We start from the raw sequence: 57671 nt of genomic DNA on the forward strand, positions 1-57671 counted from the left end.
GGATTGCCATCAAGCCCTTGAAGATCAACCACGCGAACATCATTGTCGTCGACAAACGCGTTGTATACCGTTGAAGTGTCGGTTGATGGCAGTACATCCACTTCAGCTACCAACTCTTGCTTAAGCGCATTGATAAGCGAAGATTTACCAGAACTGGTTTGCCCCACCAGCACGATTCGCACGGGTTCTAACTCTGGAGCAAAGCGTTGTTCGTCGAGTTCAGAAACATCAGACGCTTTCAGTGCTTCATCTTCAATGCTGAAACGTCCGCTATAGAGATCAATCGCCACCGCCGCAACTTCATCTAATAAGGCTTGCTTGGCGGCGTATTGCATGTCATCAACCACACCTCTTGTCATTGAAGATGTCGCTTGCTCTCTCCCTAAATCAGAAACAACTTTTAACGGGTTCAAATAGAGGTTTTTGAGGTGATTCCCCCAAATAGCGGCCTTAACGATCTTCTGCCCTAGCTCGCCATATTTATCATAGGCTTCGTAGCCCGCCTTAATGTAAGAAACCTTGAGATACTCAATGCCCGGTATATGCTCTCGCACTACCAGTTTGTAGCGTCGGCTTACCTCTTCGAACAGCTTTAGCCCTTCAGGAATCGAGAAATCGAGCGATTTCTTATCAAACTTTTTCGCCACAAACTCAAGTACTTCTAAACCGGTTTGGTCTAGGTTGCCCCACTCTATGTCGACCATTAATTGTTGGCGTACATGGTGTTTTGAATCATTCCAGATCGACAGTTCTTTTTGAGACCAATCAGTCGAAGCCTTAACCAATGCATCGTTGATATCAGCTTTGTTATGTTGTGATTCAGATTCAGAAGCATCTTCGCCAAGGCCGTCGCTCTCTTTATTTGAGAAGGGCTCCGTACTTGAAGATCGGCGTGAAGAGCGGCTTGAAGAATCGCGAGAAGAACGGCTAGAAATAAACAAAGGAATGGTGAATACCAAGGTACTCACGGCAATGGCAATCGACATTTCGAGTAGGTAACCGTATTTGATCGCCAAGAAGACACCAAAACCCATCATGATAATGCTAGGGAAGATGGCAGAAATCAGGGCAATACCCCAGCGGCCGCTCGATAGCACTGCCAGTAATCGAAATAGGTTTCTAATTTTCTTCATAGCCCGACGCCGCCTTTCCTTTTTTCAGGGATTCTTTGTAGATCTTCTGCATCTCTTGTTCAGACACTTCTTCGCCTTTGTTCTTATGATAGAAGTAAAAACAAGCCGCGCGACCTAAACCATAAGAGGTGCCGAAACTCATTGCCGCTGCAGCCACTGCCCCTACCGTTTGACCATAAACTGGAATCAGCTTTATCAACTGTCGAGTGCCCAGCTTCATTCCGTATTGCAAAGCAAAGCTGCTTCCCAGAGTGCCTATCAGCTCACTGAAGACTCTCTTGTTCCACTCGACCCCATATTGATTCGCTAAACTATGTAGCATTTTCGCTTGAATCGCAGGCACCGACACCAAACCAACACCCGGAATCAGGTCGCTCGCTGCCGTGCTTCCTGCGTACCAAAGCACTTCATTTTCTACTTGATCAAAGTTGGCTTCTTCTTGCGTGGAATGCTCTTTGTCTTGCACCATCATTCCAATAACAGGAAGAATACTGGTCAGCTTTTCTAACAAGATGTCATAGTTGTAAATTGAACCACTGTTATTGCTCGAGTCATCCGTTTCGAAATCGACTGCTACCGATTCAAACTCTTTACCCCAAGCCTTCTCGACTTGGTTGGTGTTGAACTGAACCTGCCTTGCTCGATCTGGTTCACTGGAAGACAACACTGCAGTATGAACAAGCAACAAGTGTTTAATTTTCTTCTGTTTCTTAATCTGCTTTAGAGCCGCAAGCACTGAGGATTGTTCAGGTTCGTCGGCTTTCATTACAACGACTAACGCATTACCTGCCTGGCCAATCTCTTCCAGATCCTCTTTCGCATCATAATTCGCTTCGCTTAATCCTCTGGTATCGAGAAAGCGCATCACGGGTTTGTCTTGTGGAAATTCGTAAGACATCGCCGTCATGGTACAAGGCGCAAAACCATTGCCCACTTCTACAGACGAGTCACCAGTCACCGCCTGAATAAACGATGACTTGCCCGCCCCCGTTTTTCCCAAGAGCCACAATGTCGGCAGATGCTGACGCTGGTATTCATGAGCCTGAGTAAGATCTGGGTTCTTGCTCGGATTAATGAAGTCTTTTATTTGATCAAACATGTTTAGAGTAACGCTCACTTGATGTTGAGATTCGAGTTGATGACAAAGCAATACTGATTTATATAATCACAAATCATATTAAACTTATGTTTGTTCAGTCGCACAGGTTTACAATACCTAAACGCTTGTTTTTATTTGCGCGCTCATTTTTTATAGGCGCTTTTTTATACGTGCGGGTATCATCGTATTGATTCACGCATCGAACAAACATCAACAAACACAGAGAAGTAAAAGGTAAGTATGGAACAAATTTATTTAGCTGGCGGTTGCTTATGGGGCGTACAGGAATTTATTAAGTACGTTCCTGGTGTTATCAGCACAGAAGCAGGCCGTGCCAATGGAAGCGCCCAGCTAACAGAAAACGGGTCGACGCAAGGCGATTACGATGGCTATGCAGAGTGCGTACAAATTGAATTTGATCCAAGCGTCACGTCTGTAATGATTTTGATGAAACACTTGTTTGAGATTATCAACCCTTACAGCGTCAATAAACAAGGTGTCGATGTCGGAGAGAAGTACCGCACAGGCGTATACAGCACCAACGCAGCACACTTAACAGAAGCTAAGCACTATGTTGCCTCTCGTGACGACGCCGACCGTATCGCACTCGAGATATTGCCATTGACCAATTATGTTGCCAGCGACGACATCCACCAGCATCATTTGAGCCTATTTCCTGAAGATCATCACTTATGCCATATCCCTTGGGATCTGCTGCATAAGTATAAATCACAGTAGTCACGACGTAAGATCGAGATAGTCACAACCTAAGATCGATAAAGCCTCAACAGACATTATCTGTTGAGGCTTTTTAAGTGTTAATGGTCAAGACAGCTATCGTGAATTGATTTGATAGCTCAAACCATTAAGCATTAGCCATTAAGTAATGACCCATAGCCAATAACTTACTTAGTCGTATTCTCAAGCACGTAGTCCGGACCCGCTGTTTCAGCCGTCACGACCGCAAGTTTAGACACGTCTGCACCTTCGCCTTGATAAGCGTTGATACCGTTCTCAACCGTCATTTTTGGCAGTTCAACCGAATAGCTTTCAATCAGCTCAGAATCCGTCACTTGACCCACGTAAGTTTCGTCTGTGTAGGTTGCGCCGACTAATGGGAAATCTTGCGTTGCACGCACACTGACAAACTCAGGTGATTGCGAGTTATCAACCACGTTGTGTTTGAACGCTACATCAACACCTGCATAAATCTTTTCAACTTCCGTATTATTGAACAGGCTAACACGGTGAGTTTGGTTGCCATAGATAATGCCCCACTCAGTGTCGACTAGAGAGTTATTTTCGATGGTGATGTTTTTCGGCGTCCATTGCTTGTTCAGCTCTTTGCCCTTCACTGATTGATCTAGCTGTTCACCATTCGCTACGTCGATGATACCTGTGTTAATAACAATGCCGCCACGTAGGTCGGCATTGCCTTCAATCACACCGTCACGTCCACGAGTATTCGCAATGTAGTTATTACGGATCACATGGTCTTCGTCGTAGATTCGAATACCACCCGTTAAGTTCTTTTTATTACCTAGAATAATGTTATTTTCAACACTACTTCCTTTACCATGACGCAAAGAAATCAAAGCTGAACTTTCAAAAATCGTATTACCAGAAATTGTGTTGCCACCCGACTTAACTGAGACAAGCTCGCGCTCGCCATCCATGTCGATCATCAAGTTATTAACGAATTTTGAATTAGAATCCCACTGAGAAGATTTTGAATCACCAATACGAAGTGCTTCCCAGCTGTTGCCGTTGTAACGAATCGCCTCTTTGATATCGAATTCGTTAAACTGGTTCGGCTTTTGATCCATGAAGATATTATTTGCGATCAGATGGTTGTCTGGCGTGTCATCTTTTTGCACACCAATCAACGTGCCGCGTTTTTGCTTACCTTCGAAACGGTTGTTGATGACTTTGCCGTCTTTACCCCATAGAGAAACCCATAGGTATCTTGGGTATTCAGAACGACGCTCATCAGGTTGATATTCATAAGCGTGGTTGAAATAGTAAAATGTTGAATTCTTTAAAGTGTTGTTGTCGCCCATCATTCGTACGCCGCCAAACCTTTCGTTAGGACCGCCCTCAGTAAATACCAAGCCATCAAGCGTGATGTCATCGCCTTTCAGTTCAAACTGAATCAAACCAGTGATCCACGCAGAACCTGCTTGCTCAGCCTTGATAGTGATGTCATTCGCCGTAATAGTCACTTGACCTAAGTTCGCGTATTTACCAGCAGGGATCACCACTTCGTCGCCATCTTTTAGGTTTTCAAATTGTGCTTTAAGTGCAGCAACTTGTTCTTCTGAAGCAACGGCTAAAGTGTCGCCATCGACCTCAGTTAAGCGGTCACTGCTCAACAGGTAACTACGGTCGATTTCGCTAATAGCTGGCGCAGCTTGTTCAGCGACACTGACTGCGGGTGCTGTTTTTTCTTGTGTTGTACAGCCAGTTGCAAAAGCGAGCGTGAACGCGCTAATAATGCTTACCGATAATAGTTTTTTGTTCATCGTACATCTCACGTTAAAGTTTGGATTATAAAAAATGACGGCCACCCATTTAGGTGGCCGTGATGTTATTTAGGATGCGTATTAAATTAGCCTTCGGCTGGAGTTACTTCGTCTTGTTGCTCGACTTTGTCATCGACCGCTTTAACAAGTAACAGGCCGACAGAGAACACAATCAAACCACACAGAACGAATACCATGCGTCCCCACATTGGGTTTGGCAGTACGAACATAGTCATTACGCCCACACCCGCTACCGCGATAAGTGAACCCAACATACGACGTTGCTTGTTATCCAGTTTCTTCTGTTCATTACTCTCAGCAACTAATGGTGTCGCTAGGTTGTTGAAGAACTTGTCGACATCTTTCTCACGGTGTTCCGGTAATGGCTTGTAGAACAATGTTGAAAGAACGAAGAAGCCAGCAGTAAATACGATGTGACCGATAAGGCCGATAGCCACTTTCAGATCAGCCCACTCACGGCCAGTTAGTTCGTTTAGACCGAACCAGTTTTGAATCATGTCCGCTGTGATAACGAAACCAACGAAGTAAGAAACCACACCACCTACAACTAGCGTGCCCCAACCTGCCCAATCCGGTGTTTTACGGATGAAGAAGCCACAGAATGCTGGAATCGTCATAGGGAAGCCGATCAATGCGCCCACGTACATCATGGTGTCGAAAAGGCTCAGACCTTTAAGAGAATTGATGAACAGAGCAACCAAGATGATTGCGATACCGAAGAAAGTAGACGTTAGCTTAGAAACAACCATTAGCTCTTTCTCTGTCGCTTTAGGGCGAAGAATCGGCTCGTAGAAGTTCTTAACAAAAATACCTGAGTTACGGTTTAGACCAGAGTCCATTGAAGACATTGTTGCTGCAAACATCGCGGCAATCAGAAGGCCAACCATACCAACCGGCATGTACTCTTGAACAAAGTAAAGGTAAGCGAAGTCAGCGGCTTTGCTGCCAGCTTCTGGGTAAGCAGCGGCTAAATCAACACCTTGACCTGCCATGAACCATGAAGGCATGAACCAAATGATTGGACCCAGTGTCATTAGTACACAAGCAAGCAGTGCTGCTTTACGTGCGTTGTTTGAGTCTTTCGCTGCAAGGTAACGGTAAGAGTTCAGCATGTTATTGGTGATACTGAACTGCTTCAAGAAGATGAACACTGCCCAGATGCTGAAAATGCTTAGGTAGTTAAGGTTATCACCCGTAATAAATGAATCGGTTGGGAAATCATTGATGATTTGCGTAACACCGCCACCGTGGTAGACCGCTACTACAGCACACGTTACGGTCACTGCCATAATGATAACCATCTGCATAAAGTCAGATGCGATTACCGCCCAAGAGCCGCCCGTTACTGACATCACCAGTACAACCAGACCCGTTAGGACAATCGTCGTTGTCATATCAAAGCCGAAGATACCCGATGCGATGATCGCAAGGCCATTCAACCAGATACCTGCGGAGATAACGCTGTTTGGCATGCCAGACCAAGTAAACACTTGCTCATTCACCTTACCAAAACGCATACGAATCGCTTCAATAACCGTCACAACGCGCAGTTGGCGGAACTTCGGAGCGAAGTAAAGGTAGTTCATTAGGTAACCGAATGCGTTCGCGATAAAGATAATCGCTACGGCAAAACCATCGGTAAAGGCTTTACCTGCTGCACCAGTAAATGTCCACGCACTGAACTGGGTCATAAATGCGGTTGCACCTACCATCCACCACAGCATATTACCTCCCCCACGGAAGTAATCACTCGTCGTACTTGTAAACGTTCGGAACATCCACCCTATTGCAATTAAGAATAGGAAGTAGATGCCAACTATCAGGGTATTGAGTTCCATCTTGAGACCTTTATTTATGTTTTTTGTTGAGGTCACTATAGATAGATGGCAAGCATATTTGTACTACAATAGTCTAAATACGTGACAGTGATCTTACAGTCTGACACTCAATTAATCATACAAGTGATCGAGTTCAAAGTTGCACCACCTACGAGCATAATTCCTCAAGTGAGTGCAGCCATCCGTACTAGATTTCGACAAAAACCCCGAAAAACATGAACTAACCCTCTAAAAACGAATGATTATCGACAAAAACTATTATTTGTCACGATCAAAGCTCAAAGAAGAACAGCAAAAATATCGTTAGATATAATTTATAAAAATGAATCAAACCAACACACTTGTAGTACAAATAGAATTGGGAATTCGCTTTTAAAAGTTCCCTATATTAGGTAGCCAATAATGAAAACTTGAAAACCACTATTAGATACTGACAGTGGTTCTCGGAAGTGAAATGCTTTTAACACACCCGTTACACTTTCCCCTCGTCCATTAAAAAGGTGTCATTATGAAGAAATACGTTCCAATCTTAATTGCTCTTAGTACGGTATCTTCTATGAGCTATGCAGCCACCAGCGATGATGCTGTTGACTACTTACAAATGCGCAAAGGTGTGGCTTATCAAGTAAACCACTCAAAACCCTTTACTGGTCAATTTGAAGAGAAGTTCGATAACGGCCAAGTCGCGACCCAAGCTCAATTTGCCGATGGCCTAGAACTTGGGTTAGAAACCAACTGGTATCCGAATGGCCAAGTCGCTTCTAAAGTGAATTACGTTAAAGGTGAGCTGCAAGGTAAGGCCGAGACCTGGTATCCAAACGGACAGAAAAAAGCGGAGCTCAACTATAAAGACAATGAGCTGTCGGGTGTTGCCTCTCGCTGGTATCCGAATGGCGAACAAAGCCTAACAGCCGAATTCAGTGACGGGCAAAAAGATGGATTGGTAACGGACTACTACCCTAATGGCAATAAGGCCAGCCAAGCGAAATTTGATGAAGGCGAAGTAGCAAACGGGAAACTCACTCGCTGGAATGCTAACGGAGACAAGGTTGAAGAACTGACCTTTAAAGACCACAAAGTCACGTCTAAACAGGTTTGGATGCCGACGGAAAGCTAATACTAAAAAACGGCTCTCACAGGGTTAGTCTCATACATATAAACGACTGCTGCGAATCCGCCTGCAGCTAACCGTCTGCTGCTAACCCGTCTGCAATTAAGCGACAAGAGCAAGAGACACAACAAGAGAAGACAAGAGAAGACAAGAGAAACGAGCATTCATGTGACTAAGCGTGAATGTTCGTGGCTTTTTCACTTGCTCTTTTCTCTACCACTTCCCCTCATCACTTTGGTCCGACTATACCTCAATCTCTCGTTATTATTTACAGCACTCCATCTAGTGATAAAACAATCACCAATAGTCATTGAAAATAATAAATATTTAACTTGCGCATAACCTTTCCATAAAATACTGTAAGCAAACGTTTCCGTTGCGAGTCAGATCCCAGTTATCCGCTTGTAAGCTACTGATCACGCAAATAAGAGAAACGAGATTCCCAAATACGTTGTTGAGTCATATTGTTTTGCTTTGGTGCCTGCCTATGAAAATTAAAACCTCCCTTTTTAGCCTTGCTTGTTTATCCATTATTTCGTTATTGGTTGTCGTCTCATTCACTGAAATGGCAAACCTAAAGCTGATCAAACTTGAGAAAACCCTGATCAAGGTGAAGTCGCTTGAAGTTTCGATGCTTCAACTAAATCGAACGGAACTAGAGTTTCTGATCAGTCACGACAAAGCCCTCAAGCCTGAATTCGCCAAAGAGTATTCACACTTCCAACAGTTGATGAATAGCTTCTCTGTTTTACTTGAAGAGTCAGATATAGCGGTGCCTGAGTTAGACAAGCTGACACGAGAAGTAAAACAATACGACAAAGATTTTTCCTTGATGGTAGACGCGATAGAACGCAACCCTGCAAAGGTCAGTGAGCTGAAATCAGAAATGAAAATGCTGTTTGAAGATATCATCTCGATATTTACCGGCGTTGAAGGTCGTTTAGAACAACAGGTCGAATCGATTCAACAAACCATCACTACGTTTATTGTGAGTTCCGTAATCGCCGTCACTGGATTACTGATCGCACTGTCCTTTGGGATCTCATCGCGTGTCGCTAAGAAGATAGCCTCGTTAAACGCAACCATGTTGCACGTATCCCAACAACGTGACTTTACCGTTAAAGCGGAAGACAGCGGTTCAGATGAAATTGCGGATATTGCCAAGTCATTTAACACCGTCTTAGAAGATATTCGTCAACTTGTTGGTCAAGTACAAGGGTCGATCCAAGAGCTCGGCAACATTTCGAACCAGTTGCAACACGACGGTATAGAAGTGGAAAGCGCTTTAAACAAGCAGCAACGACAAACAGAAAATATTGCGACCGCGATAAATCAAATGGGCAGCAATATCCAAAGTGTTGCGACCAATAGTGAAAATGCATCATCAAATGCTCAGACCAGCTTCTCCACGGCAAATGATGGCCTGAACGATGTGGCCTTCACCAGAGACACAATCAATACGCTTTCAACTGACTTAGTGAGTGCGAGTGAAGAAGTGAATCGCCTTTCTGTGCACTCAGAAAAGATCAATACCGTACTAGAAGTGATTAAAGACATTGCTGAACAAACCAACCTACTCGCTTTGAACGCCGCTATTGAAGCAGCGCGCGCTGGAGAGCAAGGTCGTGGTTTTGCGGTCGTCGCCGATGAAGTGAGAACCTTGGCTGGCAGAACACAGCTTTCAACCGAAGAGATCTCAACCATTATTCAAGGGGTTCAAGATCAAACCCAAATGGTGGTTAACACGATTCAAAATTGTTGTGAAAAAGGTAACAGCAGTGTCGACTCTTGTGAGAAGGCACATTCAAGAATCACATCGGTTATCGCAGACATGGAAACCATTCTAAATAACAGTTTAGAAGTCTCCAATGCAATGAAGGAGCAAAGTGAAGTGACGTCAGAGATCATCGAAAACGTAGATGCCATTAAACAACTGACACTGACGAATGTAACGAGCGCTTCAAAAAACGCCGCTTCTGCAACTTCAGTGGTAGAACAGACAAACTCACTTGAACGCGCTGTCATCAACCTAAAAGCTTAGCTCTTAAGGCGCGGCTTACACGTTTTTGCTTATCAAACTATTCTCTACTCAAATTTCAGATAAAAAAACGCTCATGTTGCCTGTATCAACATGAGCGCAAGGGTAGATCTTCGACTACCGTCTCCTACCTTTCTAAACGAAAGCAGAAGTTATAATTAGAATAGTTGGGAGCAATAATCAAAATGCTTTCGCAAGCACTTCAACGATTTCTTCTTTGTCGCTAATAAGAACAACGGGAAACCATTCGAACCCTGTTCATTCCTATCAAGTTCATATCTATATAGCAGGCTATGTCACTGCCTTGCCTACTACATTTCAAACCATCTCTGGTCGAGCTCTATAACACCTAAAACAAATGCTAGCGGTCTAAAGCATTTTGGCTTTCAGCCATTTTTCCTTTCTAACCATTTAGCCTTTAAATCGTTCTTACTTATCCGCTTCGCAGCGTCAGTTCATGCAATCAACACAGCAAAGTTATGTGTTGCTACAGAAAGCTAGTAAATAATAATGTATTACAAATGAAAATAGCATCTAAAGATTCAATTTTTTGCTGTAGCGCACATTTATTGATGAACAAAACCCTTAAAAATCATGACCAACATACAAATAAAACACTAAAAATCATAAACTTACCATCGCAAACTGACTTTGTAACCCTTTGTAAATAGTGGTTTTGTCCCCACAACACGATCCAATTCACAGATCATGCGCCTTCAAATCGTTAGCATATTTGTATTATTTAAATGCAAAACAAATTTGAAATAGCCAAGAAAATGGCCAAGAAATCGTTTCAACAAAAAATTGCATTGAAGACAAGAACTACTCTATTTGGCTTGTAATTATGGCCAATACTCAACCTATAAATATGGAATTAATACCATGAATAAAACTAAAATCGTGATTGCTGTGGCATCTGTACTCGCTGCTGGCTCTGTATCTGCTGCGTCTTTCGATATGAGACACGAATACAAGAGTCATACAGATCAACACGCTACTCGTGTAAAACTGGGCGATAGCGTTGGCAACTTCCTTGTAGATATCGAAGCGAAATTCAAGGGAGAAGACGGTAAATTCATGGAAGATTTGAAGAACAACGGTTGGGAGCTTGGTCTAAATTACCGTCATGTACTAAACGATAACTGGACAATGACTTACGGTATGCCAATTGAAGGTCGTGAATCTGGCATTACGTACAAACCTCAAGTTCGTGCGACATACAGCGTTGATAGCATTGATGGCTTAAGCCTAAGTGCTCGTTACCGTTACGATATGAGACAAAATACTAGCACGACTGAGTACGAGCTCGACGGTAATGGTGACATTGTCGGTGTTGAGAAAAACATTGAAAACCAACGCCGCCACCGTCTAACGGCAAACGTTAACTACTCAATGGAAAACTGGCGCTTTGGTTTAGAGGGTAACTACTACAAAGCGGATGGATATGACATCTACGACAACGACGATACCAACTACGAGTTGAACGCAAGTATTCGCCACATGATGGGTCAATGGGCACCATATGTAGAGTTTGGTGATGTGAGTACTTCATCGACTAAAGCGACTCGTGAGCTACGTAGCCGTGTTGGTCTAACTTACAGCTTCTAATCGATAGCTATATAAATAATCTAAGATAATTACTGTCCTAATTTTCTAAGACCTAAACAAAAGCCAGCTTAATCGCTGGCTTTTCTTCTTTCCAATCAATTCATTTAAATAAGAGACGAGTACTTAACGCTCCTCACCCTAGTGACTGATCCGATAGAGAAATGCAACGGTCACTTCATCGTTAGGCACAACTCGCTTCTGCTGAGCTAAAAACAATTCCGCAGTTGATACTGCATCAGCAAGCGCATTATGATTGTTGTATTCAGGAAGCCCGTATCTTTCACGAGTGCCTGCTAGAGTCAAATCCACCTCTTCATGATTGCTGATCGCTTTCTCCATACTCTTTTCGATACACAATGTGTCTAGCCAAAGCAGAGGAATCGCTCGTAAACCATAACAACGAAGAAGATATTGGCTAATGAACCTCTCTTCTACCATGCAAGCGTGCGCGACAATAATCTTGCCTTTCGCAGCTTCGAAGAACGTCAGCATCGCATCATGAATAGAAGCGCCCTCTTCTAACATTTGCGGTGTAATATGGTTGATCACGGCGGTTTCGGCGTTGATCTGCGAATCGTTATCCAGGTAAATATGCTTGGCGGACGCTAAGTCTATTCGCCCCTTGACCACATCGACCCAACCCATGGACAAAATCAGATCTTGTTCGCTGTCTAGACCCGTGGTCTCAAGATCCAACACGATATAGTCACTGTCTTTGGCCAAGTCCGTCATTTCAGGGCAAGGCTGATCTACGAGATCATGTAACGCTTCTGGCAACTTAACCGTTTCCAGATATTGCTTACGTTTACGTTTAATTCGCTCAAGCGGATGAAAGTAATTTAAAAACGATTTCATTAGCGCGCTCCGAAACGAATTTTCGCCGCTTCTTGAAGGTCAGCAATGATCCTAAAGGCATCTTTCAAGTGTTTACGCTCAAAGCTACCAAAGCTATCTGGATTGATATTGTTGTCGGGCACATCTCCGTTCTTCAACGCTTCAAGTTGATGACCGAATCGGAAAGAGAGAATGAACTGGTAAGCACCTAGAATGTTTTTGAATGCGTCGTCGCTCAGCATGCCTTTTTCATTGGCTGCCGCAAAGCGTTCATCAGTGGCCGACAAGTCACACTCCACTGCGAGACCATAAATACGCGCTAAATCAATAATCAAGTTGATGGCGTATTTCTTCACGTTCAAGGTTTTCTTGTTCTCACCCGATTTTTCTAACACCAAGCTGTTGAAGATACCCAAAGGTGGATTGGTATTGACCGCATCTTTCACGAGCGTACTTAGGAACTCACGGTTGCCGCGAATATTGGTATGCAGCTCATCACGAAGAATACCTTCGAACTCACTGTTGCCATAAATAGTACGGATCTCTAGGAACACACTGATGTTGAGTAGGCGTTCATACTCAGGGTTGGCAACCCACTTTTTATAGTAGTGCTTCCAAACCTTGAGTGGCTGACACCATTTTGGCGTCGCTGCCATGAATTTACCTGGGCATAACGGATAATCGCAGCTTGCCAACCCGTTGGTCACCATCATCGCTAAGTGTTTGAAGTAAATACGGTCACTGTCTGTCGCATCATCAGCCAGTACAATCGCGCTGTCTTGATCCGACAACATGTGCACTTCATTACGCGCGTGCGATCCGGCTACGATCCAAGAGAAATCACACGGTGGTGGGCCTAATTTATCAATCGCGATCTGAATCAATCGGCGGGTGTAGGCATCCATGATCATGGTCATTACCTTACCGACGGTTTCCGGTGCAACCTTGCCTTCCACCAGCGCTTCAAAAATAGCTTGTCGCTCTGGGGTAAACGAAGACATGGTTTTCACACTGCCCGCGTATTTGATTTTCTCGATTAAGAAGATCGCTTGGACACGGTGGTTTTGAACTAAGTGAGACGTGGTGAGGAGACCAACGACCTTATTCTCTTTCACAACGGGCAAGTTACGGATATTGAATTGCATCATGATAGATGCAGCATGCAGCACTAAATCATCCGGTTTCACTGTGAGTGGAGAGTGTGTCATTACCTCTGAGATCAGGCTATCAGTACTGACACCGTGAGCGATCACTCGCTTAGTCATGTCACGGTCGGTAATCAAACCAACAATGGTTTCACCCTCATATATCACCGCACATGGAGAGCGTTGATGAAGCATTTCCACCGCTACCGATTGGATGGTTTGCTCAGACTTAACAATGGCTACCTGCCCGCTTGCCACTTCTTCAACCTTACGAATGAACAAGCCTTTCTCTTTATTTGACCACACAACATCCAATGCCGACTTCAAACGAACCTGAGCCTGTGAAGCAAAGTGTTCTGCGCAACTTGGAAAAGCTTTGAAAAGCGTTTGAAGTGCCGAGTGTGGAATCACATAAAGTAAGGTGTTCTCAATTGCGATGGCTCTATAGCCTTTCTCGTCGTTGACTTCAGAATCTAAGAATGTAAAACCGAACAAGTCTTCGCTACCTAGACGTGCGCGAAGCACACCGTCCGATTTTCGTTGCTCCATAGAGCCAGTTCGAATGATATAGAGCGACTTTTCCTTACCCGATTCACACAGATCAACCACATCACCTTTGCCGAGGTAAGTGATCTGAACATTAGAGGCAAGTTCACGCAGCGCTTCTTTAGGGATCTTATCGAATGGGTCTATCTGACCGATAAACTGAAGAATATTTGGTAATAAAGACTGAGGCATAATCACACTCGCAATAACTTAATTAGTATTATTATATAACTAACAAGGCTGGTTGCTAGTGGTTTTAACAAAACAGCAAAGAATAGGTCAAATATTGGACATCAGTCAGGTTTCCATCAAATTTAGATACAAAAAAAGCACGTATTAAACGTGCTTTCCTGGTGTACCTTTGAGTTCCAATGAACTGGTTCCAACAAAGATTCAAAGTAAAAATCTTTTTAAAACAATTAACTAGCGATTGGTAACCTGTGGTTCGTTTCTAGCAAGTGACTCGCTGACGCTTGACGCGCTTTATCACTGTTCCCCGCCATGATTGCTTCATAAATTTGGCGGTGCTCTTCAATGCAGGTACTTCCCTCTTCAGAAGAGTGAGAAATAAAATTAACAAACATAGTCGTTAAGATATTGCCGAATGGTAGGTAAAAGTCGTTCCCTGTTGCGTTGAAGATTAGGCTATGGAACTTCATATCAATATCTAGCCAACGCTCTTTATCAAGAATCTCTTCGCTAGATATCTCCACCATTTTTTGGAAAATTTCTGATAATTCAATTCGTTGATCTGCAGTCGCAAATTTAGCGGCCAACGCACAAGCTTCAGGTTCGATGGCACGGCGCAAGCCTAAAAACTGATGGCAGAATTGGTCGGTGTCAGCTAAACCGTCCATCCATTCGATCAATTGTGGATCTAAGAAGTTCCAGAACGCGCGGTCAACAACACGAGTACCAATCTTAGGGCGAGATTCTAATAGGCCTTTTGAAGTAAGAAGCTTAACCGCTTCTCTTAATGCTGTTCTACTGATACCAAATTGCTCACACAGAGCCATTTCACCAGGGATAATAGAACCTTGAGGCAAATTGCCCGACAAAATACCACGAGCGATTTCACGTGCAACTTGCACATGAAGGCTTCGCTTAGAGCCTGAAATAGAATTGAAATGACCAGCCATGTGTCTACTTACTTATTAGATATGTATTATTTAATTCGTACTATAACACTGATTTATATCTCTACCAACTCAGTATCAGAATAACGTGAGGTCACTACCAATATAGGCTAGAGCATTATTTTGACAATCTTGTAAGTATTAAGCTCATCAAACCAAACATACCCATTTATTCATACAAATAGTTCTTATTTACACATTTTTTGTATGCGTGAACTCACAAAACCACTCTTACTCTCACTATTTATGTCGGTAATGATCAGTTTTTAGATGAACACTCTTGAATATAGCAAGTGTTATTGTATGATTTATTAACGCAAATAATCTACAATATAGGCGACTCTGATGTTTAACGATTTAAAAGGCAAACGCATTTTAATTACTGGCTCTACTGCTGGTATGGGCCTAGCTACTGCACGCATTTTTGCAAAGTACGGCGCAAAGATTGGCATCAATAGTCGTGCTTTCAGCCCAAAAGTTGATGACGTTCTCACCGAACTCACCGCATTGGGTGGCGATGTTGCGTTTTTTCCTGCAAACCTAATGGACACATTAGAGTGCGAAAGGTTAGTCAAAGAGTTCACCGACCATTTTGGCGGCATGGATGTGTTGATTAACAACGCAGGTGGCCTTGGTGGGCGTGCAAGTCTAGAAAATATCGATGACGAGTTTTATGAGCGTGTGATGAACCTAAATGTTCGATCCGCGCTGATGACAACTAAGTTCTCCATCCCACACTTGCGTGCATCTGCTGCTCTATCGGGGCAAACATCGTGTGTTATTAGCACGGGCTCTATTGCCGCTCGCGAAGGCGGTGGTGTGGGTGCTGGCGTCTATGCCGCATCTAAAGCGTGGTTACACGACATTCACCGCAATTGGGTGAAAGAGTTCGCGCAAGACAATATCCGTTTCAACATTGTTTCACCGGGCACTATTGACACCGCATTTCACGATGGCAAAAGCGACGATCTGAAAGCGACCATTGCTAACAACATTCCAATGGGACGCTTTGGCAATATTGATGAAGTTGCCCCTTCATTTGCTTTCTTTGCATCACACGCTTGTAGCGGGTACATCACAGGGCAAATCCTAGATGTTAACGGCGGACAAATAACGCCCTAGCTAGCTGACTAATATAAGCTCACTAAGTTATATAGAATCGTTAAGTTATATAAAGTCGTTAAGATCGTCACACTAAATAAGGTCATCAGACCCAAATAGATGAGGGGAAACCTCACACTATATTAGACGTATACACTGACACTAAGCGCCAGATTCGTCTGGCTTTTTTTGTTTTCAAAGTTTCAATTTCAGGTGGTTTAAATGTCAATATTTACATTGGTGGAAGATTCAAGCCGCCGAATTCATGTTCAAGTCGCTAGACAAATTGCTCGCAAAATCTTGTCTGGCGAGTTGAAAGAAAATCAGAAGTTACCTAGCGAAATGGAGTTGTGCGAGATCTTTGGAGTCAGCAGAACTGCCCTTCGAGAATCCACTAAACTGCTTTCAGCAAAAGGGTTGATTGAATCAAAGCCTAAAGTGGGCACTCGTATCAAACCAAGAACGCAATGGCACTTTTTAGATCCTCAATTACTGTATTGGATCCAAGATTTAGAAGACACCAAACCCTTTTTATCTCAATTCTTGGGGTTAAGAAAAGCGATTGACCCAGAAGCGTGTGCGCTTGCAGCATCCAACGCTACGGTAGAGCAACGCAAAGAGCTTTCGATTCTTTTCCAAAAGATGACCATCGCGGCAAACGGCTTTGATTATCAAGAGTGGACAACCAACGATCATCTGTTTCACCAAACGATTTTCTTATCGACGGGTAACCAGTTTTACATTCCGTTCGCGAACATTCTGTCGACAATTTTCAAACAGTTTATCGACCACTCTGCCGAAGGCGGTCGCTTCTGTTTAGAAGAGCACAAAGCGATATACGATGCGATTATGTCAGGCAATGCGAATCAGGCTCGAATAGCCTCTCAAGCTTTACTTGATGATGAAAACCAAAAGCTGTCTAGGGTTGAATTAGCCATCGCATAACCAAGATTGACCAGACTGAATCGTGTATCCCAATACACGAGTCAGTCAGTTTTAGCGCCCATTTTTAACCATCCATTACCGTAGTGTTTCATCTTTAAATGTTGAACTCGGGTCCTCTCAGAGAAAACTTACGGTTACACACATAAGGTGTTGTTTGTGTCTACACAATCGTATGTAAGGAAAAATTTCTCTCTCGCCTGGCCCCTAGCCCTAAACGGTATATTGATGCAGTCGATGTTGATGATCGATACGCTGCAGATTTCTCCTCTTGGTGAAATACCTTTGGCTGCCATGGGAATTGCGACGACTATGGTTGCCTTTGTACTCGGTATTCAAATGGCGCTGGCAAACGGCACTCAGCTAGTATTGAGCCGCGCCGTGGGTTCTGGCATTACCGCTTCATTATCCAAAGCATTTTGGGCAGGTCTGTTCATCAACTTAGGTATCGCGACAATATTTTGGTTTCTGCTCACCTTTTTAGAACAGCCTTTAATTCAAGCCTTAACCGAAGATAAAGCCCTTTACTTAGAAATCAGCCACTACCTTGATATCTCAAAGTATCTCGTCATTTTCACAGCATTAACGCAAGTAATTATCGCCCTATTTAATGCATTAGGAAGAACCAAGATACCGTTTAAAGGGTATTTGATTGAATTGCCGATCAACGCTGGACTTTCTTATGGACTCATTCACGGCTTTTCAAATTTCGAAGGTATTGGTGTTCAAGGCGCCGCGCTAGGCAGTGTTATTGCTATCACCCTTCGCCTTGTGTATCTGGTTCTTTGCGTGTATCTAAGCTCGGCAATTTCACTCAAATTAGACGCCCAGCGATCTGAGTTCATGACAAACGTTCGTCGTCACTTTATCGAGATATTCCCTGTCGCAGCAAATGTAACCATGCTATTGATTGGCGCAACGATTTATCAGTTACTGTATTCGCAACTTAACATCAACGCGTATGTTGCGATTACTTTGGTGATGCCTTGGATCAGGGCTGTCTCTCAATTTATTACTGCTTGGGCTCACTCTTCCGCAATTACTATCAGCCAAGCGATTGGCTCTAAAAAGATGGATGACCTAGTCAAAAAAGTCGATACCAGTATTGATATTGCGGTCGTCATTTCTTTTGTGTGTGCAATCTTGTTCGCAGGATTAAGTCTGGTCATTGGTGACATTTACCCGAACTTGGATGAGTCTACCTATCAAGCATTGGCCGTTATCGCCCCACTCTACATCTTCTTGCCGATTGTCCGTGGCTACAACACGGTTCATGGGAATGTATTAAGAGCACTAGGAAAAACGACCGCAGTCTTCAAAATCAACTTTACTGGTCAATGGGTAATTTCAATTCCATTGTGTGCATTGATCATCTTTGGATTAGACGGTTCTATCTTTTGGGCTTTCGCTATCCAACCTTTTGAAGAAGTCGTTAAAGCTTTTCCATTCCGTCATTTGGCTCGAAAGTCTCTTAAAGAGTTTGATGCCGACAAAGCCAAAGAGTTGATGTATGACTAAACTCCGTATCGAGTTGCCGTCCTAAAATCTTCCTACGCTTTCTGAATACAACCTTGTCTTTTGACAAGGTTGTATTGTTTTAGCTGTACCTTTCATTGGTAGGCTTCAGCACACCCTCGTTGATACCAAGGTCACATTAATACCAAGGTCACATTAATACCAAGGTCATCTTAAAACTCATATAAAACAAAAAGACCACTCAACATTCGGTTAAGTGGTCTTCGAAAATATTCCTTAAGGACTGCGTCTAGCTAGCCTATTGGTTATGCTACGTGCTATTTACCGTTCAACTTAAGCGCTGAGAAAGTCACACTGTTGTAGTCGCCATTCTTTTTATCGACAGCGAAATCGCCAGTACCGCCACAACCAGGCCCCCATACAGGGTGAGAATCGCTCACGCTACATTGGCCGTATGCGCCCGCTTTGTAGTAAAAATCATCTTCAGCATAGCCCGTTGGTGAATCAAGTTCATCGATGCCCTTACTCAGGTCGATTTCATACTTAACGGTATCGTGACGCTCGGTTTCAAACGTTAGGTACATCATGGTGCCTTTCACTTCCACTTTGTAACTAAACTCTTCACCAAGAGCAATACCCGCTTCACCCGGCTCTGCAGGGTTTTCCCACGTGTTACCCCACACTGGATAAGCGATATCGGCACGGTTAGGATCTTTTTTCTCTAGGTTACGTTCATAGTTCCAGAATACTGAACCCATTTCTTGGTCAGGAAACTTCTTATAGAAGATCTTCAGCGGTTCATTACCATGCCCATAACCGGTTCCAGCTTTGATTAGCTCGTTGTGTTTTTTAGCATGAATCTGACCAACCACAACAGAATGAGCTGGGTATTTTTCTGGGAACTTAGCGTTAACTGAGACGTGATTCACTTTTAATGTCGCTTCTAATGTTCCGCCAACAGCACTGTATTCACTAGCCGCTGGGTGACTCGACAGTGCCCACTGGTTTCCTTTATCAGCCGTATCGATAGAGAAATCTGAGCCTCTTGGCATCTGGCGTAACTCAGAACGCGCATTCTTCGAGTTTTTCGTCGTAATCGCTTGGTTCTGCACTTCAAATACAAGGTTGCCGTCTTTATCAAGATGGAAGAAATCACTATGTGAGTTGCTCATCATAGCGACCCCTTCTATTTCATCAACGCGACCATCTTCATTAATATCTGAAGGTATGGTTATTTTCCAATTATGCATATCGAATTTATCGGCAGGTACGGGGTAAGAAACACCGTTATTTGCGAAAGTAACCATTGGCACAGTCGCTAATAACGCCACTGCTAATATGTTTTTCTTAAACATGACTCATCCTTTATTGTTAACAGATACTGAGTACACTCTCAGCACAGAAACTACTTTTGAACACGAATTAGTACTAAATATTTTCTCTTCGACTTAAATAAACCAACCAATAAATAGAATTTACATTTCGCCATCTTTTAACTTTTACCAAACATTTGGCGGTGGTTTATATCTATATCCCTCAACATGCCCCGTTATGTTTAAACCACAACAACTAGAACATCGATATGAAAGTGTGGGAATATTCTTATATTTGTATTATTTTAACACATACAACCAACTGAGCTTACAAGGTTTGTTAATATGAGAACTGAGTCATGATTGATTTGATTGGTAAGCCTTAAATTGAGATATTCATAACATTTAGCTATATAAATAGGCCATTAGTCGGAACTTTTGATAGATCTCACAGAAATCTACCCTGGGAATAAATACCATATTTGTCATACATTAATTTAATACCATATAAGGTATTGGTTTGTGAGTCAGGGGTACATTGGATGTATCCAAAATAAAAAAATAATAGTGAGACAAAGGTATGAATTCTGTTACAAAAATTGCTGCAGCTGTTGCATGTACTCTTTTAGCGGGCACAGCTGCTGGTGCATCTCTTGATTATCGTTACGAGTATCGTGCTGCGACGGATTATACAAAGACTAATGGTGATACGGCTCACGTAGACGCTCGCCATCAACACCGAGTTAAGCTAGGTGAAAGCTTTAAGCTGTCAGACAAGTGGAAGCACTCTACTGGTCTAGAACTTAAGTTCCACGGTGATGACTCTTACTATGATGAAGATTCAGGTTCTGTTAAATCAGCAAACAGCCAGAGTTTTTACGATGGCAATTGGTACATCTATGGTATGGAGATCGATAACACTGCGACATACAAAATAGACAATAATTGGTATCTACAAATGGGTATGCCTATTGCCTGGGATTGGGATGAGCCTAATGCTAACGATGGCGACTGGAAGATGAAAAAGGTTACGTTTAAACCTCAGTTCCGCGTTGGCTATAAAGCAGACATGGGTTTAACAACTGCTATTCGTTACCGTCATGAATATGCTGACTTCCGTAACCACACACAATTTGGCGACAAAGATTCTGAAACTGGCGAACGCTTAGAATCAGCTCAAAAATCTAAAGTTACACTGACGGGTTCTTACAAAATTGAATCTCTACCTAAGCTTGGCCTTTCTTACGAAGCAAACTATGTAAAATCTTTGGATAACGTACTTCTTTATAATAGTGATGACTGGGAATGGGATGCTGGCTTAAAAGTAAACTACAAGTTCGGTTCTTGGAAACCTTTTGCTGAAATCTGGTCTTCTGATATCAGTTCATCTTCAAAAGATCGTGAAGCTAAATACCGTGTTGGTATTGCTTATTCATTCTAATAATAAAAATAGTCAGGATATAAAATAGCCCTCTCCTCTTGTAATTTATTTGGGCATATTTTAATTACTTTATTTTAAATAATAGGATGTTCTAATCAGAATTAGCTTCATCCTAATAAATATTTAACGACTATTCATTATCTATTTCTTATGTGATTTACATATGGATTTAATATCATAAAGAGAATATTTTATGCAGATTTCTAAAGTCGCTACAGCTGTCGCTCTTTCGACAGGTTTATTATTCGGTTGTAACAGTGATGGTTTACCTATTCCGACGGATGGTTCTACCGATCCAGCAACACCAACTTCAGCATTATTAAATGGTTATTGGGAGTTTTCTGATACAGCAGCATTCTCAGCTGCCTACTCTTCATCGAGTAGTGATGATTTACCCAACGTCTATCGCTTTTCTGCAGATGGTGAAACACTTTATTACTACACTGACAATTCAGCGGATACCACACTTGGTGAATACGAACGATTTGAAACCACTTATGAAGAGACAATTGAAGATGAAACTTCAGGTCAAGTTGCGTTCACGCTATTCAATGATGACGGTACGGTAAGTTCTGTATCTGTAGATGGCGATTACTCCGCAGCTGACGGTGGTCTTGCTATTGGCGGTAACATTCCTGTTTCAGGTACCGACCACAGTGATAATACTGAAGTTACTGGCCCTGCAGACACCGCTGATGAAGCTTCAGGTGTGGATAACGCAGCTCAAATTTTAGATACATTAACGGATGACACAGGTGAACTAAGACTAAAGATCTTGAACACCAGCTCCACAGTTGGAAAAACAATCTCTTCGGGTAAATTGACGGTTGATTTGACTTATCAACTCAACCCTGACAGTGAACAGGTTGATGAAGGTCAGAACAACTCTTATATTTCGCTTTACTCAACAAATGATGAAGACGATAAAGTCAGCAACGCATATCATCATGGTGATATAGCAATTGGTGACGGTATTATTCAATATCGTGATGCTTCAGGCTCATTGACAGCAACAGGTGGCACTTTTGATGCAAACAGCACATTTGATGCGACTGTCGAGGTGGTTTGGACGCCAACGTCACACACGTTTACCATCAATGGCGAAACATACACTGGCGCAGTGTCTTCAGATCCAGGCAGCTTCAAAGAAGTTCAAGTTATCGCACTTCGTCTAGGCACAAACAGTGGCGTAACACCTTATGAGCTAATTGCTGACAACCTAAAAGTATACTCGCTTGACGAATCTTCTGGAGAGTATGTCGAAGAGTTCAAAGACAACTTTAACGACTACTCTGTGGGGTATGACTTAAACAATAGCCCTTATAACAGCAGCACTTCTGAAGCAACAGTTATTAGTTTAAGTGGCGATGATGGCAGTGGTGATGGTGACGGTGACGGTGACGGTGACGGTGACGGTGACGGAAATATTGCACAAGCGGATTTTGAATGGAACTTCTCAGATGTAGACGGCGGAACTGCACTTGGCAAAACTCTCACAACAAGTAAAAACGACAGTAACCCTAAACAGGTTGTAGATGGTGCTGCATCAACTGGTGGCGCTGTACATATTACTCAATCAACTGATAGTGGATCTTACGGTTATTACTACACGACAATGGACAGTTCCTCAGACCCACTAGCGTTTGAAGATGGTACGTACTCTATGGAAATCGTGTTTAGTGCTGATGACGTCAACTTTAACCCTGGCTTTAGCCAGGACCTGCAGCTATTGGAAAACACAGATAGCAATAAAGGATATAAGTTGATTATTGATAAGTCTTCATTAAAGCCTAAATTCCGCATATATGATGGCTCTGGTTCGACATCAGTGGAAGCAGAAACGGTCTTAACAAATGATACCTTCATGCATATCCTAGCGACGTTCAATAATGGCGAAGCCAAGCTATACATCAATGGTGTACTTGAGAAAGAAGCAACTGGTTTAACTTTTGTTCCTAATACTAAAGACGGCGATAAAGTCTATATTGGCGGTGGCTCTAACAGCTCTCAGAAAAACTTAGAGGGTGTAATTGATAATGCAGCGTTCTTTAACGATGTGTTAACTGCTGATGAAGTGGCTGCACGCGCAAACCAATTCGGTTTTAATGCAGAATAGTTAAATTCATAACTAAGTACTCTAGCCAGCAGCGTTTGTTGCTGGCTTTTTTGTAACTATAAAATCATGACAGTGAACAAAAGAGGTAAACCTCAAAATAACCTAGTGAATACTACTCTTCTTTCTGCCTTTATAAGACCAAAGTCACCTACTCCCATAAGCAACTGAGAATAATATTTTACATCTATCTCTTCTATTCGACCGTTCGTAAAGTCCTCTGAAGGTGACAACGAGACTCCTATGACCTGAGTTTCCACCAAGGACTCTGTACTCCCTGCAATAGCTACCAATCGCTAGTTACAACACATTGACCTTTAAGGTTCAAGAGGTCGATCGAAACGCCTACGGGAGGTATGCTCCTCAGCTTCATGGTCCAGAAGTGACTAAGCCAATATTTGGGGCTAATCATAAATTGATACCCCTTTTCTCACGTTAAGCTTTCTAGAATAAACTATCGAGGATAAACCCAAGGTTCGCTAAGGAAAGTAGAACAGGGAAATCTCAAAATAGGAATTGAGCTCACTGGTCAAAACGTTAGTTGGACGTTTAATGGTAACTGATAACTTCCACTCAACCAGCAGACACAAAAAAGCCTCCGAACTCTACGAGCTGGAGGCTATTGCGATAGCTTTAATATTAAGTGTTATTCGATTAGATTACTTTTGGTACTGATCGTGCGATACGTCTAGCTGGTAGAAAGTCGCTTGTGAGTAATCGTCTAGGTCGCCGCTGATGTTTTGATTGTAAACACCGGCTTTGAAGTACATGTACTTGCCGCCTGCGTCGTAGCCGCTGTTGCTCATATCAACTACTTGTACAACGTCGTCTTTACCTTCGCGCATTAAAGTAACTGTCATCGTGTTGCCTTTAACGTCAATGCGGTAGCTGAACACTTCGCCAAGTGCGATACCATCTTCACCTACTTCTGCCGTCATATCGCCTACGAGAGGGTAGAAGTCCTCTTTTGTTGCGTCTTGGCTTTCATGTGCGAAGTAAACCGCACCCGTTGCTTGGTTTGGCAATTTACGGTAGTACAAACGAATCGGCTCATCGTTTTGATCGTGAATCTGACCAATGATAAAGCGACCTACTTCGTTCGCATTACCTGTCGTTGTTGCGTGGTCGATTTTCAACGTCGCTTCTAGAACGCCGTCAATACCCGCCGCCGACTCTAGGTCAGACTCAGGTGCGCTTGAGAATACCCAGTTGTTCTTGTTAACACCTTTAGTGCTAATAGACTGATCACCACGACGCATCATTTCACGAAGCTCTGTACGTGCGTACTTAGTGTTTTTAGATGTACGTACACCTTTCACGTAAGCTTTGAATACTAGGCCGCCGTCATCAGCTGTGTAGAAGATTTCAGGGTGTTGGTAACCGTTTGCAAGGTTCCACTCAGAAACGTCATCAGGTTTGCCATTTTTGTCATGGTCAAATGGTTGAGATAGGTACCAATGCGTCATGTCAAAGTTTTCGCTCGGTGCGTTACCAGCAACAGGTGTCGCTGGCAGGCCTGTCGGAACTGGAAGTGCACTGCGAGTGTCACATTCAACGGTCGTCTCGCAAGGGTAAACCGCTGCTACGCCGAAGTTACCAGAGCGTAGATCTTTGCGCGCATCTTTACGTGCTTTTTCTGCCGCTTTCATTTCCGCGATAATCACGGCTTCTGCTGCTACCACGTCTGAAGTGATGATATGGCTAGCAGGACATGCGTTAATGCTACAGTTAACCGCCGCTAATCCCGTCACACTGTTCCAACCGTTTTTGGTGTTCCCGTGACCAACGTATCTTACGTAGCGTGCTTGCACTGCTGGCTCAAATTGGAAACGCTCTAGGCCGATCGCTTTACCTGAGCTTAGTTGGTTTTCTAGTACCGTTGTCCAGCTTTCGCCATCAACACTCACTTGGATATCAAATTTAGATTGGCGCTGATTACCTTTACTGAAAGATGCCTGAACCGCGTCAAACTCTTGTACTGAACCATAGTCTAGCGTTGCCCACTCGCCGTCACCCGCAGATGACCAACGTGTAGTTAGGTCTTGGTCAACGAGACGATCAGGTCCGTTACCATCATGGCTACTAGCGGTAACAGCAACTGGCGTTAGAAGCGCTTCACCAGTTTCTTTGTTATTTGGAAAATCAGCAGTAGGCGTGCTCGTGCTCGCACAACCAACCGCAAGTAGAATAGAAGAAGCGAGTAAAGTTTTTAGAGTAATTTGTTTCATATTTAATCCATTATTATAATACAAAGACAGCGTTCGTAAGTGAAAGCTAAATCAGCAAACACGAGCTATAAGGCGATTCACCTATCAGTATTTGCGATAACACGAAAATATTACGTAATCTTATAATACAAATAAAACACTTCGTTGGATAAATGAGACTAGGAACACTTTCCGATTTTTCCATACTTTAACTGGATCACATTTCCTATTGATAAAAGACAATATATAAGAATTTAGAATGCGAAATGAGCTAGCAAGGGCAGAACAAGCAAGCTGTAATCGTGTGTATTTTCATGGTTCGGGCAGAATATTTGTCCTTCCAAACACATCACTGTAAGTGTCCAAAAACAAAAAAGACCACATTGTAGGTATCAATATGGTCTTCTTCATTACCGACATGGCTAATCAAACATCAGACAACTCAGTTATGCTCTGCTCTTAGAGAACTAAAGCTCACATCAAACACCTCGCCGATGTAGTCGCTGTCCGGCTTAAACTGTGGATAGATGCCTGCTTTGAAATAGAAAGCAATGTCTGTCGATGTCCAATCTGCTGTTAACGAAACCGTGTCCCCATTTTTATCTGAGTAATCCTTTCCCCACGGGATTAGGTGAGAAACTGTATTAGTTCCATCTAAATCATGAGTCGCCAAGTAGATACCGTCTTGATTGGCTCGAATCGTATATCGCCACTCTTCACTTGCCGAATAAGTGCCTAACTCGACACTGAACGGGTCACAATGATTACAATCTTGGTTGTTGCGTTCAAAATCGGAGTTCAGTATCACTCTTACTGGCTTACTCTCGCCTTCCCATAACAGCTTCACCAATGCTTGATTGATCTTCCAACCATGGATTTGCCCAACTACCACTTTTGGATCTTGATTGTTAATGTTCGGGTAATCTTCAACTCGTAAGCTTGCGGTTAACTCGTGACTGGTAGCGTTCGTTCTGGTGTCGTCCAAATACCAACTAGTATCTTCATCGCTGGTGCTACAATCCGGTTGAGTACTACTTTGATACAACTCCCTTAACTCAGAGCGAATATAGCTAGAATTTTCGGTAGATGTGCCATAACCCATATCCGCTCTAAAGTGCATTCTTCCTTCATCGGTATTGAAATAAGAAAGGTCAATATCGCTGTCGTAGACGTCACTGTCGTTGGCGAGAAGGTCTTTGCTCGATTCGCAGCGCTCAGGTTCTAGTTCAGCCGCACTGTCACCCCCACTTCCATACCAAGTGTCTTTGCTCGCTGGAATCGTCAACTTCCAATCATTAATATCCCAATCGTTTGAGCCGTTGGTCTGTGTGGTGGTGTATCGCAGTGCCTGAAAATGAGCCGTGGCTTCGCCATTTTCAAATTGATTATAGATACCCGCTTTAAAATAACTCAGCAGATGCTGCCAGTAGGTGATGTCTTCGTCGACTTTAACTTCATCGTTCACTTTGATCGAAAGGGTGTTTTCATAAACAGAGAGATCAAACTTGGTGAAGCTATCGAGCTCCGCCTCTCCTAAATCATAACGATTATATGAAGTGGCGTAACAATCCGAAGAGTCAGCAGCGCTGCTACAGTCAATGGCATTATTTTTCATGATTGCCCAGTAGTGACCTGTGAGGCCATCTCGTTCTTGCTCCCAAACCACACGTAATAGTGGATGAGGGATATAACCCGTACCACTCTCGTCTGTACCTTTATTGTGGATCTGTAGCACGGTCACTTCATCGTGATCTGCGGGAGAACTCGCCATTACATGCTCAATATTAGGCAGACTTATTTCCGCATGTAGACTGCGTCTTACGCCTGCTTCATTGATATCGAAGTTTTCTCCTTCACGAACTTCAGAGCGCATCTTGTAGTTCGCCATTTTGAAGATAAGATTTTCCGTCTCTTCGTCAGCATAAAAATAATCACTGACATAACCATCGAAGTTACCATCTTTGACTTCAGAGGTTTTATTGCCCTCCTCTCCATTAGGATCAGACACCTGAAGATCTGAGCTGGAAAGGATGCTTTGATACTTGGCAATATCATAGGGAGCAACAACACCATAAGATGCTCCTGGGTTATTGGTATCAGAAGGGTCACTTGAGTCACCGGAACTGCTTCCACCGCAGCCATACGTAAACGAAGCGAGTACGACGACAAAGATTGGCTTATTCACATTTATCTCACTTATCCATAAGAGTAGAGTGATAATGTATATTTGTACTATTTTATGTCAATTATCTATTTATCAGAATGTGAGATGCGGCAAATGAAGTGAAATGAATGAGTATTGCGTAGAGTTAGACTCAAGAAAAACGCATAAAGGCCACTCTAAACTCGCAAGTTATTGAGTGGCTCTCAGATCAACAACTAAACTTAGTATGTTGATTTTTAAATATAAATATTAGAAAAGTTAAACCTTAAAGCTGCTCATCAAGTCACTAACGCTGCCGTTAAGTGTTTTGATTTCTGCTGATTCAATCAGCTGATCTTGGCTTAGCTTATTAAGCTCCTCAACAAAGCTTTCAATCTTATGCATGTTCTTAGCAATGCTCTGAATAAGGGCGTTTTGCTCAACAGACGAACCCGAAATGTCATTATTAAAACGACTTACTGTTTCCATCTGCTCGGTTAGCTTCGCCAACATGTTTACAGCTTGAACAACTTGAGCGCGAGTCAGTTCACAGTTACTTTTGGTCAACTCAATCGATTTAACCAAACCATCTGATTTAGATTGCAAGCCAGAGAGCGCTTCATCAATTTCAGAAGTACTGATTTGAGTTCGGTTGGCTAACGCACGGACTTCATCAGCAACCACCGCGAAACCTCGACCATGCTCACCCGCCCTTGCCGCCTCGATTGACGCATTCAATGCCAGCAAATTAGTTTGTTCCGCAATCCCGCCAATCACAGACACGATAGACTGGATGCTCTGCGTTTCATTGGCCATTGAGCGAATATCATCAGAGGTGGTGCAGACTTGCCTCTCAAGATCACTGATATAGGTTTCCGTCACCATGTTAATCTGTTTCGTCTCATCACTGAACACAGCCGCTTCTCTTGCTGCTTCTGCCGCCGACTGAGAACTCTTCTCGACTTCGTTTGATGCTTCAGACAAGCCGTTAATCGCAGAGACCACTTGAACCGTTTCATCAGTATGAACTTTCAATACATCGCTGGTTTCTTTGCAACCTTCCCTAATACTCAATACCTTGGTATCGAGATCCGAGTTCTTGAATTTGACGTCCTTAACCATCTCTTGTAAACCGATAATGAACAAGTTTATGTCTTTGGCGATATGCCCTAAGTCGTCATTCCCCTTCTCAGCAAGCCTTTGGGTCAAGTCTCCGTTACCTTGAGATAGGTCGTGGACGATTTTACGCAGTGAAACGATTGGGCGGTAAAAGCGATTTAGAAGCAAAATCATCAATATCACCGTGCCAAGCACACAAGCAACGATAAGGATGCGCGCACTCGACATCACGCCATTCAACTGATTGAGCGCGAGTTCAGGGTCAATACTGGAGATCATGAACCACTCTTTCTGGCTGCCAATATCCACTTTCTTGGCCATCAAGATTCTCTGGTTGCCATCAATCACACCCTCAATGAATTGATCAGGCTGTTCAATGGCACTATTGAGTTTCATCTGAGTGTCTGCAGAAGATATATTGCTTTGCGGAAGCACGTTTTCGATTGTTGAAGCGACCACCATCCCCGTCTCGTCGATGATAATGCCTTTGGCTTCGTAGATGCTGTCCAGCTGTTCAAGCTGCGTTTCCAAATCGTCAAAACGTATATCGGCCATGATGACACGATCTTGGTATGAGTACGTCACACCAATCATAGGCACTTGAGTACTCTTAGTGAAAAACAGGTCACTAAAAGATAAGCCTGATTTCAATTTGGCTTGTTGATACCAAGGTCGAGTGGTTGGATTGTACTTTTCTTTTATTCCAACACCGTTAGGGAAAGACTCTGAAGGGCGAGAGGTATAAGAACGGCCGTCGTCAAAACCCACCACAATCTTGTCAATGCCACCAAGCTTAGCCGCATAATGCATGAGTGCTTCATTCGGCACTTGGTATGGGGATTTCGTAAACTCTTGTGCAACAGAGTTAACGGTATCGATGGTGCGCTGAACGGTACTTTCTATTTGATTGATTTCTATCGTAAGCGAGTGATCAATCTCGTTATAAATCGTTTGGTTTACCTGTTCAGTGGCCAAGTTAAGCGTAAACCAGTTCGTAAATGCCAAAGCACTAGAACTGACGACCGCTACCATTAAAATCAATTTTCCTTTAAACCCTAGAGACAATTTTGAATTCATAAAACTCATCATCCATATCAACCTATGTCTATTATTTTCATCCGAATGAAATGGCCATTTTTTACATTTTCGAAGATACGGAAAGCGAAACTTGTTCATGCCGATCCATCGTCACAACCATCAATTTAATTAATATTGTATGCTTAATTAACCAGGCATTCTGTGAGCGATCTTGATATATTAAAACTGGCTAAAACCGCCCTGTGACATAGGTATCATTTATGAGTTTGGATTTTGTTCGAAGTTAAACATTGACGCATAACACATTCAAATAGATCGATTTTTAGATAATTTTCTCATCATTTCTCCGATAACATCTTTTCGAAAACTCTTCTTCTTTACCTCACCCCGCTGAGTGTAAAAATGAGTCTTAACTCACACTTCTACCAACTAATCATTCACTAAAGGCATTCAATCTTAAAATTTATTTGTAATACAATAAATCTTGTACTATGGTGTATTTGAATCATAACTTAAGTTCTTTCTGGATGCTTTTGTTCAATTCAAAGTGATAATTGAAGCAGCCGCTTTAAGGTCATTGAACGCGTTTAACGTAGAAACTGTCGGGGGATCTCGTTATTCGTTTTTTCACTTACTATTGCTCATTTGTTTGTCCAGACGGCTCGTCCGAACATGCCCATACAGTCACCAGCTGTGTGGGCTTTTTTTTACTTTCTTTTCAGGCCCGATACACGAGCGGTGTTAAGTCATCACCAACAATCCTGTAAGTGCACTGGTTTTAAGTTTGCGTAGAAAAGTAAGTGAACGAGTGGGTGCTAGAAGGCTTTGAATTTGCCGTTAGAAATAGATATAGATATAGATATAGAAAAAAATAGGAATTGAGGCAGTAACAGAGTTTTGATTAGGTGTAGCTGAGGAAGTAGAAGTAGAAGTAGAAGATTTTAACGAGGGAACAAAGGTTGGATATGGCAGATAAAAACGAACCTCGCTGAGGTATCGCCGCCTAAAAAGACAGGCAATACCCTAGCGAGGTCGTACGTCGATTACTTCTCTAGTTTAGCGAAGTAGTCGAAGATTACTGGTACGTCGTTGTTACCCATGCCAGCATCTACAGCAGCTTGTAGGCTTGTTGCAGTACCTTGAGCGATTAGAGACTCAGTACCTAGCTCTTCACAAAGAGCAAGGAAGTAACCAAGGTCTTTGTTTGCGTTAGCAACAGAGAAACCTAGCTTCTCTTCGCCGTCTACTGCGTAGAACTTACAGAATTGCATGAACGGAGAGTTAGATGGACCTGCAGACATGATGTCAAACAGTTGTTGGCCATCAACACCAGCGCGTTGAGCAACAGCGAAAGCTTGAGACATAGTCGCAACAGTTGTCATACCCATGAAGTTGTTTACAAGCTTAGTCACGTGACCAGAACCTAGAGCGCCTAGGTGGAATACGTTTTCGCCTTGCTCTTCAAGAACAGGTTTAACTTTGTTGAAAGTTTCCATGTCGCCAGCAGCCATGATGTTCAGAAGACCATCTTTAGCGTGTGCAGGAGTACGACCTAGAGGTGCGTCGATCATGCCCGCGCCTTTTTCAGCAAGAGCTGCGCCGATTTTCTTAGTAGAAGCAGGGATAGAAGTACCGAAGTCTACTAGTACTGCGCCTTCTTTGATGCCCGCTAGAACGCCGTCTTCGCCGTAAACGATTTTTTCAACAACAGCAGAAGTTGTCAGACAAAACTGAACGATGTCACTTGCAGCAGCTAGTTCTTTAGCAGAAGTGAATGCAGTTGCGTTGCCGCGATCTGTAACGCGAGCAACAGCTTCAGCGCTTAGATCCATTACGTTTACGTGGTAGCCGCGCTTTTGTAGGTTTTCAACCATGTTGCCGCCCATAAGGCCTAGGCCAATGAAACCGATTACAGGTTTAGTCATGTTCAAACTCCAAATATAGTATTGTATGATTATATGCTCATTATAATAACGACGTCTTTCTCGTTACGCAATAGTTTTAGGGCATTGATTTGATGGTTAGACGCAAGTTGTGACGGGGGTTCACTTTACGAGAAAATATGGGGCACGCTTTGTACTTACAGGAACTATTTGCCACTTTAAAAACTGTCTATTGATGAAATAACATACGTTAAATGTCATACGATTAGTAAGAACAAGCTACGCCTTTATCTATGTATAGTTCACTACTCCCTTACTCAGCCAGTGATTAGGCTGTTCACGGAAAAGTAAGTCATATCAGTTTTTAGGAAACAGGTGTTGCGCCCTACTCTTCTAACAAAGCGACACATGCGAGTCTCGTATACGACTCCTGCACATTTCATTCAGCATAGTGGCTAAGTACATGCCCGGTCTTTGTGTGTATCAGTGTCCAGATTTAGCCCTGGGCCACTGACTTGGCATCGAGAAGCTATTTATCTCTGACCAATTAAGTTTTCTTGCAACCTGATGGGTTTGCCACTTATCCAACTTAACTGACTTATCCAACTCCAACTTAATTGGCTAGCCAAACAAAAAAACTCCGAGCTTTCACTCGGAGTTTTTAATATCTAGCTTCTGTTACTTCAGCGAATTACAGTTCGATTGAAACCGTTTCACCGTCAACATTTAGCAGTAGCGTGTTGCCTTCAAGCTTGTGAGACACTTCAACTTGCTCGCCTTCGTTCTTATTAGGAACAAGAAGCGTCAGGATGTTGTGCTCTTTCGATGGCTTGAATTCCACTTCAACGTGACGGTGGATCTCAAGATCTTTGAACTCGTATGGGTCAACTTCGCCAAAACCTTCAACGTTCTTAACTGACGTGATGTTATCAGCAGACTCGTTGATGAAGTTTACGTCTAGGTGCGCAACTTCGCCACGGATAGTGAAAGACTTGTCTGCCACTTCGTTTGCGAAAGTTGTGTGCATTAGCCAAGTCATGTCTTTCTCTTCAGAAAGCGTTGCCTTGTCTTGCATTACGAAGACTTTACCTTGAACGAACCAGACTTTACGCTTGTAAGATTCGATTTCAGGAACGAAGTACTTGTAAGATGCCGTTGCATCACCTTCAACCATCTTCACATCAGATTCTGTGTCAAAGTCAGAGATAGTGCCGCCCGCTTCGATACAGAAGCGATCTTGGTGGTTTTCGTAGCCTGTGTTCTTGTTCTCGCCGTACTGACCTTTACCGCCAAATAGTGGAAGGTTTTTAGAGAACGTTTGACGACGCCATTTCGTGTGCATATCAACACCGAAACCACCGTAGTAACCTGTTACTGACGCTAGCGTTTCACCAAATGCGTGAAGCGTAAATGCGTTTTGGTCACCGTGAGAGTGGCTGATTGAGCCAAACGGAGAACATTTGAATACCATGTGAATATGGTTATCACGCTCAGTCATCTTGTTGTGGAATGCAGCCCAACCCGTGATTGGGAATACTTTCAACAATGGATCGTTCGATGGGGCTTTCTCTTCAGGTGCATCCCAAAGGAAGTTAAAACGAAGATCGTCATAACCGAAGTCCCACCAACCGAAGTTGTAGAATTTAGTGTGTGCTTCAGTATCACGGCCTTTCAGTTGGTTGTAGTACCAAACGTACTCAGGCTTCTGGTTAACACCTGCGTAATGCTTGATGTTGTAAGCCAGTTTTAGACCTGGGAAATCACCGATTGAAGACTGGTCACAGAAGCTCGCGCGCTTAGAGTGAACAGGCATGCAGTAAAGCGGGAAATCACCTGTGTTTTCGTAGAATGTTTTGTTAAACATGTCTACACCACAGTATGCTTTCAATAGGTCGAATGCTTCGCCTAGGAATGCAGTTTGCGTGTTCCAGTAATCAGGACCTTCAGCCCAACCGCCGTCTACACCGCCCCATGGTGGGTAATGTACTGCGTAGTATTCTAGCGCGTATGCAATGTACTCGCCTGCTTTCGGGTGATCGTGGTAAAGCGCGATACACGTTGGGATGATAGCAGAAGAGATAGAACGAACACCGTGGCTGTTTAGTGGGTTGTTCAATAGATCAACCGTCACTTTCAGGTGGTGCATGATTTCGTCTAGACGCTCAATCAAAGCATCTTGAACTTGCTGGCGTTCTTCATCTGTGAAGTAGCCGTGTAGCCAGTCGTAACCCCAAGCCATAGCAGCGATAACACGGAAAGCCGCTTCATCGTTATAGCCACGAGAAGTCACGCCTTCTGGATCGTACGTAGACAGTTTTAGAGTCCAAGCTTTTGCTTTCGCAATGAGCGCTTCGTCTTCTTTTACAACACCAGCAATCGCTAGGTTACGTGTCGCGTTCAGTGCCATTTGGCAATCAACGTACATTTGACGCCAATAAGGACGCCATAAAGAAGCTTTACCTACCGTCTCAGCTGGGTACGCTTGAGGCTCTTCGAAAGGAGCAGTCTCAAGGAACTTAACGGTAGAGTTGTTGTAGAAATCATCAAACATACAGTGAGCTTGATCAGCTTTCACTTTTGCTTTGAATTCTTCTAGCTGATCAGCTTGAACGAGAAGACGCGGACGTGCTTCGCTCAAGGTGTCTAGGAATGATAGGTCGAAGTCACGTGTTTGAACTTCGATAGGGAGTAGGTCTACAAGATTACCTGCTGAAGTATCGTTTTCCAGCTTCATCTTCCTGATTGCATCAAGAGATTTTTGGTCGCTCATTCTAACTCACTTATTTTTCAAGTTGATTGAAAGTAATTAGCAATAATATACGTCTTATTGTAGGACAATTGAATGTATTTCGATTCAATCGTACAATTTTTTACAGTTTTCGTGATTTAGGTCTGATGTTGTAAGGCTGACACGTTTACTCGCTTCGCCAAGCAAAAAATGCGACGCCCTTTCGAGTCGTCGCATTCTATCTAAGTGTTCGTTATATATTAGCTTTCAGTTACAACTTTAGCTTGCTTGCCGCCGTCATCGACCGCTTTCACAAGTAGAACACCGACACCACCAACTATCACACCACATAAGATGAAGACTAGGCGTCCCCACATTGGGTTAGTCAGAAGAGCCATCAGCATAATACCAACACCCGCTACTGCGATAAGCTTACCAAGCATTTGACGTTGTTTGTTATCCAACACTTTTTGCTCTGCCGATTCAGCTACTAATGGTGTATCTAAGTTGCCAAAGAACTTATCAACATCCGCTTGACGTTCTTTTGAGAGAGGCTTGTAGAACATCGTAGATAGTACGAAGAAGCCACCGGTTAGCGTGATGTGAGCAATGAGACCAATCGCAACTTTAACATCAGACCATTCACGTCCTGTTAGAGTATCAAGACCAAACGCCGCTGCTACCATCTCTGCGTCGATAACAAAACCAACCACATAAGATACGATACCACCAACAACTAGCGTACCCCAACCAGCCCAGTCCGGAGTCTTCTTGATGAAGAAACCAAGGAATGCAGGAATCGTCATAGGGAAACCGATTAACGCACCTACGTACATCATCGTATCAAACAGGCTCAAACCTTTAAGCGAGTTGATGAACTGTGCGATAAGGATAATAGCGAAGCCAAATACCGCTGAAGTAATTTTAGATACGGTTACTAGCTCTTTCTCTGATGCTTGACCTTTACGAACGATTGTTTCGTAGAAGTTCTTAACAAAAATACCTGAGTTACGGTTTAGACCTGAGTCCATTGAAGACATTGTCGCTGCAAACATCGCGGCAACTAGAAGACCAACCATACCTGCTGGCATGTACTCTTGTACGAAGTATAGGTAAGCAAAGTCACCCGCTTTTTTACCTGCATTCGGGTAAGCCGCGGATAAATCAACACCTTGGCCTGCAATGAACCAAGAAGGCATGAACCAAATAAACACACCACACAACATCAACACACAAGCAAGCAATGCAGCTTTCTTAGCATTCTTTGAATCTTTTGCTGCTAGGTAACGGTATGAGTTAAGCATGTTGTTCGTGATTGAGAACTGCTTAACGAAGATGAAGAATGCCCAAATCGTAAAGATGCTTAGGTAGTTGATGTTGTTGCCCCAAAGGAACGAACCACCATCTTGTACTGGGAAGTTGTTAACAATCTCACCAACACCGCCACCTTGAACAACCGCTACAACCGCACAAGTTACCGTTACCGCCATGATGATAACCATCTGCATGAAGTCAGATGCGTTTACCGCCCATGAACCACCCGTTACCGACATTGCCAATACCACTAGGCCAGTCACCCAGATAGTCATGTTCATGTCGAAACCGAAGATACCCGAAGCGATGATTGCCAATGCGTTTAACCAAACACCCGCAGATACCACTGAGTTCGGCATTGAAGACCAAGTGAATACTTGTTCGTTGGTCGCACCAAAACGCATACGAATCGCTTCGATTACCGTAACAACGCGAAGTTGACGGAATTTCGGCGCGAAGTACGCGTAGTTCATGAAGTAACCAAATGCGTTGGCTACGAAGATGACCGCTACAGCGAAACCATCGTTATACGCTTTACCTGCTGCACCGGTGAATGTCCATGCACTAAACTGGGTCATAAAGGCGGTTGCACCAACCATCCACCACAACATGTTACCGCCCCCGCGGAAGTAGTCACTAGTAGTACTTGTAAATGTTCTAAACATCCAACCTATCGCAATCAAGAATAGGAAATAAATGCCGACAATAATCGTGTTGAGTTCCATCGTGTATCCTTTGTCCGTTTTAATTTGTTATGAGGACTATAGGAAATTCGACTCTTTATTTGTAGTACAATAATCCAAATAAGTGATGGTGATCTTATTTTGATTGATTAAGTTAATTATATATATGACATAGGATGGAATATGGCTAATCCATTAAGGAAATTGTTAGAGTTTTAGGTAAAACCCAAAAGGTCAAACACTCAAAATAAATTAATAATTAAAAACAACAACTTAAAATAAAAGTAAGACTTTGCACACTTATTAACAAATACAACCAAACACATATAAACATAAAGACCTCAAAAATAATAAAAGAGAATCCGTGACCAAACCCACATCATTCATCACACAATAAACCAGTGTTTTTATCAAAATCGAGCGGGTAATATCATTAGAATTCAATTTAAATTTGTGTAGTGCTCTTATCTTTAGATCTAAATATAAATGGATGAGAAATCACCTCAATCGAATGACTATTTCAACCATTTCCTGATGAGTTAAGAGAGGAAATTTAAGATGCTGTCTCTGGGAGTGATAAAGAGAACGTGCAAAGAATAGAGGGTATTGAGCAACCCGAATAGCTAAAGAAAAATGGAAAAATAATTGAACCAAAACAGTGCAACACGCTTCCTAAAAACAAACAGATTAGCTCGCTAACATGTTCGTATGTCTCCCATTGTTTTATTGGGTGCTTATTATCACGCCAAAATTTTCGCCCATATGAATAAACAGAACGGTGACCATATGATGGTGAACTCATATCTAAAAAATCAGCCAAAATAAAACTGGGTCTTTGTGTATTTATATCCAGCTTAAAAAAAGACCAGAATCACACTATTTCCGAAACAATACGGTTAAAACAAGATCGAAGTCTAGTTAGAAGACTTCCGGTTGTGATCGCTCCGCGCTTCCAAGCTTTCGTTAATTGAAGAATTATTGTCATACAATATTCTATATACCTAACCAGACATAAGGACATGTGGCATGCGCTCAATGAAAGATATCACTCAAGACGCTATCGATATCGTTAAACCCTCTATCGACAAACTGTTTGAAAGAACCAATAGAAAAGAACTGCATATTGTCGTTATGAATCCACACCTCAAGCCTTGGGAAGCCTCTTTCGAAGACGCCATTCTTTATGAAGAGTCTTTAGGAACCCCTGATAACTGGACTATCAAGTTTGATCACCTTGCTCGTAAGAAAGCTCAGCAAGCATGGCGAGAATCGACAAGCAATCTAACACTTCATTCTCAACACCCATCTTCATTACGTGACGAAGACTTACTGTTTTATGGTTCGTTTGTTTACGGAAACGTGGTTGTTGCCTGCAGTGGCGTACAACAATGGTATGACATGCTGATCAGTGGCTGGATAGCGGTAGCTATTGAACAGCTAGCAATGCACGAATACCAAACAGAAAAAGCAGAAAACCCTACAAAAACATATCGCTAATAATTAGAAACAGAAGGAACTTACTATGAGTAAATTATTAAAATCCATCATGCTGGCAGCTGGCATACTTGTTTCGGCAACGTCGATTGCAGCAGACTACCCGAGCAAAAACATTCGCTTAGTTGTCCCATTTGGCGCGGGCGGCGGTACAGATGCAGTTGGCCGCACCCTTGCAAATAGTGCGAAAGACATTCTAGGACAAAACATTTCAATCATGAACCGTACGGGTGGTGCGGGCGCCGTAGGTATGAGCTTTGGTGCTCAGCAGCGCGCTGATGGTTACACGTTGACGGTAGTCACTCGTGAAATCGCTTCGCTCCCTCAAATGGGTTTGATGCGCCATACCGCAGACGATTTTAGACTCATTCGCTTAGTAAACCTCGACCCAGCGGTCGTATTAGTTGCAGCCGATAGCCCATACAACACCATTAATGATCTGATTAAAGAAGCCAAAGAAAAACCTGGTAGCGTGAAATTTGCTTCAACCGCTGCGCCAAACTTCTACTTAATGTCTCTTGAAAAAGACCAAGATATTAAACTCAACGCTATCCCTTATAACGGTGCATCTGAAGCGATTCCTGCAGTACTAGGCCACCACACAGACGTAACCATGGTGACACCGGGTGAAGCTATCGCTCAACTTCGTTCAGGCCAACTAAAAGCATTAGGTGTCATGTCAGAAGAACGTATTCAGTACATTCCCGATGTTCCTACTTTGAAAGAGCAAGGTATTGATGTAGTAACAGGAACATGGCGTGGTATCGGCGCTCCAAAAGATACGCCGGATGCAGTCATCGAGAAACTAGGTGCGGCATTTGATGAAGCAATGGCAAGTGAAGAGTTCAAGTCTTTCATGGCAAAAGGCGCAATGACTATCCACAATCTTGACGATAAAGCCTTCACTACGTTCGTTTCCGAAGATACAAAATCGCTTACTGAACTAATTCAATAACATTCATCCAGAGGCACAACGATCAGTTGTGCCTTTTTTATCGGTATGTACCTTTCCCTTGCTTTACTTTTTAGGGGTAAATTCTATGTCTAACGCCAACTTAAATCGGAATGTCGTTTTCCCTTCCATAATCATCATATTAAGCGCAATAGCACTCGCGTTGATTACTCAGTTTGATCGTCCGATGTATCAAGATGCAAGTGTTGATGCAAAATTCTTCCCAATGATGATTGTGATTGCTCAAATTGCTATCTGTATTGTTCTCATCGTTCAGCACAAACTCAAAGGTGTTCCAGAACAACAAGAAGCGATGATAAGCAAGATGTCTATCTTCGGCGTGGCCTTTCTTATTGGATACGCATTACTCATCAGTGTGGTTGGCTACCTTTACGCGAGTTTGATTGCCTTTATGTTCTACCTCGTTTACTTCAAAGTTAAGAAGCCAATCTACTACGTTGTCGCCGTTGTCTTTGTGTTTGCGGTTTACTATTTGTTTGGCGAGGTGTTCTACATCGCGCTTCCTGAAGCAACCTGGTCATAGGAGGTCATAATGTTTGAATATCTAATCGATGGTCTCGCAACCGCTGTGAGTTTTGCAGTGCTACCTGTCCTTGTTTTTGGTGTACTGGGCGGCGTAATTTTAGGCGCACTACCCGGTCTAACGGCGACGATGGGCGTTGCGATTCTCCTTCCGTTTACCTTTGGCATGGAACCGACGTCAGCCCTCGTGATGTTAATTGGTGTATACATTGGTGGCATTTACGGTGGTTCTATTGCCGCAATACTACTTAAAACACCAGGGACACCAGCGTCTGCAGCAAGTGTACTCGACGGCCACACCATGGCTGTGAGAGGGCAAGCAGCAAGAGCATTAAGTATCTCTGCAGTTGCTTCATTTATTGGCGGGTTACTCAGTACGATCGTCCTTATTGCCATTGCACCTAAACTGGCGACCTTTGCGTTGCGTTTTAATGCACCAGAGTACTTCGCACTTGCTCTGTTTGGTTTAACTATCATTGCGAGTGTTTCTTCGAACAACATCTTTAAAGGGTTACTTGCGGGTACGATTGGACTACTGGTTTCTACCGTTGGGCTCGACCCAATCAGCAGTGTGCCAAGGTTTACTTTTGACATCATGGATCTCTACAGCGGAATCAATGTCATCCCTGTTTTGATTGGTTTGTTTGCTCTATCTGAAGCATTAAACCAACTAGAGAAACTGTTCTCTGAAAAGAAAGTCGTCGCGCCGAAGTTTGACCACAAATTATTGAGCAAAGGCGACCTTAAAGAAATGCTACCAACCGCAATAAAAAGTGGTTTGATGGGAACAACCATCGGTTCTGTACCGGGTGCTGGTGCTGATATTTCGGCATTCGTTTGTTACAACGAAGCAAAACGTTCATCGAAAAATCCCGAAGAGTTTGGTAAAGGATCAGTACGAGGTCTAGCAGCAGCCGAATCTGGAAACAACGGTGTAACGGGTGGTTCGTTAGTTCCATTGTTAACACTTGGCGTTCCGGGGGATGCTGTGGCAGCGGTTCTTTTAGGCGCACTCATTGTTCAAGGTTTAACACCGGGGCCTCTGCTGTTTGCCCAAAACCCCGAAGTGGTTTATGGCGTATTCAGCTCGATGTTGGTTGCTAATCTTGTGATGCTAGTGATTGGTTTACTGGGTATTCGTTTCTTCTGCCGTATCATTGAAGTACCCAAGATCATCATGATCCCAATTATTGTCTTCTTGTCGATCGTTGGTGCTTACGCGATTAACAACTCGATGTTTGATGTGGGTATTGCGATCGGTTTTGGTCTATTGGGCTTTATCTTAACTAAACTGGACATTCCGTCTTCGCCAATTCTGCTTGCGATCATTTTAGGGCCAATGGCAGAAACAAATCTGAGGAAATCGCTGCTGATGTACGATGGCAGTTGGTCTTTCCTTTATGAGCGCCCTATTGCACTCGCGTTTATCGTGCTGGCTATATTCTCTGTTTATTCAACGTTAAAAATGAAGAAGAAACAGAAACAAAAGGAAACTGAACAATGTCCATAGTTGACTGCTTGTTCAAAGGATAGCGATTAAGGCATAGCATTTAGCTTATGACCTAAAACCTATAACGTTAAAAATCAAAGCCAGGGACCTACGCCTCTGGCTTTTTAGTACACAATAAACAATCAATTTATGTAAAAAACAGACAATAAAAAAGGCATGCACTTGGCATACCTTTTTAGATCGTTTATCAGAACGTGAAGCTGTTCATCTCTACTACGCTGTAGCCAAACGGTGGTTGGCATCTTGCAAGTGAACGGCAGAAGCAATTCTAGCCTTGTCACAATCACCGGCCATGATAGCTTCATAGATTCTGCGGTGTTCATTGATACATGTGCTTCCCTCTTCAGAAGAATGCACGATGAAGTTAACAAACATCGTAGTCAGAATATTACCGAACGGTAAATAGAAGTCGTTACCTGTCGCATTGAAGATCAAGCTATGGAAACGAGTATCAATATCTGTCCAACGTTCTTGGTCAAACACTTCAGCTTCATCCACTTCGACCATCTTTTGGAAGATCTCTGAAAGCTCGATACGTTGCTCAGCCGTCGCAAATTTTGCCGCCAGTGCACACGCTTCAGGTTCAATCGCACGGCGAAGACCTAAGAACTGTGAACAGAATTGGTCTACGTCGGTTAGACCGTCCATCCATTCAATCAGTTGAGGATCAAGGAAGTTCCAGTATGCGCGGTCGACTACACGAGTACCGATTTTCGGGCGGGACTCTAACAGACCTTTAGAGGTCAATAGTTTAACTGCTTCACGAAGTGCCGTTCGGCTGATACCAAACTGTTCACACAACGCCATTTCACCAGGAATAATAGAACCTTGTGGCAGTTCGCCAGACAAGATTCCACGAGCGATTTCACGAGCTACTTGCACGTGCAGGCTGCGCTTCGAGCCCGAAATTGAATTAAAAGTGGTAACCATAAGTTCACTTATTTTATATGTTATGTTTATGTATTATTTAAGGATCACTATAACAGTATTTCAACCTACAGCCAATTGAGTAAAATCCAAACGAATCACAGGCTATTAATTTACTCTCCTAATCAAACACTTAGAAAGTATCTAATTCTACTCTGCTAGAAACATTATGTTACACCATTCATAAATCCGTCATCAAAAAGCATCGGTTCTGTCATCCTCGATTCCTATACTTCCTTCCAACAAATCACTCAATTGGACTGACATAATGAAACCGACAAAAACAAATCTCACGCTTAAAAGCGCTATTACTGCTGCGCTGATTTTTTCTGGTTCTGCATTAGCGATGGATACGCGATACGAAGACCGCTCTGGTAACTTGGTTGCCGATGTACCCCAAGATGAATCACAATGGGTGGATCCAAATACGCTAATTTTTGCTTACACGCCAGTTGAAGATCCAGCAGTATACGCTGATGTGTGGAGCGAGTTTTTGAGCCACCTTGAAAAAACAACGGAAAAAACGGTTCGTTTCTTCCCTGTACAAAATAACGCAGCTCAAATTGAAGCAATGCGTTCAGGTCGTCTGCATATCGCAGGTTTCAACACTGGTTCAACGCCTCTAGCAGTTAACTGTGCTGGCTTTGCTCCATTCACAATGATGGCGGCTGAAGATGGCTCTTTCGGTTACGAAATGGAAATCATCACACACCCAGGCTCAGGCATCGAAAAGGTTGAAGACCTAAAAGGCAAAAACCTAGCATTCACATCGCAAACGTCAAACTCTGGTTTCAAAGCCCCTTCTGCGATTCTGGATGCTGAATACCAGCTTCAACCTGAGCGTGATTTCAAACCGGCTTTCTCTGGCGCTCACGACAACTCAATTTTGGGTGTGGCACACAAAGATTACGACGCAGCAGCCGTCGCTAACTCAGTATTGAACCGTATGCTTTCACGTGAAGTCGTGAAAGAAGGTCAAATCAAGAGTATCTACAAGTCACAAACCTTCCCAACAACGGCTTACGGCACAGCGCACAACCTAACACCAGAGCTTCAAGAGAAGATTCAAAAAGCCTTCTTCACTTTCGACTGGGAAGGCACCAAGCTCCAAGAAGAATTTGAGCGTAACGGTGAAGCGAAGTTCGTTCCGATCACATACCAAGAGCACTGGGAAGTGATCCGCACTATCGATACCGCTAATAAAGTGTCTTACACGTGTAGCTAAGTTCAACCGAACAAAAGCCAATCACACATTGATAAAACTAACTGCAGGCTTACGCGCCTGCAGTTACTCACTACTCTCAGCGGTTTGCTTCCGATTTCTGCCTCAGGCGAACTGTTAGTACACCGTCCTTATAGGAATTCTATGTCTACTCTTACCCTTAAAGGGCTTACCAAGCACTACTCCAGTTCTGATAAAGCTCTGACCAACGTTAGCTTATCGGTGAATGCCGGCGAAGTCGTTGGATTGATTGGCCCATCTGGTGCGGGTAAATCAACGCTGATTCGCTGTATTAACCGACTAACCGAGCCTACCAGCGGCGAAGTTATCTTCTCCAACACTAACCTAGAGACCTTGTCTAAGCGCCAACTGAGACATTCACGACGTGAAATTGGGATGATTTTCCAAGAGTACGCATTGATTGAGCGCTTAACGGTTATGGAGAATGTGCTTTCAGGGCGTTTGGGATACGTAAACTTCTGGCAAAGCTTTACTCGTCGTTTCCCAGAATCAGATATCCAAGCCGCTTATGCGCTACTCGACCGCGTTGGATTATTAGAGCACGCCAATAAAAGAGCCGATGCCCTATCAGGTGGCCAGCGCCAACGCGTAGGTATCGCACGTGCACTCGCTCAGAAACCAAAATTACTGTTGATAGATGAACCCACGGCCGCGCTCGATCCACGCACTGCCCGCCAGATCATGCGATTGATCAGCGAAATTTGTTCAGAACAACAACTCCCAGCCATCATCAATATTCACGATGTTCAGTTAGCGAAACAGTTTGTCGACCGTGTTGTCGGCCTAAATGCTGGCTGTGTGGTATTTGATGACAAACCAAACTTGCTCACCGAAGACGTACTCACACAGATCTACGGTGAAGAAGATTGGAGCCAACAAGCAGAAGAAGAGGAAGAGGATCTCATCATTATGAACCCTCGCTTGTCTGAGGCAACAGTATGACTCAACCATATCCAAATCAAGCTCAAACTCAAACTCAAACTCAAACTCAGCAACATTTAAATTCAGCACAACAAAATCCCAAACAATACCCGACACAATGGACAAAGCCGCCATTGATATCCAACTCATGGTTGCGTTGGAGTTTGATCATCATGGTTGCGGTTTACTTATACCTTGCGACTCAATCGGTACACGTCAACTGGACTCGAATTTACGAAGGCAGCGAACGCGGCTGGCAGTTCATTTTGGCTTTCATGAACCCAGATTTTGGCGGACGTTGGAACAACATCTCACAAGGTTTGATTGAGAGCTTAACCATGACGCTCACGTCAACCGTGGCAGGTGTCATTCTCTCGATCCCATTCGGATTAGGCGCAGCCAAAAACCTTGCCCCTACTCCCGTTTATCTATTCTGCCGTGCGTTTATTTCGATCGCTCGTAGCTTACAAGAGATCATCGTTGCGATTCTGTGTGTGGCTCTGTTTGGCTTTGGTACGTTTGCAGGTTTTGTCACGCTGACATTCGCAACCATCGGCTTTCTCGCGAAATTGTTTGCCGATGAAATTGAAGCCATCGACCCAGCACCACTCACCGCAATGCGCGCAACTGGCGCAAGTTGGTTACAACAAGTGAACTATGCGATTCAAGCGCAGGTAATGCCACGCTTTATCGGGCTTTCGATGTATCGACTCGACATCAACTTTCGTGAATCTGCTGTGATTGGCATTGTTGGCGCAGGGGGCATCGGCGCAACATTGAACACCGCCATGGACCGTTACGAATACAGTGCAGCGGCCGCTATACTATTGATTATTATCGTGATCGTGATGTTGTGTGAATACCTATCGACCATCATCCGCAAGCATGTGCAGTAAGGAGCGACCAATGAGCACGCTAAATGACACCTCTACAAGCTCCATGAATCGTACCCAATGGCAGCGTTACGACAGTAAACAGAGCCTAATGCTTTGGATTGGCTGGCTTTGCTTTGTTGCGCTAACGGTTTTTGCATGGCAAGTCATGAACAAGGACACGATTTGGTATTTTGTGACTGACTCACCGAATCAACTTGCTGATATCTCGTCACGTATGTGGCCACCAAGATGGAGCTATTTAGAGTCACTTTGGAGCCCTTTGTGGGACACCATTAACATCGCAACACTTGGCACACTGTTAGGAATCGTACTGGCATTTCCAGTTGCATTCTTAGCCGCACGCAACACAACGCCAAGTACAACGTTTATCAGGCCTATCGCACTGTTCATCATTGCGGCTAGTCGTTCAATCAACTCATTAATTTGGGCACTCCTGTTAGTGGCTATCATCGGCCCAGGGTTACTGGCCGGTATTATCGCGATTGCGCTACGCTCGATTGGCTTCGTAGCTAAGTTGATGTACGAAGCGATTGAAGAAGTAAACGTCACGCAGATGTCAGCGATTCAATCGACGGGGGCATCCCCACTACAAGTATTGAACTACGGCATTCTTCCGCAAGTGATGCCAAGTTTCATCGGCACGAGCTTGTTCCGTTGGGACATCAACATTCGAGAGTCTACCGTCTTAGGTTTGGTGGGCGCTGGCGGTATCGGCTTAAAACTGCAAGAATCGATGGCAATGCTGGCATGGCCTCAAGTGACTGTGATTTTCTGTGCGATTCTAGTGACAGTCATCTTCTCCGAATGGGTGGCAGCCAAAGCAAGAAAAGCCCTTATCTAAATACTAAAAACAACGTCAAATAGACGGTTAGCTAGTAATAAGATCAAAGCCTACTCACTGAGTAGGCTTTTTGTTTGTTAAGACTTTACAGACAAATTCACACTTAGAACCGCACTTCGTTAACGACAGTACCTACTCCTTCAATGGTGACACTCACTTGGTCTTTATCGGATAAAGCAAACGTTCTGCCCGGTGTGCCCATAAAAATAAGATCGCCCGGCTTGAGAGTAAAATAGTGACTCAAGTAGCTGACGACTTTTCGAGGCTTGTGAATCATGAAAGACGTATTTTCTTGCTGCACAACCTCGCCGTTAACGCGTGTGGTCAGTTGCACGTTGTTATAATCGACACCACGAACAATCGTATTACCAATTGGGCCAAAGCCATCGGATGCTTTCGCTCGTAACCATTGTAAATCCGTGCCTTGCCAGCTTCTCTCTGTAATATCGTTACCCACAGTGACACCAAAGATCGCTTGTTCCGCCTCTTCTTCACTGGCTCGGCTCAACTCTTTACCAATCACAACCACCAGCTCGCCTTCAAAATGAACGTTCTTCGCTTTCGGTGGCACTTGAATCACTTCGCCTGTGAGGGTTAAAGAAGAAGGAAGCTTAAGAAACATAGGTGGCGGCGCATCGGCAGGTGATGCTAGGTGACTAGCGAAGTTCATGCCGACCGCAAACACCTTTTCAGGCTTGGTAGGCAATAATACTTCGACTGACTCAAGAGGAATCGAGGTTTTTGCGACTGCATATTCACCGAAGATGTCACCACTGATTGGCAACACAGAGTCTTTATCTAACTTCCCATAGCTGATCTTATCTTGATATTGATAGCGCACGAACTCCTCAGTTTCGACGCTGCTATCAGACTCGTCATTTGCTAAAGCAGCGTTAGCAAAAACAAAGGTAGAACAAGACACCGCAAGTATTGATACCAACCCTTTCATTAACTTCATGGTTCACTCCCTAACCGTTTATTCCTATCAGTTACTGTAGTCTAAACACAAGTATGCATCGCTTATTCTCAGCGGATCAGGTTCTCTGTTTGTTCCTTTTCCTGTCTAGCAAACCGTTCGATTCTGTTTTCTACACGCATAAAAAAACCGAGCAACTCACAGTGAGTTACTCGGTTTGACTTATTCCCGATGTATTCAGTCGTTGTTGGTATCAACGAACGATTTGCAATCACGACTGAATTCAATGTGATGCTTCGTTCCCGCAAAGCACCACATCAATACATGCCATCGTTAAACGGCATGTATGTTAATCATTTACAGTTGAGCAAATGATCCTTCCCACGAGTATGTCTCACCCGCGAACTCAACAGTGTGAGTTGCTTGCTGCGTGTCTTCAGCTTGGTTTGAGATACCGTAGTGGTAAGTGTTGCTAGAAGTAGTCTGAATGCGAACAACAGTCCCGACACTGTTATGGCCCACAACAGATACTGATTTAACTAGACCACGAGCGCCTACAGAGGCTTCGATAGACTCGTTAAAATAACCATGCGTTTCTAGTACAGAAGCAAACACGTGGTTTTGACCAGACTGACGTAAGATGAACGCAGGCTCACTCTTAAGGTTGAAGTCTGGATCGTTAGCACCAGTGCGAGCAAAAATCACTTCACTGCCCGCATTCGCGCTGGTTACTAGGCTGTAGTAGCTGCTGTCATGTAGCCAGCTTACTAGAGAACCTTCTTCGTTCACTTTGCCTGAAGCAACGTTCCACAGATGTTGGTAACCGTTGTCTTCACCTAATGGCTTAAGCGTTTTTTCCATGTTGTAATCGAAGTCAGTACGGATGATCTGGCCAGAGTGGTGAACGGGCAGGTCGTACTGGTGCTCAGCGTCAGCTTCAATGCGGTATACATCGATCACTAGTGGCTTCTCGAACTCAGGAAGTTCAGCAAGAATCACGCTGCGTTGCATGTCTACGCCTGTGTAGTACTCAGAAATTGTGCCGCTCATGCCTTGTAGAGACTGGTCGTCTGCTACGAAGAAGTGCTTCTGACCAAACTTAGACTCAGCCAATGCTGTGTTGAAGTTGTTCTGCGTTTTCTGATCAACCGTTACCGTGTTGTGAGCAACCGTCTGCTTACAGTAAGACTTGTTCTCTGGGATGTAACGACCGCCAAACTTAGGCTCAACGTTTACCCAGCGACCGAAGCCGTAATCGTGCAGCACTTCGTGGCCACGGTTGAATACGCTTAGGTGCAGGCCATCGTAGTGACCGTGGTCTAGAGCAGAGTGGTACTGGTGATCAGAACCGTGTTGACCAAACCAGATCAACGCCATCGTGTCGTCATCTTGCTCGTCACGGTGACGAAGGATGCTTACGCCGCCTTTTTCGCCTTCAGGGCCGTCGGTTACAAACAGGCTACCCCAGTTGAATGCTTTGATGTCGTCTGCTGAATCAACCGCGTCAGACAATGTTTTACCTGAAGCATGAACCCAAACGTTTTGTTGGTGGTTAGCCATACCAAGCAGAGTTTCAGTCTGCTCGTAACGGTGGTAACACACAGACGTTGCCATGATAACGCCTTCATCGTTGATAGAGATTGTCTTCGATGAATCGTTCAGTGCTGGCAATGTACCGTCTGGGAATGCCGTTTTGAATACAGAGTAAGACGTTGTCTTGATCACTGAATCGTTGAATTCATAGATACCAACTTCAGGCTGACGACGTTCGATCGCCTCTGCAAACAGGTAGATTGGACGTAGCGAGAAACGGTGGTAGTAAGGACCTTCCATGTAGTAGCCGTCTGGCGAAAACAGTTGGTCAAGTTGCGCTAAGAAACCGCCGCTGACTTTGTCTAGTTTCAGGCCGTAAAGCGCTTTGTCTACAGACTCTTGATCGTTAATTGCGTAACCACAGATACCTACTGCAGCCACTGCCCATAAACCGTGGTTGTGTACGATATCGAAGTCGTGTGCGTAAGTCACAACGAACATTTCGATCATTTGCTTAAGAAGATCGTCTTCGATCAGACGCTTTTGCTCTTCAGAGATCGTGTGGTAGATGCAGCTGTACGCGCAAGAAGCGTAAAGCATCCACATGTTCTCGTTCAACGTTTGGTGGAACAGCTTACCCGGAGGGTTAGAGTCACGGCTTACGTTGCTTTCAAGTGTTGGGTACACCGTCGCGTACGCTGTTAGCATATCAACGATGTAATCTCGGTATTTTGTTTCCTCAGTGATAAGGAACAAACGACCTGCTAGATCCATATGGATGTAGTTTTGCTTGTGACGGTTGTGCTCGTAACCGCCGCCTTCACCGTGACCTGGTACTTCAATGCCAACTTCCGCCATGTAAGCGTCAGTTTGTTTAATGTCGCGAGTCAGTGCGTTACCTAATAGGCTATCCTTGCCAAGTTCTTTACGAAGTTCAGCTGCTTCATCAAAGTTAAGTAAAAGTGGTTGATAGCTCATTATTATTTCCCCTGCCCTGCAGTGCTAAGTTCTTCTGAATTCGTTTCTTGTAAAGTTGTCTCGACTGAGTAGAAGCCTTTCCAGCTGTATACTTTGCCGTTCAGTTCTACTTTGTGTTCAGTGTTGTCAGTCGCGCCAAGTTGGTTGCTGATCATCACTGTCACGTTTGATTTCTCTGTGGTGATCTCAACTACCGAACCGATATTCGTGTGAGCCACGACTTTGATGTCTTTCACAACACCACGTGCATTAACTGATTGCTCGAACTCTTCGTTAAAGTAACCGTGCGTTTCAACAACAGAAGCAAACAGTGTTGTTTCGCCCTTGCTGCGTAGAATGAACGCCGGCTCTGAACGTAGGTTAAAGCTTGGGTCGTTAGCGCCAGTGCGAGTAAAGATCACTTCAGCATTATCGTTAGACGTTGCACCTAGCCATGTGTAGTAGGTGTTGTTTTGTAGCCAGCTTACAGTTGCTGTGCCCTTCACTTCACCGCTTGCGACGTTCCATAGGTGTTGGTAACCGAAATCGTCACCTAGCGTGTTCAGCTCTTTGTTTGCTTGGTATTCAAAGTTAGTACGAACAATCTGACCTTGATATTGGTGTGAGTAATCGTATTGATGCTCGCCTTCGCCGCCCTTTTCAGAATCTAAACGGTAAAGGTCTAATAGTAGCGGAGATTCTATCTCTTCAAGGTTTAGCATGAACACGCTGCGTTGCATGTCAAAGCCTTGGTAGTGATCGTTAGCAAATGCACTCATGCCGTTGATTTGCTCATCTTCTACTTTAAAGAAGTGAGGTAAACCGTGTACAGCGTCTGCACGTTCAACGTCAAAGTTGTTCTGACATTTTTCATCAATCGTGACTGCGTTGTGAGCAATCGTTTGACGAGCGTAAGATTTGTTTTCGTCTAGGTAACGGCCGCCGAATTTTGGCTCCACGTTAACCCAACGACAGAAACCGTATTCACGTAGCACTTCTTGACCGCGGTTGAAGAAAGAAATACCCAGCGTATCAAAGTTGCCGTGACCCATGCCGTGCTGGCCGTAGTTCATAACAAGTTGAGAAACGTCGCCTTTCTTGTCCTGCATGCGGATAAAGCCTTGCGCGCCGTTGTGACCTTGAGGGCCTTCATTCAATTCAACACTTGGCCAGAAAGGCATACCGATTTCTTTCTCTGCAGAAGCGGCTTCGTATGCTTTAGATAGCTCAAGACCACATGGGTGCATCCATACTGCGTCTTGAATCTTCGCCATACCAAGAATGTTTTGGTCAACGCCGTTTTCAGATGAGTAATGTTTGCTGTAAACACTGACGGCAACCTGAACACCCATGTCTGTGATACCCATTGTACGAGAAGCATCATTCAGAGCCGGGAACTCACCGTTCGGGTAAGCCGTCGCAAGCATCGCTTGTACTGTGTTGCCAATCACGCCACCTTTGTAGTTATAGATATCTACTTCAGGCATGTGGCGGTGAATCACTTCAGCGAACACACACGTTGGGCGAATCGCATAACGGTGGTAGTAAGGGCCTTCCATGTAGTAACCAGAAGGTGCAAATAGCTGAGAAACTTGCGCTAGGAAACCGCCAGTATCGTTACGGTCGATGCCGTACACTGACATCTCAAGGTACTCGCGTTTGCCTAAAGCAAGACCACAGATACCGACAGCAGCAACAGCCCAAATGCCGTGGTTATGGATACGGTCAAAATCGTGTGCGTATTTAACCGTGAACATTTCTAGCATGGGTTCAAAAATGCGAGACTCAATGTTGTCACGCTGCTCTTGTGTCAGTGTCGAAGCAACACAAGAGTAAGCTAAGCTTGAGAACATTAACCAGCAGTGTTCGTTCAGGATTTGGTGGAACAAACGACCGGTAGGGTTGGTGTTTTTCTGTACGTGATAATCAAACGTTAGATATTTGTCTGCGTACTCTTCGAGTAATTCTGTAACAAAGTCAGCGTACTTTTGCTCTTTAGTGATCACGAACATGCGACCAGCTAGGTTCATGTACGTGTAATTTTGCTTGTGGCGGTTATGTTCGTAACCCCCAGCTTCACCATGACCTGGGACATCAATAGGTAAACGCATGAATGCTTCTAGATCTTTCGCGTTCGCTGCAATGGTTTTGCCCATTAAGCTAGAACGGCCCACTTCAAGATGAAGCTGCTCGATTTCTGCTTCAGTCAACAATACTGGTTTAGTCGTCATATTCTTTGTCACCCTCAATAAAGAGTTTATCTGCTTAAACTTTGATTAAATTTTCAAACTCCATATAAAGTAATACAATAAGAGCTTTAATTATACCTATTCGTTACCAAATGATGATTAGAGTCACACAATCAACCGTAAGTCATTGATAAAAATGACTAATGATAAATATCAGCCATTTATTAAGTTATTGATTTATTTACGCTATATAAAGTATCGCTTGATCAATATCACACAAATTTAGATATATTGTATTACAATTGAGCTCATTCCCTTATGATGGATCCAAGTTAAGTAACACTTAAAAGATTTAAACAGATTAGGAGATACACAATGAACTCTTTCTTTATCCTAGATGAAAACCCATGGGAAGAACTTGGTGGCGGCATTAAGCGTAAAATCGTTGCTTACACTGACGATCTTATGGCTGTACACCTGTGTTTTGATAAGGGCGCGATTGGCCATCCTCATACTCACGAAATTCACGACCAAATCGGTTATGTTGTTCGTGGTAGCTTCGAAGCTGAGATTGAAGGCGAAAAGAAAGTCCTTAAAGAAGGCGATGCTTACTTCGCTCGTAAACACATGATGCACGGTGCAGTTGCTCTAGAACAAGACAGCATCCTTCTTGATATCTTCAACCCTGCGCGTGAAGATTTCCTAAAATAATAACTGGCGCAACCTCAGTTGCTAAGGTAAGCATATGAAATCATTAAACATCGCGGTCATTGGCGAGTGCATGGTTGAGCTACAAAAGAAACAAGACGGGCTTAAGCAAAGTTTTGGTGGCGATACGCTGAATACTGCACTTTACTTGTCACGCTTAACAAAAGAGCAAGATATCAACACGAGCTACGTAACTGCACTCGGCACTGACCCATTCAGTACCGACATGTTAAAAAATTGGCAAGCGGAAGGTATCGACACGAGCTTAATAGCTCAGCTGGATCACAAACAACCAGGGCTTTACTACATCGAGACCGATGAAACTGGTGAACGCAGTTTCCACTACTGGCGTAGTGATGCTGCAGCGAAGTTCATGTTTGATCAGGAAGACACGCCTGCTCTTCTTGATAAGCTGTTCTCTTTTGACGCGGTTTACTTAAGTGGAATTACGCTGGCAATCTTGACAGAAAATGGTCGCACGCAGCTATTCAACTTCTTAGACAAATTCAAAGCTCAAGGCGGCCAAGTATTCTTCGACAATAACTACCGACCTAAACTTTGGGAAAGCCAACAAGAAGCGATTTCTTGGTACTTGAAAATGCTTAAGTACACAGATACGGCTCTGCTGACGTTTGATGATGAGCAAGAGCTATACGGCGACGAAAGCATTGAACAATGTATTACACGTACGTCTGAGTCTGGTGTGAAAGAGATCGTCATTAAACGTGGCGCGAAAGACTGCTTAGTGGTTGAAAGCCAAAGCGCTCAATACGTTGCACCCAACCCTGTAGACAACATCGTTGATACGACTGCCGCTGGCGACTCGTTCAGTGCAGGCTTCTTGGCCAAGCGCTTGAGCGGCGGTAGTGCTCGTGATGCTGCATTTGCAGGTCATATTGTGGCAGGAACCGTGATTCAGCATCCAGGTGCTATCATTCCTCTAGAAGCGACGCCTGATCTGTCTCTATAATTACGCACTTTAACTATTAATCAAGGGTTTGCTTAGTTTAAAGCAGGCCCACATTTAACGTGAGAAAGAATTCATGACGACATTAAATGAACAACTAGCAAACCTAAAAGTAATTCCTGTAATCGCGATCAACCGTGCTGAAGACGCTATCCCTCTAGGTAAAGCGTTGGTTGAAAATGGCATGCCATGTGCAGAAATTACACTACGTACAGAATGTGCAATCGAAGCGATTCGCATCATGCGTAAAGAATTCCCAGGCATGCTAATCGGTTCAGGTACTGTACTGACTAACGAGCAAGTTGACGCATCTATCGAAGCTGGTGTTGATTTCATCGTAAGCCCAGGTTTTAACCCGCGTACTGTTCAATACTGTATCGACAAAGGTGTTGCAATCGTACCGGGCGTTAACAACCCAAGCCTAGTTGAGCAAGCAATGGAAATGGGTCTTCGCACGTTGAAGTTCTTCCCTGCTGAGCCTTCCGGCGGTACTGGTATGCTTAAAGCACTAACAGCAGTTTACCCTGTTAAATTCATGCCTACTGGCGGCGTAAGCTTGAAGAATGTAGATGAATACCTATCGATCCCTTCTGTTCTTGCGTGTGGCGGTACTTGGATGGTTCCAACTAACCTTATCGATGAAGGTAAGTGGGACGAACTAGGCAAGCTTGTTCGTGACGCAGTTGATCACGTTAACGCTTAATCTGTTTTAGATTTCGTGATAAAGCCTCACTTCGGTGGGGCTTTTTGTTATCTGGCGTTTATTGCGCTGACTAACCGTAAAACACGCTCAATCAACGTTCTGTTTCCCCATACCCTATCGCCGTTCTCCCTATGGCCTCGTACAGCTCCGTGACTAAGACAGGCAAGAACGAGTGATGTAAGGCTTTCAAGCAACCTCAGTATGCATCTAGCGAAGCGTTACTGGTGCTACCTACCGCTTATCCAGCTCCTTATCCATCCCTTATCCGACAATATTCCTTTTTAATACTTCGTCAAACATCTCTCATAGCATGCACTGAAGACCACAATAGACAAAGTGAGCCGAAAGTGTGTCCCGTCGTCCAGTTTAACGCCCACTCAGTGACAAAAATTCCAAATACGCACCTCTCTAGCACGAAAAAATGAATAAATAACATGGAAAGGCTACAGAACCGCAGACAAACACAAAATAGCGAGGTGAAAACAATGAGCTACACTTGAAATCCTAATACAAGAATTTCCAGAATAGAGTTCCAAATTAACGTAAATGGCGTCGCACAACACACCAATTTGTAGCACATTTGTTACGGTTATAATTAAAATCTTATAGATAAAGTAAAGTAAGCGCTTTTGCTTATATTGTAATACATATAAACATTTAACCCTCATTTTATTTTATATCTAAAACAAAATACACAACCAATTAAAACCAATTAAAACAATGGCTTGATTAGTAATTTGCCAATAGCTAAAAAATCAATGCGACCTAGATCATACTAAAGACATATTGTAGTACAAATAAACCTTTGAACGCGTTAATCTAAGCCCAGTTAATTATGATATTTAAAAGGCTGAAAAGATGACTATCGATACTTTTGTTGTTCTCGCCTACTTCTTCTTTTTAATCGCTATTGGTTGGATGTTCCGTAAGTTCACCACGTCGACTAGTGATTACTTCAGAGGGGGCGGCAAAATGTTGTGGTGGATGGTTGGTGCAACCGCCTTCATGACACAGTTTTCAGCATGGACGTTTACAGGTGCCGCAGGACGCGCGTTCAATGACGGTTTCGTTATTGTAATCCTATTCTTAGCCAATGCTTTTGGCTACTTCATGAACTATATGTACTTCGCTCCAAAGTTCCGCCAACTTCGTGTGGTAACGGCGATCGAAGCTATTCGTCAGCGCTTTGGTAAAACGTCTGAACAGTTCTTCACATGGGCAGGTATGCCTGACAGCCTTATCTCTGCGGGTATCTGGCTAAATGGTCTAGCTATCTTCGTAGCAGCGGTATTCAACATCCCAATGGAAGCAACCATTGTGGTAACGGGTATGGTTCTAGTATTGATGGCAGTAACAGGCGGCTCTTGGGCGGTTGTTGCTTCTGACTTCATGCAAATGCTTGTTATCATGGCGGTTACGATTACTTGTGCGGTTGCAGCTTACTTCCACGGTGATGGCCTAACTAACATCGTTGCAAACTTCGACGGCGACTTCATGTTAGGTAATAACCTTAACTACATGAGCATCTTCGTACTTTGGGTTGTGTTCATTTTCGTGAAGCAGTTCGGTGTAATGAACAACAGCATCAATGCTTACCGTTACCTATGTGCAAAAGACAGTGAAAACGCACGTAAAGCGGCAGGCCTAGCATGTATCCTTATGGTTGTTGGCCCACTAATCTGGTTCCTACCACCTTGGTACGTAAGTGCATTCATGCCTGATTTCGCATTGGAGTACGCTTCAATGGGTGATAAAGCGGGAGATGCAGCTTACCTAGCATTCGTACAGAACGTAATGCCTGCAGGTATGGTTGGTCTTCTTATGTCAGCAATGTTCGCTGCAACAATGTCTTCTATGGATTCAGGTCTGAACCGTAACGCTGGCATCTTTGTAATGAACTTCTACAGCCCTATTCTTCGCCAAAACGCGACTCAGAAAGAGCTGGTTATTGTCAGTAAGCTAACCACTATCATGATGGGTATTATCATCATCGCGATTGGCTTGTTCATTAACTCTCTACGTCACTTGAGCTTGTTCGATATCGTAATGAACGTAGGTGCGTTAATTGGCTTCCCAATGCTTATCCCTGTACTACTTGGTATGTGGATTCGTAAGACGCCTGACTGGGCTGGTTGGTCTACGCTAATCGTTGGTGGCTTCGTTTCTTACATCTTCGGTATCTCGCTTCAAGCAGAAGACATCGAGCACCTATTCGGTATGGAAACAGCGCTTACTGGCCGTGAATGGAGCGACTTAAAAGTAGGTCTTAGCTTAGCTGCTCACGTAGTGTTTACTGGTGGTTACTTCATCCTAACTTCTCGCTTCTACAAAGGCCTATCGCCTGAACGTGAGAAAGAAGTTGACCAACTATTCACTAACTGGAACACGCCGCTAGTAGCGGAAGGTGAAGAGCAACAAAACCTAGATACTAAACAGCGTTCAATGCTTGGTAAGCTTATCAGCACAGCAGGTTTCGGTATCCTAGCAATGGCTCTGATTCCAAACGAACCAACAGGACGCTTGTTGTTCCTACTATGTGGTTCGATGGTGCTCACCGTTGGTATCCTACTGGTTAACGCATCTAAAGCTCCAGCTAAGATGAACAACGAGTCTGTTGCTAAATAGCTAAGCAGCTAAGCAGCTAAGCAGCTAAGCAGCTAACAAGTTAAACCAAAATGAAGCCCATGTTATTCGATAACATGGGCTTTTTGTTTGTCTACGGTTTATCAAAATGGAATATGAAACACATCTTTATCAATGTTCACAAATCAATAGAGTTACCTATCTCCTACCCTCGTTTTATCTTCTTTTCCAACCTTTCCAATGGTTTGATCTCTTTTTCTGATTGTTTCTGTTACTTTGAATAACAACACAAACACAACAGATAATTACAATGAAAAAAACATCACTATTACTTGCTTCCATTACTCTGGCACTTTCTGGTGTAGTGCAAGCCGACCAGCTAGAAGACATCCAAAAATCAGGCACACTTCGCGTTGGCACCACAGGCGACTACAAACCTTTTTCTTACTTCGACGGCAAAACCTACTCTGGTTATGACATTGACGTAGCTAAGCATGTTGCAGAGCAGTTAGGCGTTGAATTACAGATTGTTCGTACCACATGGAAAGATCTGCTAACCGACCTAGACAGCGATAAATACGACATCGCGATGGGCGGTATCACACGTAAAATGCAGCGCCAGTTAAACGCTGAACAAACTCAAGGCTACATGACCTTTGGTAAGTGTTTTCTAGTCGCGAAAGGCAAAGTTGGACAATACGACAGCATTGAAAAAGTGAACCTTTCTTCTGTGCGTGTTGGCGTTAATATCGGCGGGACTAACGAGATTTTTGCGGATGCTAACTTGCAAGACGCGAGCTTTACACGTTACGAGAACAACCTAGACGTTCCGCAAGCCGTTGCGGAAGGTAAAGTTGATGTAATGGTGACAGAAACTCCTGAAGGTCTGTTCTATCAAGTGACGGACGAGCGCCTTGAAGCGGCTCGTTGTGAGACACCATTTACCAACAGTCAATTCGGTTACTTGATTCCTAAAGGTGAACAACGTTTATTGAACACAGTGAACTTCATTATGGATGAGATGAAATTGAAAGGCGTTGAAGAAGAGTTCCTGATTCACAACTCTCTTAAGTAACTCTTTACGATTTATACAGTGACAAAAAAGAGGCCAGCAATGCTGGCCTCTTTCGTTATGGTTAAATGGTCCGCTTTTAGTTTAATCGTTAGATTCTAATAGCTAGCCTCCAATTAGGCGTTAACCGTGAGTGATGACATTTTGTTGCACTAACGCATCCAGAATGTCTGACGGCATGGTG

The 57671-nt window shown here is 43.6% G+C and carries 41 protein-coding genes (2 of these 41 cut by a window edge); 22 read left to right on the forward strand and 19 right to left on the reverse strand.

What is annotated here, in order from left to right:
• On the reverse strand, nucleotides 1–1133 hold the 5' portion of the coding sequence (locus OCU90_RS10175; RefSeq protein ID WP_061021507.1) for a GTPase family protein. 568 nt of this gene lie to the left of the window's left edge; 1133 of the gene's 1701 nt are visible here — the first part of the coding sequence; its start codon is at nucleotides 1131–1133; its stop codon lies beyond the left edge, outside the window.
• Nucleotides 1120–2232, reverse strand: coding sequence for a YcjF family protein (locus tag OCU90_RS10180; RefSeq protein WP_061021509.1), 1113 nt, complete (start codon nucleotides 2230–2232; stop codon nucleotides 1120–1122). Before OCU90_RS10180 ends, OCU90_RS10175 begins: the two co-directional genes overlap by 14 nt.
• Before the next feature lie 240 nt (nucleotides 2233–2472).
• Between OCU90_RS10180 and OCU90_RS10185 the strand changes: the two genes are divergently transcribed.
• Entirely contained in the window at nucleotides 2473–2970 is a 498-nt protein-coding gene (locus tag OCU90_RS10185) for a peptide-methionine (S)-S-oxide reductase (protein WP_061021511.1), read from the forward strand.
• Between the two features lie 167 nt (nucleotides 2971–3137).
• On the opposite strand, the gene OCU90_RS10190 is transcribed toward OCU90_RS10185, so the two are convergent.
• Nucleotides 3138–4754: a polysaccharide lyase 6 family protein gene (locus tag OCU90_RS10190; RefSeq protein WP_061021513.1), complete on the reverse strand. Its 1617-nt coding sequence runs from the start codon at nucleotides 4752–4754 to the stop codon at nucleotides 3138–3140.
• A gap of 86 nt (nucleotides 4755–4840) precedes the next feature.
• A complete protein-coding gene (locus OCU90_RS10195; protein WP_017092962.1) occupies nucleotides 4841–6613 on the reverse strand; it encodes a sodium:solute symporter family transporter in 1773 nt (590 codons plus the stop codon).
• A 508-nt stretch (nucleotides 6614–7121) separates the two neighbouring features.
• Between OCU90_RS10195 and OCU90_RS10200 the strand changes: the two genes are divergently transcribed.
• The 3 genes from OCU90_RS10200 (at nucleotide 7122) to OCU90_RS10210 (ending at nucleotide 11370) form a co-directional block, all read left to right on the forward strand.
• Nucleotides 7122–7730 carry a toxin-antitoxin system YwqK family antitoxin gene (locus OCU90_RS10200; protein WP_017081006.1) on the forward strand — a complete coding sequence of 203 codons (609 nt, stop codon included), beginning with the start codon at nucleotides 7122–7124 and terminating at the stop codon, nucleotides 7728–7730.
• 481 nt (nucleotides 7731–8211) lie between these two features.
• Entirely contained in the window at nucleotides 8212–9765 is a 1554-nt protein-coding gene (locus tag OCU90_RS10205) for a methyl-accepting chemotaxis protein (RefSeq protein ID WP_061021515.1), read from the forward strand.
• A gap of 879 nt (nucleotides 9766–10644) precedes the next feature.
• Nucleotides 10645–11370: an oligogalacturonate-specific porin KdgM family protein gene (locus OCU90_RS10210; protein WP_061021518.1), complete on the forward strand. Its 726-nt coding sequence runs from the start codon at nucleotides 10645–10647 to the stop codon at nucleotides 11368–11370.
• Nucleotides 11371–11508: 138 nt separating this feature from the next.
• Here OCU90_RS10210 and OCU90_RS10215 read toward each other — a convergent pair whose 3' ends face one another.
• From OCU90_RS10215 to OCU90_RS10225, 3 genes are all read right to left on the reverse strand, one after another.
• The gene (locus OCU90_RS10215; RefSeq protein ID WP_099426162.1) at nucleotides 11509–12225 is read right to left on the reverse strand and encodes a 3'-5' exonuclease; all 717 of its coding nucleotides are present in this window, start codon (nucleotides 12223–12225) and stop codon (nucleotides 11509–11511) included.
• Complete coding sequence (locus OCU90_RS10220) at nucleotides 12225–14087, reverse strand: DUF294 nucleotidyltransferase-like domain-containing protein (RefSeq protein ID WP_017081004.1); 1863 nt, start codon at nucleotides 14085–14087, stop codon at nucleotides 12225–12227. The genes OCU90_RS10215 and OCU90_RS10220 overlap by 1 nt, the downstream gene beginning before the upstream one ends.
• Before the next feature lie 227 nt (nucleotides 14088–14314).
• Complete coding sequence (locus OCU90_RS10225; RefSeq protein WP_004733531.1) at nucleotides 14315–15034, reverse strand: FadR/GntR family transcriptional regulator; 720 nt, start codon at nucleotides 15032–15034, stop codon at nucleotides 14315–14317.
• A 342-nt stretch (nucleotides 15035–15376) separates the two neighbouring features.
• Here OCU90_RS10225 and OCU90_RS10230 point away from each other — a divergent pair, with 342 nt between their 5' ends.
• The 3 genes from OCU90_RS10230 to OCU90_RS10240 all read left to right on the forward strand — a co-directional run bounded on the left by OCU90_RS10230 (nucleotide 15377) and on the right by OCU90_RS10240 (nucleotide 18592).
• A complete protein-coding gene (locus OCU90_RS10230) occupies nucleotides 15377–16153 on the forward strand; it encodes an SDR family NAD(P)-dependent oxidoreductase (RefSeq protein WP_004733530.1) in 777 nt (258 codons plus the stop codon).
• 201 nt (nucleotides 16154–16354) lie between these two features.
• The gene (locus OCU90_RS10235) at nucleotides 16355–17077 is read left to right on the forward strand and encodes a FadR/GntR family transcriptional regulator (protein ID WP_004733529.1); all 723 of its coding nucleotides are present in this window, start codon (nucleotides 16355–16357) and stop codon (nucleotides 17075–17077) included.
• A gap of 147 nt (nucleotides 17078–17224) precedes the next feature.
• Nucleotides 17225–18592, forward strand: a complete 1368-nt coding sequence (locus tag OCU90_RS10240; protein WP_081089947.1) for an MATE family efflux transporter — start codon at nucleotides 17225–17227, stop codon at nucleotides 18590–18592.
• A gap of 275 nt (nucleotides 18593–18867) precedes the next feature.
• Here the strand turns inward: OCU90_RS10240 and OCU90_RS10245 are convergent, their stop codons facing one another.
• Nucleotides 18868–19905: a polysaccharide lyase family 7 protein gene (locus OCU90_RS10245; RefSeq protein WP_061021524.1), complete on the reverse strand. Its 1038-nt coding sequence runs from the start codon at nucleotides 19903–19905 to the stop codon at nucleotides 18868–18870.
• A gap of 538 nt (nucleotides 19906–20443) precedes the next feature.
• Between OCU90_RS10245 and OCU90_RS10250 the strand changes: the two genes are divergently transcribed.
• Nucleotides 20444–21304, forward strand: coding sequence for an oligogalacturonate-specific porin KdgM family protein (locus OCU90_RS10250; RefSeq protein WP_004733526.1), 861 nt, complete (start codon nucleotides 20444–20446; stop codon nucleotides 21302–21304).
• A gap of 193 nt (nucleotides 21305–21497) precedes the next feature.
• Entirely contained in the window at nucleotides 21498–23420 is a 1923-nt protein-coding gene (locus OCU90_RS10255; protein ID WP_061021526.1) for a LamG-like jellyroll fold domain-containing protein, read from the forward strand.
• 656 nt (nucleotides 23421–24076) lie between these two features.
• Here OCU90_RS10255 and OCU90_RS10260 read toward each other — a convergent pair.
• The 6 genes from OCU90_RS10260 to OCU90_RS10285 form a co-directional block, all read right to left on the reverse strand.
• A complete protein-coding gene (locus OCU90_RS10260; protein WP_061021529.1) occupies nucleotides 24077–25645 on the reverse strand; it encodes a polysaccharide lyase family 7 protein in 1569 nt (522 codons plus the stop codon).
• Between the two features lie 421 nt (nucleotides 25646–26066).
• Complete coding sequence (locus OCU90_RS10265; protein ID WP_061021531.1) at nucleotides 26067–27809, reverse strand: polysaccharide lyase family 7 protein; 1743 nt, start codon at nucleotides 27807–27809, stop codon at nucleotides 26067–26069.
• A gap of 237 nt (nucleotides 27810–28046) precedes the next feature.
• The gene (locus OCU90_RS10270; protein ID WP_061021532.1) at nucleotides 28047–29918 is read right to left on the reverse strand and encodes a methyl-accepting chemotaxis protein; all 1872 of its coding nucleotides are present in this window, start codon (nucleotides 29916–29918) and stop codon (nucleotides 28047–28049) included.
• Between the two features lie 1049 nt (nucleotides 29919–30967).
• Complete coding sequence (locus tag OCU90_RS10275) at nucleotides 30968–31849, reverse strand: NAD(P)-dependent oxidoreductase (RefSeq protein WP_004733521.1); 882 nt, start codon at nucleotides 31847–31849, stop codon at nucleotides 30968–30970.
• A gap of 649 nt (nucleotides 31850–32498) precedes the next feature.
• Nucleotides 32499–34577, reverse strand: a complete 2079-nt coding sequence (locus OCU90_RS10280) for a DUF4962 domain-containing protein (protein WP_017077170.1) — start codon at nucleotides 34575–34577, stop codon at nucleotides 32499–32501.
• Between the two features lie 218 nt (nucleotides 34578–34795).
• Nucleotides 34796–36574 carry a sodium:solute symporter family transporter gene (locus tag OCU90_RS10285; protein ID WP_061021534.1) on the reverse strand — a complete coding sequence of 593 codons (1779 nt, stop codon included), beginning with the start codon at nucleotides 36572–36574 and terminating at the stop codon, nucleotides 34796–34798.
• Nucleotides 36575–37558: 984 nt separating this feature from the next.
• Here OCU90_RS10285 and OCU90_RS10290 point away from each other — a divergent pair.
• The 4 genes from OCU90_RS10290 to OCU90_RS10305 all read left to right on the forward strand — a co-directional run bounded on the left by OCU90_RS10290 (nucleotide 37559) and on the right by OCU90_RS10305 (nucleotide 41031).
• Nucleotides 37559–38029, forward strand: coding sequence for a hypothetical protein (locus tag OCU90_RS10290; protein ID WP_017080997.1), 471 nt, complete (start codon nucleotides 37559–37561; stop codon nucleotides 38027–38029).
• A gap of 25 nt (nucleotides 38030–38054) precedes the next feature.
• Entirely contained in the window at nucleotides 38055–38981 is a 927-nt protein-coding gene (locus OCU90_RS10295) for a tripartite tricarboxylate transporter substrate binding protein (protein WP_017077172.1), read from the forward strand.
• A gap of 85 nt (nucleotides 38982–39066) precedes the next feature.
• Entirely contained in the window at nucleotides 39067–39522 is a 456-nt protein-coding gene (locus tag OCU90_RS10300; RefSeq protein ID WP_029222392.1) for a tripartite tricarboxylate transporter TctB family protein, read from the forward strand.
• A gap of 9 nt (nucleotides 39523–39531) precedes the next feature.
• Nucleotides 39532–41031, forward strand: a complete 1500-nt coding sequence (locus tag OCU90_RS10305; protein ID WP_061021535.1) for a tripartite tricarboxylate transporter permease — start codon at nucleotides 39532–39534, stop codon at nucleotides 41029–41031.
• A gap of 213 nt (nucleotides 41032–41244) precedes the next feature.
• Here the strand turns inward: OCU90_RS10305 and OCU90_RS10310 are convergent, their stop codons facing one another.
• A complete protein-coding gene (locus tag OCU90_RS10310) occupies nucleotides 41245–41961 on the reverse strand; it encodes a FadR/GntR family transcriptional regulator (RefSeq protein WP_017110878.1) in 717 nt (238 codons plus the stop codon).
• Nucleotides 41962–42226: 265 nt separating this feature from the next.
• On the opposite strand from OCU90_RS10310, the gene phnD reads away from it, so the two are divergent.
• From phnD to phnE (OCU90_RS10330), 4 genes are all read left to right on the forward strand, one after another.
• A complete protein-coding gene (gene phnD / locus OCU90_RS10315; protein ID WP_061021537.1) occupies nucleotides 42227–43183 on the forward strand; it encodes a phosphate/phosphite/phosphonate ABC transporter substrate-binding protein in 957 nt (318 codons plus the stop codon).
• 141 nt (nucleotides 43184–43324) lie between these two features.
• Nucleotides 43325–44143, forward strand: coding sequence for a phosphonate ABC transporter ATP-binding protein (phnC, locus tag OCU90_RS10320; protein WP_061021539.1), 819 nt, complete (start codon nucleotides 43325–43327; stop codon nucleotides 44141–44143).
• Nucleotides 44140–45018: a phosphonate ABC transporter, permease protein PhnE gene (gene phnE, locus OCU90_RS10325; protein WP_240513403.1), complete on the forward strand. Its 879-nt coding sequence runs from the start codon at nucleotides 44140–44142 to the stop codon at nucleotides 45016–45018. Before phnC ends, phnE (OCU90_RS10325) begins: the two co-directional genes overlap by 4 nt.
• A 10-nt stretch (nucleotides 45019–45028) precedes the next feature.
• A complete protein-coding gene (phnE, locus tag OCU90_RS10330) occupies nucleotides 45029–45859 on the forward strand; it encodes a phosphonate ABC transporter, permease protein PhnE (protein ID WP_198595879.1) in 831 nt (276 codons plus the stop codon).
• A gap of 103 nt (nucleotides 45860–45962) precedes the next feature.
• Here the strand turns inward: phnE (OCU90_RS10330) and OCU90_RS10335 are convergent, their stop codons facing one another.
• The 3 genes from OCU90_RS10335 to OCU90_RS10345 form a co-directional block, all read right to left on the reverse strand.
• On the reverse strand, nucleotides 45963–46817 hold the full coding sequence (locus tag OCU90_RS10335) for a fumarylacetoacetate hydrolase family protein (RefSeq protein ID WP_061021541.1): 855 nt from the start codon (nucleotides 46815–46817) through the stop codon (nucleotides 45963–45965).
• 315 nt (nucleotides 46818–47132) lie between these two features.
• Entirely contained in the window at nucleotides 47133–49286 is a 2154-nt protein-coding gene (locus OCU90_RS10340) for a heparinase II/III domain-containing protein (protein ID WP_061021543.1), read from the reverse strand.
• Between the two features lie 2 nt (nucleotides 49287–49288).
• Nucleotides 49289–51496, reverse strand: coding sequence for a heparinase II/III domain-containing protein (locus OCU90_RS10345; RefSeq protein ID WP_061021546.1), 2208 nt, complete (start codon nucleotides 51494–51496; stop codon nucleotides 49289–49291).
• Between the two features lie 333 nt (nucleotides 51497–51829).
• Between OCU90_RS10345 and OCU90_RS10350 the strand changes: the two genes are divergently transcribed.
• From OCU90_RS10350 to OCU90_RS10370, 5 genes are all read left to right on the forward strand, one after another.
• Nucleotides 51830–52165, forward strand: coding sequence for a cupin domain-containing protein (locus OCU90_RS10350; protein WP_009846518.1), 336 nt, complete (start codon nucleotides 51830–51832; stop codon nucleotides 52163–52165).
• Nucleotides 52166–52199: 34 nt separating this feature from the next.
• Nucleotides 52200–53132, forward strand: a complete 933-nt coding sequence (kdgK, locus tag OCU90_RS10355; RefSeq protein ID WP_017077178.1) for a 2-dehydro-3-deoxygluconokinase — start codon at nucleotides 52200–52202, stop codon at nucleotides 53130–53132.
• A gap of 73 nt (nucleotides 53133–53205) precedes the next feature.
• Nucleotides 53206–53832 (forward strand): bifunctional 4-hydroxy-2-oxoglutarate aldolase/2-dehydro-3-deoxy-phosphogluconate aldolase, encoded by a 627-nt coding sequence (locus tag OCU90_RS10360; RefSeq protein WP_017088165.1) that lies wholly within the window; start codon nucleotides 53206–53208, stop codon nucleotides 53830–53832.
• Nucleotides 53833–54690: 858 nt separating this feature from the next.
• A complete protein-coding gene (locus tag OCU90_RS10365) occupies nucleotides 54691–56457 on the forward strand; it encodes a sodium:solute symporter family transporter (RefSeq protein WP_061021548.1) in 1767 nt (588 codons plus the stop codon).
• Nucleotides 56458–56725: 268 nt separating this feature from the next.
• A complete protein-coding gene (locus tag OCU90_RS10370; RefSeq protein ID WP_061021552.1) occupies nucleotides 56726–57490 on the forward strand; it encodes a transporter substrate-binding domain-containing protein in 765 nt (254 codons plus the stop codon).
• Between the two features lie 120 nt (nucleotides 57491–57610).
• On the opposite strand, the gene OCU90_RS10375 is transcribed toward OCU90_RS10370, so the two are convergent.
• Nucleotides 57611–57671, reverse strand: partial view of a retention module-containing protein gene (locus OCU90_RS10375; protein WP_099426163.1) — the end only. 22769 nt of this gene lie beyond the right edge of the window; the window shows 61 of its 22830 coding nt (coding positions 22770–22830); the start codon falls outside the window, past its right edge; its stop codon occupies nucleotides 57611–57613.

Source organism: Vibrio splendidus (genome assembly GCF_024347615.1).
Classification (GTDB): Bacteria; Pseudomonadota; Gammaproteobacteria; order Enterobacterales; family Vibrionaceae; genus Vibrio; species Vibrio splendidus.

Excerpts from the sequence above, each read along its gene's own strand:
- OCU90_RS10195 (WP_017092962.1), bottom strand. The coding sequence starts at position 6,613 with ATGGAACTCAATACCCTGATAGTTGGCATCTACTTCCTATTCTTAATT.
- OCU90_RS10350 (WP_009846518.1), top strand. The coding sequence starts at position 51,830 with ATGAACTCTTTCTTTATCCTAGATGAAAACCCATGGGAAGAACTTGGT.
- phnD (WP_061021537.1), top strand. The coding sequence starts at position 42,227 with ATGAAACCGACAAAAACAAATCTCACGCTTAAAAGCGCTATTACTGCT.
- OCU90_RS10185 (WP_061021511.1), top strand. The coding sequence starts at position 2,473 with ATGGAACAAATTTATTTAGCTGGCGGTTGCTTATGGGGCGTACAGGAA.
- OCU90_RS10270 (WP_061021532.1), bottom strand. The coding sequence starts at position 29,918 with ATGGTAGCGGTCGTCAGTTCTAGTGCTTTGGCATTTACGAACTGGTTT.
- OCU90_RS10225 (WP_004733531.1), bottom strand. The coding sequence starts at position 15,034 with ATGGCTGGTCATTTCAATTCTATTTCAGGCTCTAAGCGAAGCCTTCAT.
- OCU90_RS10295 (WP_017077172.1), top strand. The coding sequence starts at position 38,055 with ATGAGTAAATTATTAAAATCCATCATGCTGGCAGCTGGCATACTTGTT.
- OCU90_RS10370 (WP_061021552.1), top strand. The coding sequence starts at position 56,726 with ATGAAAAAAACATCACTATTACTTGCTTCCATTACTCTGGCACTTTCT.
- OCU90_RS10365 (WP_061021548.1), top strand. The coding sequence starts at position 54,691 with ATGACTATCGATACTTTTGTTGTTCTCGCCTACTTCTTCTTTTTAATC.
- phnE (WP_240513403.1), top strand. The coding sequence starts at position 44,140 with ATGACTCAACCATATCCAAATCAAGCTCAAACTCAAACTCAAACTCAA.
- OCU90_RS10340 (WP_061021543.1), bottom strand. The coding sequence starts at position 49,286 with ATGAGCTATCAACCACTTTTACTTAACTTTGATGAAGCAGCTGAACTT.
- OCU90_RS10310 (WP_017110878.1), bottom strand. The coding sequence starts at position 41,961 with ATGGTTACCACTTTTAATTCAATTTCGGGCTCGAAGCGCAGCCTGCAC.
- OCU90_RS10285 (WP_061021534.1), bottom strand. The coding sequence starts at position 36,574 with ATGGAACTCAACACGATTATTGTCGGCATTTATTTCCTATTCTTGATT.
- OCU90_RS10250 (WP_004733526.1), top strand. The coding sequence starts at position 20,444 with ATGAATTCTGTTACAAAAATTGCTGCAGCTGTTGCATGTACTCTTTTA.
- OCU90_RS10200 (WP_017081006.1), top strand. The coding sequence starts at position 7,122 with ATGAAGAAATACGTTCCAATCTTAATTGCTCTTAGTACGGTATCTTCT.
- phnC (WP_061021539.1), top strand. The coding sequence starts at position 43,325 with ATGTCTACTCTTACCCTTAAAGGGCTTACCAAGCACTACTCCAGTTCT.
- OCU90_RS10235 (WP_004733529.1), top strand. The coding sequence starts at position 16,355 with ATGTCAATATTTACATTGGTGGAAGATTCAAGCCGCCGAATTCATGTT.
- OCU90_RS10220 (WP_017081004.1), bottom strand. The coding sequence starts at position 14,087 with ATGCCTCAGTCTTTATTACCAAATATTCTTCAGTTTATCGGTCAGATA.
- phnE (WP_198595879.1), top strand. The coding sequence starts at position 45,029 with ATGAGCACGCTAAATGACACCTCTACAAGCTCCATGAATCGTACCCAA.
- OCU90_RS10255 (WP_061021526.1), top strand. The coding sequence starts at position 21,498 with ATGCAGATTTCTAAAGTCGCTACAGCTGTCGCTCTTTCGACAGGTTTA.
- OCU90_RS10275 (WP_004733521.1), bottom strand. The coding sequence starts at position 31,849 with ATGACTAAACCTGTAATCGGTTTCATTGGCCTAGGCCTTATGGGCGGC.
- OCU90_RS10230 (WP_004733530.1), top strand. The coding sequence starts at position 15,377 with ATGTTTAACGATTTAAAAGGCAAACGCATTTTAATTACTGGCTCTACT.
- OCU90_RS10280 (WP_017077170.1), bottom strand. The coding sequence starts at position 34,577 with ATGAGCGACCAAAAATCTCTTGATGCAATCAGGAAGATGAAGCTGGAA.
- OCU90_RS10335 (WP_061021541.1), bottom strand. The coding sequence starts at position 46,817 with ATGAAGTTAATGAAAGGGTTGGTATCAATACTTGCGGTGTCTTGTTCT.
- OCU90_RS10205 (WP_061021515.1), top strand. The coding sequence starts at position 8,212 with ATGAAAATTAAAACCTCCCTTTTTAGCCTTGCTTGTTTATCCATTATT.
- OCU90_RS10190 (WP_061021513.1), bottom strand. The coding sequence starts at position 4,754 with ATGAACAAAAAACTATTATCGGTAAGCATTATTAGCGCGTTCACGCTC.
- OCU90_RS10360 (WP_017088165.1), top strand. The coding sequence starts at position 53,206 with ATGACGACATTAAATGAACAACTAGCAAACCTAAAAGTAATTCCTGTA.
- OCU90_RS10245 (WP_061021524.1), bottom strand. The coding sequence starts at position 19,905 with ATGTTTAAGAAAAACATATTAGCAGTGGCGTTATTAGCGACTGTGCCA.
- kdgK (WP_017077178.1), top strand. The coding sequence starts at position 52,200 with ATGAAATCATTAAACATCGCGGTCATTGGCGAGTGCATGGTTGAGCTA.
- OCU90_RS10300 (WP_029222392.1), top strand. The coding sequence starts at position 39,067 with ATGTCTAACGCCAACTTAAATCGGAATGTCGTTTTCCCTTCCATAATC.
- OCU90_RS10210 (WP_061021518.1), top strand. The coding sequence starts at position 10,645 with ATGAATAAAACTAAAATCGTGATTGCTGTGGCATCTGTACTCGCTGCT.
- OCU90_RS10345 (WP_061021546.1), bottom strand. The coding sequence starts at position 51,496 with ATGACGACTAAACCAGTATTGTTGACTGAAGCAGAAATCGAGCAGCTT.
- OCU90_RS10305 (WP_061021535.1), top strand. The coding sequence starts at position 39,532 with ATGTTTGAATATCTAATCGATGGTCTCGCAACCGCTGTGAGTTTTGCA.
- OCU90_RS10290 (WP_017080997.1), top strand. The coding sequence starts at position 37,559 with ATGCGCTCAATGAAAGATATCACTCAAGACGCTATCGATATCGTTAAA.
- OCU90_RS10180 (WP_061021509.1), bottom strand. The coding sequence starts at position 2,232 with ATGTTTGATCAAATAAAAGACTTCATTAATCCGAGCAAGAACCCAGAT.
- OCU90_RS10215 (WP_099426162.1), bottom strand. The coding sequence starts at position 12,225 with ATGAAATCGTTTTTAAATTACTTTCATCCGCTTGAGCGAATTAAACGT.
- OCU90_RS10260 (WP_061021529.1), bottom strand. The coding sequence starts at position 25,645 with ATGAAACAAATTACTCTAAAAACTTTACTCGCTTCTTCTATTCTACTT.